General features: G+C 33.3%; 47 protein-coding genes and 1 tRNA gene (2 of these 48 only partly in view). 3 read left to right on the top strand and 45 right to left on the bottom strand.

The annotated features are described in order from the left end of the window. The 44 genes from glmS to JST55_04150 all read right to left on the bottom strand — a co-directional run. Nucleotides 1–433, bottom strand: partial view of a glutamine--fructose-6-phosphate transaminase (isomerizing) gene (glmS, locus tag JST55_03935; GenBank protein ID MBS1492632.1) — the 5' end (the start) only. 1409 nt of this gene lie to the left of the window's left edge; only the first 433 of its 1842 coding nucleotides appear in the window; the start codon lies at nucleotides 431–433; its stop codon lies beyond the left edge, outside the window. Between the two features lie 79 nt (nucleotides 434–512). After that, a tRNA-Leu gene (locus JST55_03940) sits at nucleotides 513–596 on the bottom strand. Between the two features lie 207 nt (nucleotides 597–803). Next, nucleotides 804–1352: a hypothetical protein gene (locus JST55_03945; protein ID MBS1492633.1), complete on the bottom strand. Its 549-nt coding sequence runs from the start codon at nucleotides 1350–1352 to the stop codon at nucleotides 804–806. Nucleotides 1353–1381: 29 nt separating this feature from the next. Beyond that, nucleotides 1382–2161 (bottom strand): biotin--[acetyl-CoA-carboxylase] ligase, encoded by a 780-nt coding sequence (locus JST55_03950; GenBank protein MBS1492634.1) that lies wholly within the window; start codon nucleotides 2159–2161, stop codon nucleotides 1382–1384. A gap of 137 nt (nucleotides 2162–2298) precedes the next feature. Next, nucleotides 2299–3216: a Dam family site-specific DNA-(adenine-N6)-methyltransferase gene (locus JST55_03955; GenBank protein MBS1492635.1), complete on the bottom strand. Its 918-nt coding sequence runs from the start codon at nucleotides 3214–3216 to the stop codon at nucleotides 2299–2301. Further along, entirely contained in the window at nucleotides 3213–4127 is a 915-nt protein-coding gene (locus JST55_03960; GenBank protein ID MBS1492636.1) for an EcoRV family type II restriction endonuclease, read from the bottom strand. The genes JST55_03955 and JST55_03960 overlap by 4 nt, the downstream gene beginning before the upstream one ends. 127 nt (nucleotides 4128–4254) lie before the next feature. After that, nucleotides 4255–9174, bottom strand: a complete 4920-nt coding sequence (locus JST55_03965; protein ID MBS1492637.1) for a T9SS type A sorting domain-containing protein — start codon at nucleotides 9172–9174, stop codon at nucleotides 4255–4257. 139 nt (nucleotides 9175–9313) lie between these two features. Further along, entirely contained in the window at nucleotides 9314–14173 is a 4860-nt protein-coding gene (locus JST55_03970) for a hypothetical protein (protein ID MBS1492638.1), read from the bottom strand. Between the two features lie 18 nt (nucleotides 14174–14191). Beyond that, the gene (locus JST55_03975; protein ID MBS1492639.1) at nucleotides 14192–14926 is read right to left on the bottom strand and encodes a WecB/TagA/CpsF family glycosyltransferase; all 735 of its coding nucleotides are present in this window, start codon (nucleotides 14924–14926) and stop codon (nucleotides 14192–14194) included. Further along, nucleotides 14926–15690, bottom strand: a complete 765-nt coding sequence (locus JST55_03980; GenBank protein ID MBS1492640.1) for a class I SAM-dependent methyltransferase — start codon at nucleotides 15688–15690, stop codon at nucleotides 14926–14928. The genes JST55_03975 and JST55_03980 overlap by 1 nt, the downstream gene beginning before the upstream one ends. Beyond that, a complete protein-coding gene (locus JST55_03985; protein MBS1492641.1) occupies nucleotides 15680–16618 on the bottom strand; it encodes a glycosyltransferase family 9 protein in 939 nt (312 codons plus the stop codon). Before JST55_03985 ends, JST55_03980 begins: the two co-directional genes overlap by 11 nt. An 11-nt stretch (nucleotides 16619–16629) precedes the next feature. Next, the gene (locus JST55_03990; protein ID MBS1492642.1) at nucleotides 16630–17592 is read right to left on the bottom strand and encodes a glycosyltransferase; all 963 of its coding nucleotides are present in this window, start codon (nucleotides 17590–17592) and stop codon (nucleotides 16630–16632) included. Continuing rightward, the gene (locus JST55_03995; GenBank protein MBS1492643.1) at nucleotides 17593–18525 is read right to left on the bottom strand and encodes a glycosyltransferase; all 933 of its coding nucleotides are present in this window, start codon (nucleotides 18523–18525) and stop codon (nucleotides 17593–17595) included. Nucleotides 18526–18561: 36 nt separating this feature from the next. Beyond that, nucleotides 18562–20052: a hypothetical protein gene (locus JST55_04000; protein MBS1492644.1), complete on the bottom strand. Its 1491-nt coding sequence runs from the start codon at nucleotides 20050–20052 to the stop codon at nucleotides 18562–18564. A gap of 173 nt (nucleotides 20053–20225) precedes the next feature. Continuing rightward, nucleotides 20226–21314 (bottom strand): glycosyltransferase family 4 protein, encoded by a 1089-nt coding sequence (locus JST55_04005; protein MBS1492645.1) that lies wholly within the window; start codon nucleotides 21312–21314, stop codon nucleotides 20226–20228. Next, the gene (locus JST55_04010; protein MBS1492646.1) at nucleotides 21311–22456 is read right to left on the bottom strand and encodes an oligosaccharide flippase family protein; all 1146 of its coding nucleotides are present in this window, start codon (nucleotides 22454–22456) and stop codon (nucleotides 21311–21313) included. The genes JST55_04005 and JST55_04010 overlap by 4 nt, the downstream gene beginning before the upstream one ends. A gap of 152 nt (nucleotides 22457–22608) precedes the next feature. Then, nucleotides 22609–23076 carry an N-acetyltransferase gene (locus JST55_04015; protein ID MBS1492647.1) on the bottom strand — a complete coding sequence of 156 codons (468 nt, stop codon included), beginning with the start codon at nucleotides 23074–23076 and terminating at the stop codon, nucleotides 22609–22611. After that, nucleotides 23066–24082 carry a Gfo/Idh/MocA family oxidoreductase gene (locus tag JST55_04020; protein MBS1492648.1) on the bottom strand — a complete coding sequence of 339 codons (1017 nt, stop codon included), beginning with the start codon at nucleotides 24080–24082 and terminating at the stop codon, nucleotides 23066–23068. The genes JST55_04015 and JST55_04020 overlap by 11 nt, the downstream gene beginning before the upstream one ends. A gap of 25 nt (nucleotides 24083–24107) precedes the next feature. Beyond that, nucleotides 24108–25550, bottom strand: a complete 1443-nt coding sequence (locus tag JST55_04025; protein ID MBS1492649.1) for a sugar transferase — start codon at nucleotides 25548–25550, stop codon at nucleotides 24108–24110. A gap of 127 nt (nucleotides 25551–25677) precedes the next feature. Beyond that, nucleotides 25678–26901 (bottom strand): glycosyltransferase family 4 protein, encoded by a 1224-nt coding sequence (locus JST55_04030; GenBank protein MBS1492650.1) that lies wholly within the window; start codon nucleotides 26899–26901, stop codon nucleotides 25678–25680. Beyond that, a complete protein-coding gene (locus JST55_04035) occupies nucleotides 26882–28189 on the bottom strand; it encodes a UDP-glucose/GDP-mannose dehydrogenase family protein (protein ID MBS1492651.1) in 1308 nt (435 codons plus the stop codon). The genes JST55_04030 and JST55_04035 overlap by 20 nt, the downstream gene beginning before the upstream one ends. Continuing rightward, nucleotides 28189–30069 carry an asparagine synthase (glutamine-hydrolyzing) gene (gene asnB / locus JST55_04040; protein ID MBS1492652.1) on the bottom strand — a complete coding sequence of 627 codons (1881 nt, stop codon included), beginning with the start codon at nucleotides 30067–30069 and terminating at the stop codon, nucleotides 28189–28191. The genes JST55_04035 and asnB overlap by 1 nt, the downstream gene beginning before the upstream one ends. Next, entirely contained in the window at nucleotides 30069–30581 is a 513-nt protein-coding gene (locus JST55_04045) for an acyltransferase (protein ID MBS1492653.1), read from the bottom strand. The genes asnB and JST55_04045 overlap by 1 nt, the downstream gene beginning before the upstream one ends. After that, nucleotides 30582–31331: a methyltransferase domain-containing protein gene (locus tag JST55_04050; protein ID MBS1492654.1), complete on the bottom strand. Its 750-nt coding sequence runs from the start codon at nucleotides 31329–31331 to the stop codon at nucleotides 30582–30584. It lies immediately after the preceding gene. Nucleotide 31332: 1 nt separating this feature from the next. Then, the gene (locus JST55_04055) at nucleotides 31333–32493 is read right to left on the bottom strand and encodes a hypothetical protein (protein ID MBS1492655.1); all 1161 of its coding nucleotides are present in this window, start codon (nucleotides 32491–32493) and stop codon (nucleotides 31333–31335) included. Between the two features lie 4 nt (nucleotides 32494–32497). Further along, nucleotides 32498–33637, bottom strand: coding sequence for a glycosyltransferase (locus JST55_04060; GenBank protein ID MBS1492656.1), 1140 nt, complete (start codon nucleotides 33635–33637; stop codon nucleotides 32498–32500). Then, on the bottom strand, nucleotides 33638–34582 hold the full coding sequence (locus tag JST55_04065) for a UDP-3-O-(3-hydroxymyristoyl)glucosamine N-acyltransferase (GenBank protein ID MBS1492657.1): 945 nt from the start codon (nucleotides 34580–34582) through the stop codon (nucleotides 33638–33640). A gap of 1 nt (nucleotide 34583) precedes the next feature. After that, nucleotides 34584–35228 (bottom strand): PIG-L family deacetylase, encoded by a 645-nt coding sequence (locus JST55_04070; GenBank protein ID MBS1492658.1) that lies wholly within the window; start codon nucleotides 35226–35228, stop codon nucleotides 34584–34586. Between the two features lie 9 nt (nucleotides 35229–35237). Beyond that, complete coding sequence (locus tag JST55_04075; GenBank protein ID MBS1492659.1) at nucleotides 35238–36539, bottom strand: hypothetical protein; 1302 nt, start codon at nucleotides 36537–36539, stop codon at nucleotides 35238–35240. Continuing rightward, the gene (locus JST55_04080; GenBank protein MBS1492660.1) at nucleotides 36539–37831 is read right to left on the bottom strand and encodes an oligosaccharide flippase family protein; all 1293 of its coding nucleotides are present in this window, start codon (nucleotides 37829–37831) and stop codon (nucleotides 36539–36541) included. The genes JST55_04075 and JST55_04080 overlap by 1 nt, the downstream gene beginning before the upstream one ends. 1 nt (nucleotide 37832) lies before the next feature. Beyond that, the gene (locus JST55_04085) at nucleotides 37833–39326 is read right to left on the bottom strand and encodes a hypothetical protein (GenBank protein MBS1492661.1); all 1494 of its coding nucleotides are present in this window, start codon (nucleotides 39324–39326) and stop codon (nucleotides 37833–37835) included. Then, the gene (locus JST55_04090) at nucleotides 39323–41245 is read right to left on the bottom strand and encodes a hypothetical protein (protein MBS1492662.1); all 1923 of its coding nucleotides are present in this window, start codon (nucleotides 41243–41245) and stop codon (nucleotides 39323–39325) included. Before JST55_04090 ends, JST55_04085 begins: the two co-directional genes overlap by 4 nt. A gap of 9 nt (nucleotides 41246–41254) precedes the next feature. Next, on the bottom strand, nucleotides 41255–42283 hold the full coding sequence (gmd, locus tag JST55_04095; protein ID MBS1492663.1) for a GDP-mannose 4,6-dehydratase: 1029 nt from the start codon (nucleotides 42281–42283) through the stop codon (nucleotides 41255–41257). Nucleotides 42284–42534: 251 nt separating this feature from the next. Then, nucleotides 42535–42882, bottom strand: coding sequence for a YbaN family protein (locus JST55_04100; GenBank protein MBS1492664.1), 348 nt, complete (start codon nucleotides 42880–42882; stop codon nucleotides 42535–42537). Between the two features lie 114 nt (nucleotides 42883–42996). After that, a complete protein-coding gene (locus JST55_04105; GenBank protein MBS1492665.1) occupies nucleotides 42997–44814 on the bottom strand; it encodes a T9SS type A sorting domain-containing protein in 1818 nt (605 codons plus the stop codon). A 173-nt stretch (nucleotides 44815–44987) separates the two neighbouring features. Then, complete coding sequence (locus tag JST55_04110; GenBank protein ID MBS1492666.1) at nucleotides 44988–45836, bottom strand: TrmB family transcriptional regulator; 849 nt, start codon at nucleotides 45834–45836, stop codon at nucleotides 44988–44990. Between the two features lie 102 nt (nucleotides 45837–45938). Further along, the gene (locus tag JST55_04115; GenBank protein MBS1492667.1) at nucleotides 45939–47180 is read right to left on the bottom strand and encodes a DUF1343 domain-containing protein; all 1242 of its coding nucleotides are present in this window, start codon (nucleotides 47178–47180) and stop codon (nucleotides 45939–45941) included. Between the two features lie 61 nt (nucleotides 47181–47241). Further along, nucleotides 47242–48744 (bottom strand): leucyl aminopeptidase, encoded by a 1503-nt coding sequence (locus tag JST55_04120; GenBank protein ID MBS1492668.1) that lies wholly within the window; start codon nucleotides 48742–48744, stop codon nucleotides 47242–47244. A gap of 44 nt (nucleotides 48745–48788) precedes the next feature. Continuing rightward, nucleotides 48789–49775: a bifunctional oligoribonuclease/PAP phosphatase NrnA gene (locus tag JST55_04125; GenBank protein MBS1492669.1), complete on the bottom strand. Its 987-nt coding sequence runs from the start codon at nucleotides 49773–49775 to the stop codon at nucleotides 48789–48791. 3 nt (nucleotides 49776–49778) lie between these two features. Then, on the bottom strand, nucleotides 49779–50597 hold the full coding sequence (panB, locus tag JST55_04130) for a 3-methyl-2-oxobutanoate hydroxymethyltransferase (GenBank protein ID MBS1492670.1): 819 nt from the start codon (nucleotides 50595–50597) through the stop codon (nucleotides 49779–49781). Between the two features lie 34 nt (nucleotides 50598–50631). After that, nucleotides 50632–51162 carry a class IV adenylate cyclase gene (locus tag JST55_04135; GenBank protein ID MBS1492671.1) on the bottom strand — a complete coding sequence of 177 codons (531 nt, stop codon included), beginning with the start codon at nucleotides 51160–51162 and terminating at the stop codon, nucleotides 50632–50634. Between the two features lie 9 nt (nucleotides 51163–51171). After that, complete coding sequence (gene lpxA, locus JST55_04140; protein ID MBS1492672.1) at nucleotides 51172–51945, bottom strand: acyl-ACP--UDP-N-acetylglucosamine O-acyltransferase; 774 nt, start codon at nucleotides 51943–51945, stop codon at nucleotides 51172–51174. A 16-nt stretch (nucleotides 51946–51961) separates the two neighbouring features. Further along, the gene (gene lpxA / locus JST55_04145) at nucleotides 51962–52723 is read right to left on the bottom strand and encodes an acyl-ACP--UDP-N-acetylglucosamine O-acyltransferase (GenBank protein MBS1492673.1); all 762 of its coding nucleotides are present in this window, start codon (nucleotides 52721–52723) and stop codon (nucleotides 51962–51964) included. Between the two features lie 30 nt (nucleotides 52724–52753). Beyond that, nucleotides 52754–53860 carry a glycosyltransferase family 2 protein gene (locus tag JST55_04150; protein MBS1492674.1) on the bottom strand — a complete coding sequence of 369 codons (1107 nt, stop codon included), beginning with the start codon at nucleotides 53858–53860 and terminating at the stop codon, nucleotides 52754–52756. Between the two features lie 603 nt (nucleotides 53861–54463). Here JST55_04150 and JST55_04155 point away from each other — a divergent pair. The 3 genes from JST55_04155 to JST55_04165 all read left to right on the top strand — a co-directional run bounded on the left by JST55_04155 (nucleotide 54464) and on the right by JST55_04165 (nucleotide 56989). Further along, complete coding sequence (locus JST55_04155) at nucleotides 54464–55609, top strand: ABC transporter substrate-binding protein (protein ID MBS1492675.1); 1146 nt, start codon at nucleotides 54464–54466, stop codon at nucleotides 55607–55609. Nucleotides 55610–55645: 36 nt separating this feature from the next. Beyond that, nucleotides 55646–55990 (top strand): four helix bundle protein, encoded by a 345-nt coding sequence (locus tag JST55_04160; protein ID MBS1492676.1) that lies wholly within the window; start codon nucleotides 55646–55648, stop codon nucleotides 55988–55990. Nucleotides 55991–56092: 102 nt separating this feature from the next. Beyond that, nucleotides 56093–56989 carry a branched-chain amino acid ABC transporter permease gene (locus tag JST55_04165; GenBank protein MBS1492677.1) on the top strand — a complete coding sequence of 299 codons (897 nt, stop codon included), beginning with the start codon at nucleotides 56093–56095 and terminating at the stop codon, nucleotides 56987–56989. A 113-nt stretch (nucleotides 56990–57102) separates the two neighbouring features. Here the strand turns inward: JST55_04165 and JST55_04170 are convergent, their stop codons facing one another. Then, nucleotides 57103–57671, bottom strand: the end of a protein-coding gene (locus tag JST55_04170; GenBank protein MBS1492678.1) for a PD40 domain-containing protein. Its footprint extends 2629 nt past the window's final position; 569 of the gene's 3198 nt are visible here — the last part of the coding sequence; its start codon lies beyond the right edge, outside the window; the stop codon is at nucleotides 57103–57105.

Below are 57671 nucleotides of genomic sequence, written 5' to 3' on the forward strand. Positions count from 1 at the left end.
AATTTTTATTGTGCTTATTATAATTATAGCTGATAAGATTTACAAGAATTTCTGTATCTGTATCGGTGTGAAAAATGTAACCATCATTGGCTAGTTTTTTCTTGAGTGTTTTGTAGTTTTCAATTATGCCATTATGCACAAGATAAAACTTGTTATGCATATCGGTGTGCGGATGTGCGTTGTTATCATTCGGTTCACCGTGTGTAGCCCAGCGTGTATGCCCAATACCAACATTGCCATCGAATATTCCTACAGGAATCTGTGTTTCGATTTCTTTTATCTTGCCTGCTTTTTTGAACAGTTTTATTTCTGAAGCGGAGTTTATGATTGCCACTCCTGCGGAATCATATCCGCGATATTCTAACCTCTTTAATCCATCGACTATTATTGGGAGTGAATTTCTTTTGCCGATGTATCCGACTATACCGCACATATTTGTTTCCCCTATTATGTGTTAATTTTAGAAAAAAAATGAGCGACTCTTACCATCGCTCATTAAACATATTTATTCGTGCCGAAAAAGGGACTCGAACCCTTACTAGTTTAACCTAACCGGATTTTGAGTCCGGCGCGTCTACCAGTTCCGCCATTTCGGCCGGATTTGAACAATATAGTAAATTTTTAACTTCTTTGCAGTGTTCAAAAATAACCTGAAATCACAAAAGTTACGCGAAATTTAAAAATGTGAAAATAAATCTTAGTTAATTCATATGTTTATTTCCAGATTATGTAAAGTTGATTTTATTTGTATGTTTATTCAATTATTTATTTGAACGTAATTTGCATCTTTTTTAAAAATTTCCTCAATCTGCTAAAACGTAATAAGTATGGCTCATCGAGGGAGGATTTGTCCTGTACGCCGCGTACTTTACAATGCCAATTCCCGGCTTTACCCAGATTTCCGTATTAAATGTAATCGATAAACGGTAATCAATTCTTATGCAATCATTAAAAATTTGTTTCTCCGTTTTTACGGTTTCTATTGCCGAGCCTATAACTGCATTCCAGTCGCCATATAACCATGAGTACCCCTTTATTAAATTCTTACCGGGTATTAATAAATTTTCTGCTCCGTTATCAATAGTATAAACAGCTCCCGTGGACTCGTCAACTTTCAGACTCATCTCAGAATCTTTCTTTCCGAAGAATGGATTTGATGAAAGCGTTGCGTAGGTATAACTCCCCTCTTTTCTGACTGAGTTTACCTTAACTGATACTAACTCGGTTTCAGTCCGCGGAGCTTCATTGATGTAATTAAATGAAGAATTTTCTTTCAGCGGAAAAACTCCGCCGGATTTTTCATTGCAGGATATAAATAGAATTGCAAGTATGAAAATATATAATCTTACCAATTTTCTTTTTTAAATTTACAGCATCACAACTAATATACAAAAGTTATTTCACCCGAATAAAAATTTTTAGTTTCACCGTTTTCCAAAATTACTTTAAGGGAACCGTCTTCTTCAATATCTGATATCACCGCTTCCTCTTCTTTGGAATCTGCCACAACTAAAAACTTAACCCGTTTACCCACTAATTTACTGTTCTGCTTCCATAGAGACATAAGCTCTCCGCGTAAATTTATCAGGTGAATGTTAACATAAAAATTCTTGATGAATGAGATAAGAAGCTGTTCAATTTCATGCTTTGTTTTTGTTTCATTGGATAAAGAAGTTGCCTTGTGAGAAATTTCATCAGGAATATTCTGCTTGTTAACATTTAAGCCAATCCCGATTATAAATCTTTTCTCTTCATTATTCAATCCTGATACATCAAGAAGAATTCCGCAAATTTTCTTTCCGTTAAGCAAAACATCGTTCGGCCATTTTAAATTTATTTTTGCCTCAGAATGTTTTTCCAGAAAATTTTTTAAAGTCTCCGATAAAATATAAGACGTGTAAAAATTTACGAGGTGAATATTATCCACGCTTATTTTAAAACTTTTCACCAGTGTAAAAGTCAGGTCTTCATCGCTAGCTGCAATCCACTTTCTTCCGAACCTTCCTTTTCCTTCTTTCTGAAAAGATGTTATCACTATTCCGTTAGAGGGAAGATTATTTTCCTTCGCATATTTATTGGTCGAGTCCATCTCTTCAAAATGAACTACATAATTCAGAAGTGAATTTCTCACCAATTCATTATTTAAAAGTTCTACATTCAATCTAAGGTAATCTTATTTTAAGCATAATAATTTAATCAAAGATTAGATTAAAGGAAAAGAAATTTTCATAGAAATGTGAGGAAGGGAGGTATATGTTTAATTAAAGACAAGATCCATACATCTTAAATAATAAAAAGTTAAACTAGTTCAAGCATTATTTGATCATTAGTTACTTTCTCTTTAAAATCATGATTATGTTGTTGAATATGACTAATATCAAAGTTACAAACTAAAGCTTCAACAATTGTTCGTCGATTTTCGATATTTCCACCAGAATGATAAAAATGATCTCTCGTAACTATATTAAATTTATTCCAAAATTTATTTACCATTTCATTTTCTCTGTAATCGTTATGATGCCAAGTTGATAAAATAAATTTTGCCTTTGTTACACTTAATAATTGGAACAATAATTCTTCATCTTTTTCTTTCCAACCATTATAATAATCAACGTAACGACCATAGTAAGGAGGGTCGCAATAGATAATATCATTTTCAGTAGCTAGTGGTATTATTTCTGAAAATGTTTTGTTTAAAAAAATCCAATCAGGTTCAGGTCTTATAATTTTTGAAACATTTAATACCTGATTAGTTATTTTCGTGATATATGATTGTGCAAATCTATCCGGTTTCTTGCAAAATGGGATATTCCAATTTCCTTTTCCACCAAAACGCATCATACCATTAAAGCCAGCTCTGGACAGAAAAATAAAATCATAAGGTGAAAATTCTTTGTTAAATCTTTCTCTTACTTTTAAATAATGAGCATAGCCATTATTATCAGCTTTTCTTAAAAGCATACCTTCTTCTTCCAAATAAAATTTCATAGAGGAAGGCGTTATTTTATTTTCCTGAATTTTTTGATAAAAATTTATTATATGAGGATTTGTATCATTTAGAATTGCCTGCTTATATCTTGAATTGAAGGCAACTACTCCTGTACCTAAAAAAGGCTCGATCCATTTCCCCTCTAATTTTGGAGCTATGCCCATTATCCAAGGGACTAATTTAGTCTTAATACCTTGACTCTTAATAGGTGGAACAATCACTTTCATTTATTTCTTTTTTTTGTTTTTGCTACAATAGATTCCCAAAGATCAATTCTTCCTTTGAACTCCAAAAAATCTTTTATATTAGAAATTTTTATTGTTTTTTCATCTTTTATCATAGTTAATGTACCATAATTAATCCAATATTCATCAAACCATTCCTCACCTAATTTGCTAAAAATTCCATTTTCATTTTTTAAATCTTCAATATCTGTAATAGAACCTATGTTTGCAGTATTCCCAGAACCCTGAGAATCACTTGCAATTTTCCACTTCTCTGCTGCAAAAAAATCAAAATCTTTTATCACTGATGCAATTGATTTTAAATTTTTCACTGTAGTCACTTTTCGGGGTCCTATGTGATCAGAGTGAGATTCATAATTTTCTTGAAGTTCTTTTACTTGATAAATTTCTGTTGAATTAACATCATCACTAAAATCAATCCTAGTATATATGACTCCTAAACAATAATGTCCTATATATTCTGAATAAGGAAATTGAATATTCTTATTTTTATTTCTTTCTCTAAAATATGCGCCGTGACTTCCTAAGGTAAAACCAGCAGTTTTATGATTTCTTCTGAATGTTGTTTTTAAATCAACAGCAAATTTGATTTTTTCGTTTCCCTTCTGAACAAAAGTTAAATCAGGATACCAATTCTGCTTCTCTGCTAAAATAATACTAAAACCTAAACTTTGCGCAAATTGTAAAATTTGAGGAAAAATATGTATTTCAAGAATTTTTGAGACTATTTTAGTATCAGAGGAAATAGTATAAATATTTTTATAGATATCTATAAACCCTTTTACCGTCCAATCTCCATTTTCTGAAGATACATACTTTTCTAACTTATTAGCAAAACTATCTAATTCTCTTTTAAAGTCGGTCTTATATTTTTCCTTTTCGAATTTATCCATTAAAAAAATTTGTATAAGAATATAGAAAATTCAAATTTCAAAAAAAGTGTAACAGATAATATTCAAATAACAAAAAAGGCGAAGTGTTATGCTTCGCCTTTTTCTTTTAAACTATTTTTATTTTTATTTATTTCAAGACTACAAGTTTTTGTATAGCAGTCTCAGTTTTTATATCATCTTCTACGACCATCTTGTACAGGTAAACTCCGTTAGCTATCATATCACCGTCACTATCACGCGCATCCCATGGAATCTGATTATATCCAACATTCAACGGAGCAATAATTTCTTTAATGAGTTTTCCTGAAACAGTATAGATTTTTATTTTACAGTCATGCGGTTTTGTTTGAGCAGCAATATTGAAAACAAAATTTGTTTCGCGCGATACAGGGTTCGGATAATTATAGAAGTCTTTCACAAATAGTTCATTTGAAACCACAACATCATACATTAAGCTGTCAATTTTGGCTCCGTTATTATCAGTCAGAACAATCATTAACTGATTATCACCGAAGCTTAAGTCAGGAGTAAAATTCAGTTCAATGTTATCGGAGGAAGAGTTATCAAATCCCTTTGCTTTTATCATCTGGCTTGCTTTGCCGCTGTGATAAGGTATGTACTGCTTATTGATATAAATTTTTACATTTGATGAATCATTTGTAATTAACCCTGATGATTTTTGTCTCAATTGTTTTTCAGGAGCTTCTCCCGATGTTGATGAGAACAATGAACCTGCATCGTTAATTCTTATTTTCACTTCGGGATTTTTTCTTACGTAATCTCCGTTCTTTACCACGTTACCGTCAAAATAAACATCTGCAACCGGCATTATAGGTGTAGAAATAATTCTGAAATTTATCTGTCCCGTATTATTATAAGTGTAGAACTCATTTGCATTGCCGTAAGGAATAACTTCGGCATATATTGTTGTTGAAGTTGGAGCAATCAGCGGCGAATTATCACGCGGAATGATTATATCCTGAGTAACTTTATATGAACTATCAACTCCTACAAACGCTGATATTGTATCTGCCCGTAAAACTTTTCTTCCCGGAGTGAACGGGAAATAATACCAGTTCACATAGAACTTGTTAATATCTTTATACCCAGAGTTAAAGAATCTGAAACTTATTTTTACTTTCTGTCCCAGCTTCACAATTGAATCTTTACAATAGAACGAAGCTTTATACATTACTGCTTCATAAGGCGGATTGTATTGCGATGTAACAGTTTTCACAACCGGCGAAGGAGCAGCCGTCAGCGTATCTAAATTAAATTTAAGAACTAAATTTATGTTCGGATATGTGAACGCATTAAGTGTATCCAAACTTAGTCCTGAGGGATTGGTAACATTGCTGTAAAGCAGTGAAGAAGTATTATCTTTTTTTACACCATATACATCTGCTGTAACAGAGTTTCCGGTGCTTGTAACTTGTTCCCATCCGAATTTTTTCCAGTTCTGCGCAGGACCTAAATTTACAATTGCAGTTCCGAATGTCTTAACATATTTGACAGGAAGATATGCATTTGAAGGGCACCAGTTAGATACGCATGAATTGTTCACATTATTCCTGTGAAACTCTTCAGATATCTGTGATGAATTTGCACCTCTGTAACCGATGAAGCTCCATGTCCAGAAATTATTAAATGAAGGCAGCGAATCCGCATAAACGCTTCCGAATTGTCTGAAGGCAGCCTTGCAGGAAGCATTCATAGAATTGGAAGTTGTTACAAGAGCTTTGACTACCATTATAAAATTAGAAGAGTCAATCGCATTAAGATACGTTGCAACAGAGTCAGCCGAAGTTGCAGAATTAAATCTGAAATTTTTCAACTCCTGAATTTTCATATCAACTCTTCTTACCTTAAGGATATTTAATCCCGGGTTCAAAGATTGCCCGATATTAATCTGGCTGCTATTTACTATGAAGAATGAACTTTCTTCTCCGTTGTTACCAAGAGAATAAGCGCGCATCACTCCGTTTATTTGCGGGATGGTAAGACCGCCGGACTGGTAAACAATATTGTTGAAGTTAGCTTCGTTGAATTGATTTTTAGATTTCAGATATAGAACTATACTGGAATCTAAAGGCTCTATTCTTTCAGTTGGAGAATTTGTAAAAGTTCTTGTATTGTAAGTAAATGTCTGAGTCTGCGACCATCCTGAAATGTTTCCGTTTATAGATGCATTAGTTCTCCAGTAATAAGTGATGTTGGAATCTTTGACAGGTATTACCGTCTGGAATTTCGAAAATACACCTGTGGGGTTGTTGTTAATAAACGTAACCGGATTTGTAAATGTGTTTATCGTATCCAGCTGCAATGTAAGAGATATTGTATTTGCTGCAGGGTCACTATCGGGATTCAAACATGTAAAATAAACAGTATCAGTTTTTAAAACAGAATTGCTTACAGGTTTAAGCGGAACGAATGAATTATTTTTTAAATTAACCGGAATATTAATAACGTTGTTATTCGGGTCTTCCTGAGTGTACCAGTTATCAGGGTCTAAGCTTACTCTTACGAAATAAATTCCGAGTGTATCCAGTGAGAAGTTGTACATCACAGAATCTGCAAAACCGAAATTTCGTATTACGGTATCTCTGGATTTATAAGCAAGATTATTTTTGAGCACCTGGAATTTTACTTTCATCGAATCTGCAAATGTACCGAGGTTCTTCGGATAAGCTGTAACTCTTACATTCTGTCCTGTTACAGGATTTGCATCTGAAATCTTATAATCGGAATCTTTTATAGAAAACTCAGGATAGCCAGGCAAAATTAATTTCTGCGCGGGGTCACCGAGGAAGTTGAAGCACTCAAGAGAAATTCTCGAAGAAAAATTTGCCGAGTCACCCTTCATAATAGTAGTTGCAGATCTGAGTAAATCGCCCTGTCTTCTGAATGCGCTGTCTTTTAAAGCAGCGTAGAGATATGTGTTAATTACATTGGTTGCAGTTGTAAATGCCCATCCTGTACATCCTATATAGCCGATTGCGCCTTTATTATCATACATGAAAAACTTTTCACCAAAGCCGCGTGCAGCTGGGTCAGAATTTTTTGCAGTGAAGCAAGTCATGCTGAACAGCAATGGAAATCTTGGTCCGTTGGAAAGAAGATTCGGGTCTTCGAGCCCCTGGTCCCACGTACCGTTACCGGCGTGTCCGCTGTAGTTTATTACTAAAGCTCCGCGGTTAAAATCATTTACAATTGAATCCTGAAAATTATATGTTGTGCCGCCCTGACCGTCAATACGATAGATTTTATCTATATTACCGGCTAATGGTTTTGGCTTTATATAAGTATTTGCATAGGTATTTGAAATGCTCTGGAAATAACTTTGCTCGGATTGTGTTACGCCGCCTGTAACTAATATAAATCTCTTTGCCCATTCATCTAACGGCTGATTATTATAGTTAATTATTTTGTTCTTCATTATCTCAGCTTCTGCTACAGTGAATGCAGGCAATCTGCCGATTGCAATATTCTGAGAATAAATTGTACTGTTAAGATTGAACGTTACAAAATAATTATCACTGTTCGGGTTTCCGTAAACAGGAATAATGTTGCCGTAGAAAGTAGCAAGTGACTGTCCGTTCTTCGGGTCTAGCGAGCCTCTGCCGAACAAACATACATATTTTAATTTAGGTGTAGTCCAGTTATCGTATGCTTTTTTGAAAAATAATCTTACAGCCGAGGGATTTTCCATTCCGTAATTATATACATCATAAACATCTTCTATCTCAGCTTTAAAGCTGCGCAAACCATCGTAAGACTGCCTGTATGAACGTATTGCTTCTGCCTGTGATTCAAACAATCTGTTATACAAAATAATATAGTCCGCACCTGTTGCATTTGTCACAAGATTAGGAACAGTTTTCTGCTTTATTCTGAACGGCTTTTGTGTGATATCACCGTTTGCAATTTCCAGTTTTGCATTGGATTTAGCGTTAAATCTAAGTGTATCTGCTGAAAAACTGCTGCCGGTTATTCTGTAATTATTTCTTACATCGTAAATATTTACAGGTGAAGAATTGTTTCCGCCCGTAACTGAAAATCTTTTTGTTGTTGTATCACTTCCGCTTAAGTCAACTTTCAGTGAGCCTGCATCCAATGAAAAAGTCCTGGGAATAGATATTTCAAAGAAATCAAAATAGAACTGAATATTTAATCCGCCTGCGGGAATATAGAAAAATCTGAACTGGTTTGGAGAGCTTGTTGAAAGATATGCCGTAGGAACGGATATAGTCGTGTCCATTCTGTTAAAATCATCAGTGTAAACAGTAGTAACAAAATTTCCGTTTACATATACGTTCATCGTATGTTCGTTGTATAATGATGTACTTCTTGCCGCCGGGTAACCTGCTATCCTTACATTAAATGAAGGGCTGGAATTATCCAGCTGAGGTATCGATACATTTTTATATACTCCATAGAAAGGATTCAGGTACTGCCAGTAATATCCTTCGCCGAGAAATTTATCAACTGAAAATCTTCTGAAATCATTTACGTTTAATTGCTGTCCGAGCGAAAAAGTTGAGTCTTTTTCAAAGTGCTGGGTTTCCCTGAAATTTGCGGAAGCATAATCTACGCCTGATTCAAAAGCATAATCTGAAATTCTTAAACCGTTAGCGCCGCCCCAATCTACCCAATAAACGTTGGTATCAGAATAAATATCAAAATATTCGTTTAATGAATAAGCATAGTTTCCGACCTCGTCATAATATTTTGTCGGTCCGCCGTAGTTTCTTTGACCGTAAAAATCAAAAAAATCTGCATTATCAAATACACCGTCAGCTTCTCCTGAAAAATAAATAGGAAGCTGGTTTCCTTTGTTAAGCACTTTTACTGTTCGGGGATCTATGGTTGAAGGATCTACACCCGCTGATGCGAAATCAGTCTTGTTTATTCTGTACATGCCGTCATTGACGACATACATTTTTAAATAGGTCTTTCCGGGAGTAATCCAGTTAGGATTTTGAGAATATGAATTTTGGAATAGAACTATGCATACAAATCCTATTAGAAGGGGAATAAATTTTCTCACGACGTTTATTAATAATGGTTTATGCCTGAAATATATTAAATATACGGCTTATATGTCAAAAAACATAGTAAAATGTAGTCATCTTACTGCTATTTTTTACAAGATTAGTGACAATAAAATATTAAATTTGTGCCTTATTTTACTTTAATATCGCTATTTTTTCAATCTTTGTCTCAATTTTTGAATTTCCCGTCAGTATCATTTTATAGAAATATATGCCGTTTGCAATTGCATCTCCGTCGTTATCACGCCCATCCCATTCAACCTGATTATATCCTATTGATAAATTATCCAGGTTTATTTCTTTTATAAGTCTTCCTGCTGCAGTATAAATTTTTATTTTTCCGGTATCCGGTCTTTTTTCTCCCTGCAGATTAAACATAAATGACGTCTTATCTTTTAATGGATTCGGGAAATTATAAAGGTCAAGCAATTTTAAATCATAACTTACCTGAAAATTGTTTTTTACCGTATCGCCGATGTTTCCTGTCTTATCAACAAAATCAAACTCAATACTATGAGTTCCTTCGGATAACTTAGGATAGTATTTTACAGTTGCTGCAAGCTTGTATCCTCTCGCAACAATAAACTGAAGGTCAGGATTATTAGCATAAGGCACATACTTAGAATCAAGTTTTATCTTAACTGTATTTGTATCTGCTCCGTCTATTGCTATAGGGCTATCGTCATACAACGAAATTACAATTTCAGGTCTTGCCTGAATATAATCTCCGTTATTTAACTTATGTCCGTCGAATGTAATATCTGCAACAGGTTTCAATGAATCCGATTTTACTATTATCTGAGTTACACCTGTATTGTTATACGAATTGAACTCATTTACTGCATAAGCCGGATATGAATCGAAATAAACCGTTACTGAATCACTCTGATGTCCAAAGCCGTATGTTGAAAATCTTACCTGTGAATTTCTTACTTCATCTACCTGTATCGGAGTTCTTAAAGTATCAACCTTTAAATATTTTTTTTGTCCGTTAACAAAAGTGTACCAGGTATTAATCATAGAATAAATCTGAGAATACCCGACGTTTGTATATTTTACCCCTAAGGTAACACTATCGCCTTCCTGAAGGACGGTATCGCTTTTTGTGAATGAATAATTATCAACAGCAAGTTCAACAGGAGGAACATAATTTAATACAAAAGATTTTAATGAAGGCGGTACATTACCCTGCAATGAATCTAAACTAAATGAAGACGTAATTGTAATATTAGGATAAGTAAGCGCATTTAAAGTATCAAAGTTAAACGGAGAGCTTATATTAGTGTACAATAGAACAGTCTGGTCAGCAGTATTTTTCCCGTAAACGTTATACTTTATTGCTGAAAATGGCTGCACATTCTGGAATGCTATAAAATTATTCCATGATTTTGCCGGACCGAAATTTTGAGTAAGTGTTCCCTTTATTGTCTGGAAAGGACGGTTAATAGCTGCATTTGATGTACACCAATTATCTACGCAGCTGCTGACAACATTATTCGGATGATAGTCTTCACTGCAATTTAAAGGTGAAGCACCTTTGCTTCCTATAAAAGCCCATGTCTGAAAACCATAATGATTTCTCATACTGTCAACCATTACTGAGCCGAATTCTTTTATTTTATTACGTGCATTTTCTCTAAGACTATCTCCGGCAAATGTCTGAACAGTCGATATCATTACAAATTTATTACTGTCAATTCCGTTAAGATATGTTACAATAGAATCAGAGCTTGAAGGAGAGCTCATCCGGAATCCTTTAATATCTATCGGTCTTCCTGTAAGCTTATTAACAATAAAAAAGCAAATTCCGGGGAAAGAACCATTATCAATAATGTATCTTCCGCCATTGAATGTAAACTCAGACGCTTCCTCACCATTATTACCGTGAGCTAAAACTCTTAAATCCGCATTAACAAAAGGTAAGGTAAAGCCGGTACCGTTTACAAATGAAAGTCCCTGATAGCTTCCCGCATCATATTGTCCTAAACGTTTCTTTGATAATTTAACTACAGAATCAGGAGCCTCGTGTGAACGGGCAAGAGTGCCTGAAGGATTATAAATCAATCTCTGGGTATTTGACCATCCCGATGAATCGTTATTAACAACTGAATTCATTCTCCAGTAATAAACAAGATTTGTATCTGCAACAGGCAGTGTGGTTCTGAATTTGGTTACAACACCTTCCGTTACCTGTTTGAAGAAAATTCTGGGATTTGTAAAATTTAAATTCGTATCAACCTGAAGTAAAACTTTTACAGTATTTTTTTGCGGGTCAACGTTAGGATTTATTCCCACAAACTCAACAGAGTCAGTGAGTATAAATGCATTATCAACAGGCTTCAAAGGAACATAAGAAACATTTCTTATCGGAATATTTACATTTATTGAGTTGTTTGTTTTATCTTCTAAAGGATAGCGGTTATCCGGGTCAATGGTAAACTTCAGACTATAATTCCCGCTGGAAGTAATCGTAAAATTATAACCGACAGTATCTACTAACCTTCCGAAATTTCTGAGTATTGTATCTTTCGGAGGCATAGCTATTCCGTTCCGGTAGAACTGGAATCTCATTTTAACGGAATCTACTCCTATACCATAATTGCTAGTGTAAAACTTTATGTTTACGGGATCATTAACTGCAGGAAAAGAATTCGACATGGAAAAATTACCCGGCAAAATTTCAAACTCCGGATAAGAAGGTAATAATATTTTTGCTGCAGGGTCTCCTAATAGGCAATATGTATTAAGGGTGAATCTTGAAGAATAGCCGCCGGAATCGGATGCAGATATTGTATCGCTTGCGATACCGTATTTCATTATTTCTCCCTGCCTTCTTAATCCGCCTTTCATCCCGTCTAAAAATCTGCGGTTAAGCGCTTCTCCGTTTGATGAAAATGTCCAGCCTGTATTTCCGACATATCCAATAGCTCCTTTGTTCGGAAGATAAATGAATTTTTCTCCGAATCCTCTGAATTCATTGATTGCATTTTTACCTGTAAAACATGTCATGCTGAAAACAAGAGGGAGTTTATTTCCGTTGGAAAGCAGGTCGGGATTTTCAAGTCCGTTATCCCATGTTCCGTTTCCTGCGTGGCCGATGTAATTAAAATACATTGCTCCCCTGTTAAATGTATTTATAATAGAGTCGGAGAACTGAAATGAAATTCCGCCTCCCGCATCATTACGGTAAATTTTATCCGATGAAAGCCTTAACGGGTTAGGATTAAAATAGAGTGATATAATAGAATTCGCTTCGAGCTGAAATCCGGTCTGCTCACCGCTATTTAGCCCGCCGGTTACCATTACATCTTTTTTCCACCAGGCTTCATAATTATGCCTTTGATTATCGTAGGCAATAATTTTGCTTACAATATCATTAGCTTCCTGCTCTGAGTAGGCGGGCAATCTTCCAATTGAAAGATTAGGAACATAAACTAATGCGGATTCATTTACATTTCCAAAATATCCATCGCAGGTAGGGTTTCCGTATGAAGGTACATAATTAATATAAATCTGTGATGCGCTGGAATTTTTCTTCGGGTCAATAGAACCTCTGCCGAAGAGACAGAGATATCTTGGTTTGGGGGCAGTCCATGATATGTAAGCATTTTTGACAAATGTGCGGACTGCTTTCGGGTCTTCCATTCCGTAATTAAATACATCATAAATATCTTCTATACTTGCTTTCACGGAACGAAGTGTATCGTAAGACTGGCGGTGCTGTCTTAACTGCTCAGCAGCATTTACAAATAACGGATGATATACTATAAGGTAATCAGCTGCTCCGGTTACAAGATTCGCAACCTGTTTTTGTTTTATTCTGAACGGCTTAAGATAAACATTTGAGTTGGTAATTCGGAGATTTGCATTTCCTTTCGCGCTGAAAAGAAGCGTATCACCCGATACGGTTGAATTGGTAATTCTTATTCCGTTTCTTACATCGTAAAGCGTTAATCCGTTTGGAGAAGTAAAGCCTGTTATCTTAAAGCGTTTAGTAGTTGTATCTGCAGAGGGATTATTTATTGCGAGATCTGCATATAAATTATTTTCAAAAAATTTGAATTTAGATGGATATATTAACTCGAAGTAATCAAAGTAAACATTGCCGTAAGGAGGAGCGGGAGGACTTATATTAGTGCTGTCATAATATGTAAAGACTACTTTGGAACGCTCTATGGTTGAATCAATATATGTGGAAGGGAACGAAATAGTTGTATCATATTTTTGATAGCCTGTTGTCTTAAAAAATCCTAAGGGATAATTATCGAAAACAATTCTCAGTATATTATTGTCATTTGCATTTGGATAAGCAAAAAACTTAATTTTACAAATCGGTTGAACAGATATGAAAGGATTTTTTAATTTTGCGCTATCTTTTATACTATATAGATTGAACAAGTCATTCCAATACCAACCTTCTCCTTCTACAAGTTCAGGGTTGAAATATCTGTAATCCGAATCAACCGGATGTTCACCTAAAGAATACATTATATCATTCTCTTTATGCACACTTTCAAAATAATAAGGATTCGGATAGGCCGGAAAAGAATTTGATGAGCTTACGTCCGTCATTCTTAACCCGTTAGTTCCGCCCCAGTCTACCCAATACACTGATGTATCGGAGTAATTATTATAGTACTCGTTTTTAGTGTAGCTTAACCTGTTGTTGTACCCATTAACATATTTTGTATTTCCGCCGAAGTTTCTGGTTCCGTAGAAATCAAAAAAATCATTATCATTAAAGACCCCGTCTGATTCCCCTTCAAAATAAATGGGAACCTGATTTCCTTTGTATAAAACTTTTATTGTACGGGGGTCAATGCTGCTCGTACTGATTCCGGCATTTGTAAAATCACTTTTGTTGATTCTATAAACACCATCCTGGACTAAGTAGAGCTTCAGGTAGGTTTTATTGGGTGTAATCCAATTAAAATTTTGCGAATAAGATATATTTATCCCACAAAAGAATGCCATAAACAGAAGTACTTTTTTCATTTTTTTATTGGGGTATAATTATGTATTTAACTTTTGAAAAATTATTTTGAGTATGAATTTAGGATTTCCTATAAAATATCTTTTCCATAATCTTGCGGGCTCATTAAGAAAACGGTAAAACCATTCCAGCCCGATATTCTGAAAAAATTCCGGAGCGCGTTTATAATTGCCTGATAAGAATTCTATTCCGCTGCCCATAGCTACTTGGACGGGGATATTAACCTGCTTTGAGTATTTTGCCAGCCAGTCTTCCTGGTAGGGCGAACCTAAACCTACAAATAAAATATCGGAATTGGAAGACCTAATCTTAGCAACAGTTAAATCAGAGAAATTAGTTTCACGCTGTAAAATTCCGCTAATTTTTAAATTCGGGTACATCTTTTTTATATTTTGCTCCAGCATTTCTGCAGCCTTCTCTCCTCCACCGAAAAAAAACACTTTGCGATCATATTTCTGAGCATAGGAAAGTATTTTATAATATAAATCCGTACCGGTTAATCTTTCCTTAAATTTAAAATCCTTGTAAAGAAATTTTGAAGCCCAGTACACTCCGACTCCGTCAGCAAAGATTGCGGAAAGGTTTTCAAGATTTTCTTTTAACCGCGGATTCCTTTCTGCTTCAATTAATATATGAGAATTAACATTGAGGAATGTAAATGTTTCACGCTTGGAAATTTTTTCATGTAGCAGAGAAATTATTTCATTATAATTTAAATCAAGAAAATTGAAACCCAGTATATTCAGAGACTTCATTATTTATTCTTGCCTATTACTGCTATAACTTCGAAAAAATTACCTTTATTTGTCTCAAGAGTTTCTACATCGTACTCTGTTAATAAATTCAGATTTAATTTTTTTAATAATTCATTCATATCATAGGAAGTAAACCTGCTTCGGTACTCTCCAAACTTATCGCCTACCTTACTGTAGTGTAAAATAATTCTTCCCGAATTTTTCAACACTCTTTCAAATTCTTTGAAATAATCCGTTATCTGCTCTTTATCTATATGAACAAATACATCATAAGAGAAAACTACATCAATTGAATTACTTTCGGCGAAATTAAATTTTACATCCTTAATTAAATTATAATCTATAACAGAATTTCTACCGAATCTTTTTTCACACAACTCAAGGCATTTTTCGGAAATATCCACCAGATGAAGTTTTGAAGCTTTCTTCTGAAGGAACTCAGACCACCTGCCACCTCCCGGACCTATTTCAATAATTGATGAGTTTTCAGGAACAAGCTTTATTATGATTTCATTTACAAGCTTATCTTTCCAGCCTTCCGATTTTGTCCATTCCTCACCAAGTTCACTCCAGTTCCAGTTATTCCACGTAAGTTTATTTTGATTCACACTGTTCCATCCGGGATATTTTTTTTTGCTTTCGAGTGATTGAAGCTTATCCGAAAATATCTTCCAATGCGTTGCTCGCTTTAGAAGATAAAGTATCGTCCACAAGAAACCGTTTTCTTTAAATGATAAGTTCAATCTGTCAATTCTATATCCCATCAATAAGTTTTTTTTCTTTTATAAAATTTACTAATTCTCCTGAATTCACTTTATTATCATTCACTCTGAAAATGTATTTGTTCTCCATATTCTGGAAGACAGAATTTTCATTCGGATAATAAAATATACCAAGTGTTTTTATATTGTGAGCGTCAGCTATGTGAAGCGGGAATGAATCTACACCTACAAACAACTTTGATTTTTTAATATTGTTCACAAGTTTTTTTATATCCGGGGAAACTTCCAATTTCAAATTTTTAATATTTTTTAATTCCTTCAATCCTATAATTTCTTTTTCACTTCCAAACAGAAAAACATTCTGATTTTGTTTTACACACAATTCCTTTACAATTTCAAGAATGGAATCATTGCTGATTTTTCTGTTTTCATCGAATGAAAATAAATGCAATGCCACATCGTACTTGTTTTCTTTTATATTATCGAAGTTGAAAACATGCTTCTTTACTTCGCCGTCTATCCCCGCGGCTTTCAGTGACATACTTATTCTGTGCAAATAATTATCTGATGGGTGCCAGACTCTTTTCTCTTTAGGCTGTGATTTTATTATCAGAGCATCGTCGTCATTATGCCAGCTTTTCTTTCTTATGAAATTCGTAAAGCCAATTTTCTCAACAGCATTTGATAATTTAAAAATTGAAGAGTTCATTTGTCCTGGGAAAAAATTAAACACAAAATCGTATTTCGTTTTCCGCACCTGTGTAATCATATTGTGCATTTCAGAAAAAGATTTTTTCTTCAGCAAAAAAAGATGGTCAAATCCTACTTCGCTTAGAATAAACTTTGCGCTTTCAGTAGAAACAATATCGATACTGACTTTTTCAAAATGATTTTTAATTGAATTAAATGCAGCGCATGTCAGATATGTATCACCTAAAGCATTCGTCGATATGAGAAGGACTTTCTTCAATCAGGTTTTACTCAGATTTCATTTAAAATTTTTCTGAGTTTTATGTTGCTCTCAGAGAAGTATTCTAAAAAATAACTCAGCCTGAATCTTATTCTGTTTTCTTTAAACCACAGAATAAATTTCAATGGTAACAATAATATTATTTTTGCGATTAATATTCTTGGCTTAATTATATTTTCCATTTTCATTTTATTCCAGTAACCGCCCGCTTTTTTTTCATCACCGTAAAAATACTCTCTCCACCCCCGGTACTCATTTTCTTCGTCAATGGAATCGAGCTTAAATATTTTTCCAAAATCATTTTCGTAATAAGGAGTCTGTATAGAATACACAAGCTTGTTCTTTTCCTTCATGTTTTCTCTTGAAAAAGAATTCTTCCTGTATCTAACAAGCAAAAGAACTTCCTGCATATTATAAAAAGTTACCTTATCTTTAATCCTCAGCCAGAGTTCATAATCTTCAAATACAATCGGTTTGTAACCGCCGCTTGAAATAATTTTATCTTTCTTATACATCATACCTGCATGGATTACCTCACTATGAAGTGCAAATCTTTTTTTTATATCCGCATCGTTCTGAGGAGTTTTAATTGTGTAAAGTAATTTTTTGTTTTCGAATGCCGCATACCAGCACGAAAGAATATCTACACCTTTATTTTTTAAAATAAAATTATATTGTTTCTCAATTCTATCCGTAACAGAAATATCATCTGCATCCATTCTCACTACTAACTCAGTATCGCATAACTTAAGTCCGTAATTTAGAGCTGCTCCAAGTCCTGAGTTTTGAATTTTACAATACTTTATTCTTTCATCTTTAAATCTCCCTATAACTTCTTTAGTATTATCCGTAGAGCCGTCATCAACAATAATAAAATTAAAATCTTTAAAACTCTGGCTGAGTATGCTTTTTATTGAAGAAGAAAGATACTCAGCGTTGTTATATGTCGTCATAAGAACAGAAACTTTTGCCATCTATTTGCTTAAGCTTGAAATCAATTTATTGTGTTTCTTTTTGCTCTTATTAAACAGTGTGCTAAGTTCTATCATTTTCCATTTCCACCACTGTGTTATATCTTTTGTTGATATATTGCCGGGCAGGTAACTCCATAAGTACAACAAAAAAACCTTAGGATTAAATAATATCTTTTCCTGCTTAACATATTTTCTAAATTCTTCTTTAGAATCAAATCTGAATTTTAAAACCGCATAGTCGGCGTAAGATTTATTTATATCGCTGTAATAATTTCCATCAAAATATTTAAAATATATTTTTTGAAAAAACTCTTTAGGCTTTTTTTGTTCGTTTGCACTCATTGAATTTTCCTTCAGCCGAATCAAATATAATACACTCGTAAGATTATGGAAGACTGTATCTTTTCTTATTCTCAGCCACAGCTCTATATCTTCAAGGCAGTCAAGGTTTTCATTGTATCCTCCATATTTCAATATATGATTTCTTAGATAGAGTGAGCCGGCATGACACACCGAACTGGAAACATTAAGCTGCTCTTTAATTATTTTATCCTGAGATGGCAGATGATACAAATGAGAAACACTCTCATTTTTAAAAAGGCCATACGCCGAAGACAATACATTTACTTCCGGATTATTTACAATATATTTAATCTGTTTTTCAAATCTATCCTGTACAGAAACATCATCGGCATCCATCCTTGCAACGTAATCATATTTTGCAATTTTCAATCCGTAATTAAGCGCAGCAGAAAAATTTACTTTTTCTATTTTTTTATAAACAATTCTCTCGTCATTAAAAGATTTAATAATATCTTCAGACTTATCTGTTGAACCATCATTAATAATTATAAATTCAAAATAAGGATATGTTTGATTCAGAATACTTTTTATTGCAGCAGCTACGTATCTCTCCTCATTATAGACACTCATTACAACCGATATGTGTTCACCGTACTGCACTACTATTTAGTATTTTTCAAATTTACCATTGGAGTATTTAATAATACTAATCTCTTTATTCTGATAGTTTATTCTCTGTAGTTTTACCACCGTAGGTTTATTAAATGAATTTAACTTCATTACTTCAAATAAATAATCCTTTTGGTTATTGAACTTTTCGCCAACAGAGGACTTCTGTGTGTAAAATGGTTCAGGCGAAAAAAAAGTGTCGTTATATCCGGATGTAAGAATATACGTCTCATCTTTTTTTTCTATTGAACATCCCTCAATATAGTGAGATTCAACGTGAGAATTTATTCCTGCAAGTTCCGTAATATTATTATATCTGCCAATTTCGTTGTTGGCTTTATAGTACAGATAAATCCCAATATCAGAATAACACGATGCCTGCCCGAGTGAATGCGGATAATCAAGAATTACATTCTCTTTATCCTTATCATATATATTAATCAAAGAGCTGAGGCTCTCTTCCTGAAGTTTGTAATTTACAATCCAGTAATCCGAAACTTTATTAAATCCATAAACAAAAAAAAGAAAAATTATTAAACCTGAAATTTTAGTTAAAAAATTCAATTTTTCTTTAGCGCATATTATAATAAAAAGAAATATCAGGCTGCTTGTAAAAGTCAGCGCAAATAATCTGTACGTACCTCCGCCTGCAATCGTATAATAGAACAAAGTAATGAATGCGATTGATAAAAAACTAAAGGAATAAACAAAAATTTTTTTGCGGGAGTAAATCAAAATAGATATTACTATGAGCGAAGCAAAGTATATTGAGTAAAGAATTATTGATGTTATTAACGATGAATCGAAAGAGTAAATAAAGGTTCCTGAGTCTACCGGAAGAAAAGTGAATAGCAATGATTTCAAAAAAGCATTTATAGTGGTAATAATTTTGACGTTAGCTAAAATTTCCTTATTGGTTACTCCTGCAAGAACGCTTCGGCAAATAATATAAAGTATAAGAATGCTTACTTTGCTTTTGAAAATCTTCAAGAGTGACTTAAACAATTCCGCGGGTTTGTTTTTTATTCTATAAATAACCCAGAACAGTAATAACTCAACTGCAAACCAGCAGGTTGCATTTTCTTTTACCAGTGTTGCAAGAAAAAATAAAATTGCGCTGATTAGCAGAAAATAAAAATTACGCTGCTCTATATACTTTAGAGAAAAATAGAATGATGACAGACAAAACAATATGACTGCTAAATCCATTCTGCCGGCAGCCCATGCAACATTAGCAACATTGCCCGGGTAGAACAGATAAAACAAAGGAAGTATAAGATATAAATTACTTTTGGAGTCAAAAAATGTTCGAATTCTTTTAAAGATGAGAATTAAAAGAAGAAAATTCAGTATGTGATTCAGCTGGGCTGCAAGAGACCACAACCACGGCTTTAAACCAAAAAGAAATGAAGTTATAAAAAAAATAAATGAAGATAATGGTCTGTACCTGAAGGAATCTGTGCCTGCATTTGGAATCAGGTCTTTCAATCCGTTTTCCCAAAATGTAAATAAAGGAAATGGGAATTTTCTGGAATAAAAAATTATCATCAGATCATCATTCAGAAAAGCAAAATTTTTTATTAATGGAATATTTATACAAAGATATATTCCCGTTATTACAGAAAAAAATAAAATATTTTTTACTTTAACTGATAACACTATTAAATAGATTTATAAATCTGATTGTAGCTGGAGAAAATATTTTCCCAGTTCAGTAATTCATAAATTTTGGAAGCGCGGATTGATATCTCAGTTCTGACGCCCTTGTTTTCAAGGAGTAAATTTATTTTACCTGATAAATCTTCTTTATCGCCGTGCTTTACAACAAATCCATTTTCACCATTCGTAATCAATTTGGATATACCGGTATTATCCGTAACTATAGGGGCTAACCCCAAAGCCATACATTCAGCAGTCGCAATAGAAAATGTATCATAGAAGCTGGAAGAAATAAAAACGTCTTTATCTTTTAAAAAGCTTATCAATAAATCTTTGCTCATTTTGCGGACCGAAATGATAGTGATATTACCAACAGTGCTTTTATAAATTGAAGGGTTAAAATTACCCACTACATACAAATTGCATTTTTCTTTCACTTTATCAAGAATCTCATATAGAAAATTAAAATCCTTATCTTTCCTTTCACTATCTCCAATAAATACAAGTGATGGCAATTCTGAATTGTCTGATTTTATTTCCGTGCTTTTAAATTCTGGATCTATACCATTGTTTATAAATTTTATTTTCTCATCCGGTATTTTATAGTATTCTTTAGCTATTTTCAACTGATGTTCAGATAAATACAACAACGCATCACTTGATTTTATAAATTTACTCTCGCAGTACATATCTTTTTTTTTCAAAGATGCAGATACATTTTTGAAATTATTGTTTTCATACACCGCAACTCCGTGAACGTTATACACTATTTTGACACCGGTAAAAAATTTATAAAAGTAAGCAAGCACAGCAAATCTTTCAAACGTAATTATGTGAATAATTTCCGGTCTGAATTTAAACAGGAATGTGAAAAATTTTAAGAAACCAAATCTGTAAATGTGTGAGACTTTGCTTACAACTTCATTTCCAAATATTTTTTTTATAATCCCGTATTGTGAACCATCAAAAAAATATTCTGCAAATGCTGTTTCATTTTCTTTTGATGACTGTTCATAAATTCTCTTTGCGACTTTCTCCGGGCCGGTCAGTTCCTCTAACTCATTATATCTTCCTAAATATAAAATCTTCACTTTTTATTCAGTACTTTAAAAAGAAAAATACTTTCAACTATTAAAATTACTATCTCCGTAAAAAATGTAGCGTAGCACGCTGCTATCAGACCAATACTCGGTATAAGAATAACATTAAGAGTTACATTAACTATTAACCCGACGATAGTAGCAATTAAAACAAAATTAAATTTCCCCAGAGCGTTAAGAGTAATGCCAGTAAGATTATTTAATGCCAGCGGTATAACTGCAAAACTTAGAAACTTTAAGAGAACTATTGAGTTTGAATATTTAGTTGTATAAAAAAATGTGACAAGAAAATCAGGGAGAAAGAATAATACTAAGGCTGAAATACAACTAATCGAAAAAATTATGATAATATATTTTCTGAGAAAAAGTTTTATCGAAGATATTTTTGAACTAAGATAAGATGCTTTTGAGAAGCCTTCAATAAGTATAAACGAGAACGAAAGCGTTGAAGCTTTGAGCAGACCATACGCAATATTATATTTTCCTGTATCGGAAAATCCTAAAAGTTTAGAAATCAATAAAACATCTATTCTGTCATACAATAAATTTACAAGAACAATAACGCCTAAAGGTATGGAAACTTTGATTATTTTCCCAAGCAGATTAAAATTAACTGCACCTGATTCACTTTTAAAATAATTTCTTTTAAGATAATAGTAGAAAAGTATTAGATTAAAAAAATACGATAGAAGTAATACAACTGCAACGCTTTCAATTGTCAGTTCTTTTTTAAATAAATAAGCTATCGGGAAGAACAAAAAGAAACAGCGTGATAATACTAAAAAATAAAATTGAGATTTAAAATCACGCAAGCCTGAAACAATCTTACTCATTACATTTGTATATAAGCTTAAATATGAGGATACTACAATTGTTATAAAGATTAAAATTGAATTGAATGATTGGAAAAAGTGCGAATATAAAAAACATATTCCAATGTATACAGGAAACAGAATTAAATATAAAATGAGCGTAGTTTTATACAGCGAATGTATGTTTTGTAAACGGGAAACTTCTCTCTGAAAGTAAACCGGCAATCCAAAATCAAAAAAAGAAACAATAATAAATGATAATGCGATTAATGCAATAAGCTCTCCATACTCTGCAGGTGAAAATTTTCTCGCGACATACATAAAAAGAAAAAACGAGAAAAGTTTATCAAATACATTCTGGAAAAAATTAAATTTACTTCTGGAAAAGAATTTGGAAAGGGCTTTCAATAAAATGAATAAAGATGAATAAGGATGGAATGATTATAACAATATAATCTTATTTTGTAAGAGAGCTAAACTTTTTTTATTTCTTTTGCAGGATTACCTGCCACAACACAATTTGACTCAACATCTCGGGTCACAACTGACCCCGCCCCAACGACTGCATTTTCCCCTATAGTTACACCACACATTATAGTCGCTGATGAACCAATTGAAGCGCCGTTTTTTACAAGTGTTTTTTCAAGCTTCCAATCGTTATCGGTCTGCATATTGCCTTCTGATGTGACAGCTCTTGGAAATCTATCATTAATAAATGTAACGTTATGTCCCACAAAAACGTTATCTTCAATTTCTACACCTTCACAGATAAAAGTATGGGAAGATATTTTACAATTTTTACCAATGGAAGAATTTTTTTGAACCTCTACAAATGTACCGATCTTAGTATTATCTCCGATTGAACATCCGTATAGATTTACAAAATCATAAATGATGACATCTTTTCCCAAGTTCACATTTTTTATATTTTTATTTCCCATTGAACTCCATTATCTTGCCGCGTTCTTTAATTGATTTATCGGCAGCTTCAAGAATTTTTACAATCTTTAAACCGTCATAGGCATTAGTAAGAGGTAACCTGTCTTCATTTATTGAATTGATAAACTCCCTTGAAGCTGATGCTAGTGCTTCCACTTGTGCAACTTTCGGAGAATACATATCACCTATTCTATACTGTACCAAGGCTTCATGAATACTATCCTCTTCATCTTTTCTCATAAGAACACCTGAATCATAGACACGAATTTTTTCAACGTTCTCCATATCATCAAAGACCAGCATCTTCTTTTTCCCTCCAACAATGGTTCTTCTGATTTTAACAGGTGAAGTCCAGTTGGAATGAATATGCGCAAAACAATTATTTTCGAAATAGACTGAAAGATATGCCAGGTTTTCGTGGTCATAAAAATTTGCAATACCATTTGCCGCTATCCCGGTTATTTTATTATCAGGAAGTATGTAGCTCATAATGGATAAATCATGACAGGCTAAATCCCAAAGCACATTTACATCATGCTGAAACAGTCCTAAATTAATTCTCACTGAATCGAAATAGATAACATCACCAAGCTCTCCTTTATCTACAATTTCTTTAATTTTTCTTACAGCGCCTGTATAAATAAAAGTGTGGTCAACAAATATCTTTAAGTTTTTTTTCTCACTGATGTTTATTAAATCCTCTGCATTTTTTGAAGAACCAGTGAAAGGTTTTTCAACCCACACATGTTTCCCTGCATTCAAAGCAGCTTTTGCAAACTTATAATGACTTCCAACAGGAGTCGAAATTATCAACGCATCAAATTTGTAATTTTTTAACAGCTGATCAAAATCACTTACAGTTTCAACCATTGGAAATGACAGCTTTATTCTTGCAAGACGTTTTTGATTATTATCGCAGCAAATAATTTTATTGACTTCTTTAATAGCAGAAAAATTTCTCACTAAATTAGGACCCCAGTATCCAAGACCAATAATAGCTATATCCATTTTTTATATTATAGGAACAAATATGTTATTTTGCACCTTTACCTGTTACCATTACAGGGAAAGTTTTAAAAATTAATTGAAGATCAAGCCAAGGTGTAACATTATTGACATAGTATAAATCCAAAATTATAGAATCTTTAAAAGATACACTTCCCCTTCCATTAATCTGCCACACACCTGTACATCCGGGAAGAACTGAATGCCTTCTTTTATGCCATTCATCGAACATTTCATATTCATACGGCAGGCAAGGACGAGGTCCGACTAAACTCATATCGCCTTTAATTACATTAAATAATTGAGGAAGTTCATCAAGTGATGTTCTCCTTAATAATTTTCCAAGTGATGTAACTCTGTTTTCATTAATTACTTTGGTAAACTTTTTTCCGGTCTCAGTACTGCTTAGTATAAATTCATGCACTCTTTTTTTATGTTCCTCATCAATTTCAGATGAATCTACCATTGAGCGGAATTTGTATAAATTAAATTTTTTACCACCCTTACCGATTCTTTCCTGTCTGTAAAGCACACTTCCTTTTGATGAAATTTTTATGGCAGCTGCAATAAACGCCAGAAAAGGTGAGAGCAATACTATTCCTACAACTGAACAGAAGAAATCAAAACACCTTTTAAAAATAAGATTAAAGTTTTTATTTACCTTCTCTGATAAATCTATTAAAGGCATACCTGAGTAAGATTCGATTACGATCTTTTCAGGAATAATTCTAAACAGTTCAGAAGACAGCTTAACATTCAACTGTAATACCTGGCAATAATCTATAATTTGTAACAGCTTCTCATAATCGATATCATCGGTGGCAATTATTACTTCATCAATTTTTGTTTTTTGTACTATTTTTTTTATATCATTGATTGGACCAAGAGAACGTATATTCCCGAATACAAAATCCCCCACAGTAGTTTCTTTATCAATAAAGCCTACTATATTTATTCCATAGAAATTTTCGAACAATATTTTTTCTGCAAGCAGCTGTCCGGATTTCCCTGCGCCTACAATCAGCACATTTCTTTTAATTAATTTATTTCGGGTAAAATACGAATAAAGAGGTCTGAATATTACAACTCTTAAGAACGTTACTGCTGAAATACCTAATATTAAAAAAGTCACTGCAACCGTTCTGGAACCGAGTACAATATCTAACTGCAAAAAAAACGAGATGAGTATTAGAATTAAACCGCCATATAAAAAAGATTTGATGATTGAAACCAGCTGCGATGAACGGGAAAGGAAAATATTAATCTTATAAAGATTATTGTTCTGGAAAATAAAAATCAGGAATAAGGAAAATAAAATATTTATAAGATGGGTTGTGGGTAAGTCAACATCTGCCAAAATTCTTTTGTGGAATATTCTTTCTGAAATATACTCAGATGCAATGAATGAAACACAAATAATTACAAAATCAGCAAGAGCGTAAAAATATTTATATTTGGGATATTTTATCAAATTATATATTAAAACTTGAGGAAATTTTAATGATAAAGCCTGGTCCTGAAATCTTTCATAATAATAGAATACTTTTGAAAATAAAGAAATATTATTAAACTTGGCAGTAACTTAATAATCGCAAGCTTTATATGAAATTTTTATACAAACTTACTAAATTATATTTAGAATTTTGCCAATTGAAAGTGCTTTTATATCGTTCTAAACCTATTTTAGATTTTTCTTTTAATAGTTGACTGTCATTGACCATTATTAAAATCTTTTCTGCAAATTCCTTGTAATCATAGGTATCACAGTAAAGAGCTGCCTCACCCGCGGAATAAATGTTTTCTTTAAGTTTAAAAGATAAGATTGGAAGACCGTGGGACATATATTCCATAATTTTTATCATAGTAGAAATATTGTTCTGCTGTGTGTAAAGGTCCGGCGAAAGACCTACATCTGCCGTATTCAAATGAGTATGAATTTCATCCCATGATAAATATCCGGTAAACTTAACATTGTCATGAAGATTTAACTCTCTATATATTTTTTTCAGCTCTTTAATGTAAGGACTGCGTTCGATATTATCAGGTCCTATAAGACAACAATAAAAATCTGTGAAATTTTTTTCAGTTATTAAATAGTGACACGCTTTTAAAATTACATCAACTCCGTCATCCTCTCCCATCATTCCAAAAAATATAAGCAAATTATTTCTACCCTGTTTTAAATTAACATCAGGAGCAAAATCTAACCTGTTATCAAGTTCCGGTGCGTTTCTTACTATAAATATTTTAGCAGGATTTATTCTGTATTTTTCAATCAAATATTCTTTATATGACTGATTGGTGACAACAATGTAATCTGTAAATTTCAAATTCAATTTTTCTACAAACGATAATAATCCTATCAGAAAATTTTTAACAGAAGATTTCTTATTTGTATATTTAGATTCAAATGCATTTACAAACAAATCATGAACATCAAAGATATACTTAGCTCCGAATGGTTTAAAGAAAATAAAAATCAAAAAAAATAAATCAGGAGGATTTGCTGAATGGAACACATTTACTCTTTTATTAAAATTGATTTTTAAAACTAAAACAAATGTTCTCGCAAGATAATTTAAATACTCTATAAAGTATGAAATAAATCCGGTTCCTGTTACAAGTTGCTTATATCTGTAAATCCAAATGTCATCAATTACAACAAAATTTTCTTTATCGCTTTTGGCATCTTTGGGTGAAATTATGCTTACATCAAATCCCATCTCCTTCACAGCTTTTGCCTCTTTCCAGACACGCTGATCATCGGGTACGGAGCAATTTTCTACAACTAAAAGTACGTGTTTACCAGGAGAGTCCGGCATAGTTATCTTTTGTTCTCAGACTTTTATCGATACGAACCAAATCTATAATAAATTTATTTTTTAGTTTTGCCAGATCTTTAAGGGCTATCAATTCCTGATTAGCAATAACAACTATATCAACTTCATCAATTAATTCCTTGTAAGATGAAATTAAATAATCTGATATTACAGGAAGCTCTTTAAAAAGAAATTCTTTATTTGCTCCGATTACTTTTTCTAAATCCAGATTCGGGTCATATATCTTCACATTGTATTTTTTATGAAGAAGTTTTTTTACCAGACTTACATAAGGACTATTTCTTACATCATCCGTTCCTGCTTTGAATGTGATTCCAAGAAATCCAATATTTTTCTTTTTAGCCCTTTCAATAAGTTTAAATGCTCTATCAATATTTTCATCATTTGAATTCGAAATGCTTTTCAGCAAAGGTATATTTAAGGAATTTTTTTCTGCTATACTTTGCAGCGCTTGTAAATCTTTAGGAAGACATGACCCGCCGTATGAAAACCCCGGCTTCAGATAAACATCAGAAATATTTAATTTTGTATCCTTTACGAATAACTCCATAAAATTCTGCGAATCCATATCCAAAGATGAGCATATAATACCTATTTCATTTGCAAAACTCACTTTAAGCGCGTGGAAAGAATTATTTACAAATTTTATAAGTTCAGCATTTTTTGTATCTGTAAAAATGACTTCGGCATTTACACTTTTATAAATGGAAGCTAAAGTTTCCATTGCTGAAGAGTTTGAACCACCAATTAAAGAATATGGAGGATTATAATAATCCTTAACGGCAGAACCTTCTCTTAAAAACTCAGGATTTGAAAGTACTGAAAAATCTTTATCAACAATTTTCTTCGAACAGTCTGCAATAATTTTTTCAATCTTTGATATTGTTCCCGGAGGAATTGAAGACCTGACAGAGACAATATGAAAATTTTTTTTAATTTTAAGAGCCGCTCCTATTTGCTCTGCAACTTTAAATATATGTGAGAGATCTAAATTTCCATCTTCACCCGGCGGAGTTCCAACGCAAATAATAGAGACTTCTGAATTCTTTACCGCGTACTCATAATCATTCATTGCAATTATTCTCTTCTCAGCAACACCTTCCCTGATAATTTCATGAAGACCTTTTTCCAATACAGTTGCGTTACCGGATTCAAGCAAAGTTAGTTTACTTTCATTTGAATCAACTCCAATTACAAAGTGCCCATCTGCAGCAAGACATCCAAGGCTTACGCATCCAACATAACCAATTCCAAATACAGAAATATTCATTAATTGTTCAAATAATTTTCAAAAAAAGTTTTGTACCACGTTTCAAAAGAAAGTAATGCAAAAATATGGCGTAAATAATTTTTCTTTCCTGACTTATGCAAATCTATCATCTCATTCAAATAGTTAAGATTAAAAAAATTCCTGCTGGCTGAATCCTTATCGTTAAACATTTCCTTTGCGTCATCGGCAAAACTTCCCTGCAGCCATTCATCCATAGGTGTCTCAAATCCTTTTTTCTTTCTGTTAATAATTTCAGGCGGTAACCATTTTTCGGCAGATTTCTTGTGAATATACTTATGCTTATTTCCTTTCAATTTGAAATTTGAAGGGAGTGTTTCTAAAAAAGCAATTAATTCTTTATCCAGATATGGTACCCGCATTTCAAGTGAGTTAGCCATAGTCATTTTATCTCCAAACATTAATAAGTCATCCGATAATTTCATTCGTGTATCTATATACAGTATTTTTGAGAGTGAATCTTCAAGTTTTTCAGTTCTTGAATATAAAGGTTTCAGCAAATCAATATCTTCATTTGATATTTTTTCTTTTACATCATCTTTTAATAGTTTTGCTTTCTGTTCCGGTGTGAATATAGTATATATTGCAAGAAACCTATCTATCTCATTTGTAAATTGAGAAGCATAGGATGCCCTTTTCAATCTTTCATTGCGAGGAAGAATATCGGAAATTAAATTTAACGGTAAAAGATTTAACAAAGATTGATATTTGCTCATCTTACTTTCACCATAATATCTTTTATATCCTGCTAATGGCTCATCGGCACCTTGTCCCGCTAAAACGACCTTCACATTTTTAGAAGCTAATTGAGATAGATAATATAAAGCCGGTACCGTAGTTTCTGCGATCGGTTCTTCCAGATAATAAAATGATTTCTGAAAAAAATTCAAATACTCCTCTTTGGATAATGTCCTTGTGTGTTGTTTTGAATTCAAAGCAACAGCGGTTCTATTCGCATCCTCAATCTCATTATAATTTCCTCTTCCTGAAAAACCTATAGTGTAAGTATTAAACTTATCATCATAATTTTCCTTCATGAAGTGACCGAGCACTGCAGAATCAATTCCACCGCTTAAAAATAACCCAACAGGAACATCACTTGTTAGTTGCCTGCTAATTGATTTTTCAAGTAAACTTGAATACTCTTCTATAGCATCGGCCTCTTTAATATTTTTATTTGTTACAGGATAACTCTTATCAAAACTATCTAAATTATACTTTCCATTCAGATAATATTCGAGGTATTCACCCGGCTTAAGCTTAAAAATATTTTTAAAAAGAGTTTGCGGTGAAGGATTATACCTGTATGTCAAAAAGCTGTTGAATGCAGTGTAATCAAGCTCTGCTTTGTAATTTTTATTTTCAAGTATTGCCTTTATTTCAGAAGCAAAAGTAATTCCATTTGTTGTGAAAGAATAATACAATGGCTTCACTCCGAAATTATCTCTTGCCAGAATTATTTTTTTTTCATTCTTATCATAGATGGCAAATGCAAACATACCGTTTAGTTTGTTAAATCCTGCCGTACCATATTTTTGATAAATGTTTAAAATCGTTTCTGTATCTGACTGCGTATTAAATTTAAACCCTATTGATAAAAGCTCTTTTCTCAACTCCTTGAAATTGTATATCTCACCATTGAAAACAATTACTAAATTTTCTTCAACATTATGCATGGGCTGCTTGCCTGATACTAAATCAATAATGCTTAAACGTCTGTGAACTAATCCTACACCTGATTCTTTCTCAAAATAAATTCCTTTATCATCAGGTCCTCTGCGTTTAATTACCTCAGACATTTTTTCCAGCAATTCTACATTAAGATTTCTTGAAATATCTATCACTCCTGCAATACCGCACATTATTTTCTTACCCTAATTAACTTAGCGGGATTTCCTGCAACAACACAATTTGCTTCAACATCTTTTGTAACAACGGAACCTGCGCCTATAACTGCACCGGAACAAATTTTAATACCGGGAAGAATTACTGCTCGTGCACCGATCCATACATTATCTTCAATAATGGTCTGTGGATAATGCCTTACACCCTGCATTACCATAGGTACATTAATATCTTTTATATTATGACCGTAATTCATAATCATTACATAAGGTGCAATCATGACATTGCTTCCAATCTTACAATTTCTTATCCAGCAATTTTCGTTTATCTGCGAGTTGTCTCCGACTTCTATATCTCTCCCATCACCCCAGAAAATTGAACTTTCAATGGTTACATTATTGCCGACTGATTTCATAAAGCCTTTTGCAAAAAAAACTCTCACCGAATTAAATAATTTTCCCAACGGAAAATTCGAATTCGGAAGATGTTTCCCAATGAGATAATATAAAAATCTGAAAATGGTTTTCATTTATTTTTCAGCAGTGACAAATATTTTATATCCTGATTGCTTAAAATTACTTTCTAGAAACAGTATAACAGGATACAAAGGTAATAGTGTCAGGTAAGCAAATATTCCGAATTTCTCTGAAAGCTTCTCGTAAAGAATTCCAAATCTTGAACCTATGATATAGTTAGCCTGCACATTTTTAAATCCCGTTTTCTCAAGTTTCATTATGATTCCATCTACATCGTATAACTGCGCGCAGTAACAATCCTGTATATGTTTCTTTTTATAATCATCTGAAATATATTTTGAATTTAAGCTGTCAACAGTAGCTGCTAGTATTCCACCGGGTTTAAGTACCCTGTACATTTCTTCAAAAGCGGTCACATCATTATAAAGATGTTCAAACACACAAACACTTATTACTTTGTCAAAACTTTCTGATTTAAAACTTAATGCCTCAGCACTTTCAGCAACAAATTTAATTCCGGTGTATTTATTTTGAGCAATCCGCAGGTGCTCTTGATAAGGTTCTATTCCAACAATGGTACCGCATTTTTTAGAAAAATAATTTGTCCAGTATCCATCACCGCTTCCGATATCTAGTACATTGTCAGATTTTTTTAAAGAAGCTCCGCTTAATATGCAATTTATCTCAACTTTTCTGCATGCATTAATTTTCTTAACAAAAACATTTATGAAGTGAATGCTTTTGAAATAATTAATTATCTTTCTATAAGCAGAGTTGTGCGGTATTAATACTTCAGCCTGCATTTTAATATAAATGAGCTAATGCCAGATACATTGGTGCATTCACCCATCTATCCATCGGGGTTTTATAAGTAAATAATTTCGTTTTCATGAAATTGTAATAACCATTCTTGTTCCAAAGTACAGAATCTATTTTATCAAATGTTCTCTTAATATAATCATCATCTATATAATTTAATTTTTTAAGATAAAAAAGAGTTTGAATTGCCTGCGCACAATTCTGTCCATCAATTGGGTATATATTGCTGTTATAATATTTTGGTAAACCTTGTTCAGTAAACAGATTTTTCAGATAATATTTAATTCCTCTTTTCAATAGATCTTTAACTACATCTATTCCATTTTGTTGAGCAATAATCAACCCTTCTAAAATATAACCTGTGTGAAAACCGTCAATGAAATTTGCTGTAGAATCAGCTGAATAATACCAGGAACTGTTACTATTTTGCCCGGTTTTCAAAAACTCAATTGTTTTATATATTAAATCATCATACTCGTTAGTGTTAAATGTTTTTTTATACCGTGATAAAAATCCTCCCATCAGTGCATTTACATTGTATATAGGACTTTCTAAATTTTTCCAGTAATTCCATATAACAGTATTTTCATTTTCTGTATATTTTAAATCTTTAAGTATGTAACTTAACCCCTCATCAACTACATTTTTTATTTCTAAACATTTTTTTGATTCATTCTTACTTAATAACGATTCATAATAATCAAGTAATGCATTAACGGCATTAACGGTTTGAAACAAGTTAGGAGTATTTATATCAGCCTGAACAAATCGTGTTGTAAAATGAAATTTTAATCCCCAGCCAATTCCTGAATTTTGTTTAATACTTAAGTTTTTCAATAGTACAAAATATTCTAATGCCTTAATTAAGTATTTTTCATCTTTTGTTTTACTATAAAGTATTGATGATGCAGAGAGTAAATCTGATACTGATTTGGTGTGAATTAATTTTTTGATCCCAAATAAACCTCTTACATTAAACGGAAATAATCTTATTGACTGAAGCCAGATTCTCTCTAAAAATTTATTACCTAGAAATAATTTTTTAAGTGGAGTATTTAATCCGTCATAAGGATCATAAGATAATAATCTGTTTTTTTCAAAATGTTTCTCAAGCGATTCCAGTCTCTGTATGATTAAACTTTTCAAACAATCAGTTAACTTCTGAAATTACTTTCCGAAGAATGCTCTGGTAAGAGAACTTTTGATTAAATTCAGAATTAACTTTCCTATCATAACTAATATTATTCAATTCCGGAAGTAATTTTTTTAACTCATCAAAATCATTATAATATAATCCTGTCTTATTTTTTTCCACAAGATGCTCAAGGGTAGAGTCGTATGGTACAATCGGGAATAAACCTGTTCCCATAGACTGCTGAATGGAAATTGTCGGAGCAAACCATAAAGAAAAATCAGCAGCATTGAAGAGTTTGTTATTTTCTTCCGCTGTTGTAAACTTGTGTAAAATAAGTCTGTCTCCCAAGTTCAATTTTTTCAAATTTTCTTCAACTTTCCTAGAATACTCAGTATCTGAAAATCCGGCAAGTAGGTATATATAATTAGAATTATTTTTCAAGAACTCAACAACCTGTTCAATCCAGTATTCAAAAAGTTTGCCGGGATAAATCCGGCTTATTGTCATAATTAATTTTTCATCATCTTTAATCCCAAATTGTTTACGGCATTCTGTTCTAAATTCATTCGAATAAAAATACTTATTGTTATCAAATCCTAATCCATACATTCTCAATTTATCTTCTATATTATTTTTAGAGATACCTTTAAGAATTGAAGATGTCTCGGGTGTATTAGATAAAATTAAATCCGAACGTTCAAAAACTTTGTTGTACCATTTAGCTTTTAATAGACGGAAAATTAATTTATTGCCCTTTGTTCCCTTTGCTTTTGAAACTCTGTTCTCTATAGTAGTATCACTGAAAACAGATACAACTTTTGCATTAGGGTTAATATATTTCATTAAAAAATAAGGAGCGCCAGAGCCGGGCAAAATTAAAAAAACTAAATCAGGATTATAATTACTAAAAAATTCAGTTAAGTCCTCCTTAGGATAAAATGTATTTTTTATCCTGGTGAGTTTTTTAATTCGTCTTACTTCAAAATTATTAAATGAATCATCATATCTTTTTTTTAAATCAAGGTTACTTCTGTTAGTAGCTATTACTTTCACTTCATAATTCATTGAAGTCAATACTTCAGCAAATTGGACTTCCTGATATCCGACACTATTCTCAAAGAAAGAACTTATTATGAGAATTTTTTTAATCAACATTTAATCCTCTGAAAGTAAATCTCTGAACTTATCCTGTAGTTTTTTAATGTCTGCAATCGGTCTTGCCGGATTCCCTGCCCATACTTCATCGGACGGTAAATTTTTTGTAACTACTGAGCCGAGTCCTGCATATGAATTTTTTGCAAGAGTTAACTGATTTAATGTAGAAGATGATGGACCAAGCCAACTGTAATCTTCGATTCGCACACTGCCGCCTACCATATTATTGGCAGTGATAATGCAATGTTTACCAATGATTGCATTGTGTCCTATATGAACAAGATTATCTATCTTAGTACCTTCTCCTATTATCGTATTTGCAAGAGCGCCTCTTACAACCGTTGTGTTCGCACCTATATCCACGTTATCATGAATTTCAACTCCGCCAATGTGAATAAATTTTTCGTATTCATTTTTTTCATTTAGCTCATAACCAAAACCTTCTGAGCCAATGATTGTACCTGCGTTTACCGATACATTTTTTCCAATCTTAACATTATCAAAAATATAACAATGGCCGTGAATTATTGTGCCTTCATCAATTTCACTTTTTCCTATGTATGTAAAAGGACCGATATAAACATTTTTATTTATTTTCGCTTCTTTATGAATAACAGAAGAAGGGTGAATTCCATATTCAATCGCGGGTGAATACAATTTTTCTAAAATTCTTATCAATGTTAGCTTTGGACTCTCAACTTTTATCAGTAATTTTTCTTCTAATAATTTCCCGCTCAATTCACTATTCAGCGAACAAATTATTAAGTGTGCTTTAGTATTTTTAATTATCTGTGCAGGATTTTTTTTCCGCGGACTTATCCATACCAAAGAATTCTCATCTGCATCTGAAACAGTTTTTACATTATCAAAAGAATTATAGCTTTTGTTTCCTTCAAGCTTATAATTTTTTCCGAAACAGTCTTTTATTGATTCTAATGTATGCATATTATTTGACAACCCATCTGATTACTTCAAAAGCTTCCGCATACTTCACTCCGATTTGCACTCCTCTCGCGATAGCAAGACTTCTTATAAATTCTTTCGAAGCATAGTTTTTTCCTTTTTGTGAATTATAACAATCCAATGCATTCAATTTTACATTAAGCTCATCTTCATTAAAAGATATAAAACAATTGGTTGTGAAGCTTAAATTATTCCACATCAGTTCATATCCGAGAATAGAAGTTTTTTTAAAAGCTCTTAATCCTTCCTGAGCAATCGTTGTATGGTCCTGATGTAAATCGTTGAGTGATGGCATGAAGATTAAATCAGGCTCAATTTTTTTATTAAGCTTTACAAGGTCTTCAAGTATATCCTGACGTCTTTCAGCAAAATATCTTACACGGTACTTATAAAGAATCAGATTTTCATCTTTAATGCCCAGACATTTTGCTGCTGCTTTCACTTCAACTTCCAGAATATCTTTTGGATATGGCGGAGGTACTGACTCTTCCGATAAAGAGAATGCAGCATAGTAAACTTCAACATTCTCCTTAAGAAATCTTGCTATGCTTCCGCCGCATCCAAACTCACCGTCATCTGTGTGAGGAGCTAAGATTAAAATTTTATTTACACCTGAAAGTAAACTCATTATAAATAATTATACTTTTGAAATATTGTTCCTGCCTGCACTGTATGCAGATATCATTGCAAAAAGAAAAACAAACAACTCCCTTAACCTGCCGAAGAAAAAACTTTCCTGAAACAAACCTATAACTAACAATCCTATCCAATAAATTACAAAAAATGATGAAGCATTGTTTAAGTAGGAATCATTTAATCTTTTAGCTAACCTTTTTGCGTTCAGTAACATTCTTAATGAATAAAAAGCCCAGAAGATAAAACACGATAAACCTATATATCCAAAATATACAAGCCAGTTCAAATATTGATTATCGGGGGAAGTGTACACCTTATCATTAATAAAGTCATTTGTTGTATATCCAAATAATCCCTGCTTTATTGTTTTCATATATGCAGGAATCCACTGCCACTTATCAAGTCTTACCTGTAAAGTCGGAGGAATGCTTCCATTGAGTATAAATAATTTGAACTCATAAAACCTTATGTAGTTATCGAAACTCAGGTAGTTTGCCACAAGAAAAAAAATAACACCGCTTCCTAAAAAAACTCCTGCAACTATTGAAAATATTTTTAGATTGATTCCCCTTTTGATATACAGCAAATATGTTACTGACATAAGAAAAAGGACTATCAGACTTGCTCTGTTACCGGATAGAAAGATAAGTGTTATTCCCAAAAGCAGAATAATAATGCTCCAGTAATTTTTTAGCTCATTGTTTAAATATACAAGTATAAAAAGTGTAAAGCATAAAACTATTCCCATTCCGTTAAAGCTATCAAAGATACTTGTTACTCTGTTAAGTAACTCAAACTCGTAAATATTATCTGTACCTGTTTTATGAACTACATGATAAAAATTCTTAATTATAAAATCTGCGGCAGGGTTGTGTGTGAACTGAAGAATTCCGATAATACTTACATACACTACAAAGAAAACTACAATGAAATTTAATACTTTTAAATCATTAAAATAAGAATTTGAATCTTTGAAAACGGAGAAGACTAGAACAAATAAAAAAAATAATTTTATAAAATTTAAAGTGTTTGCAACTTCATCCATCCCCAATGAAAATCCCGATAAATATTTACCCAGAGTACAAAGTATAACAATAAAAACCGGGATTAAAAATATTTTACTTTCTTTTGAATTAAATACTAACTTTGTACCGCTCAATACAATTAAAAGAAAAGCTGCTAAAAAAATTATATCTGAAACATATGCATGAAGCACTCTGAACACTGGACCTAACAGATAAAAAAAAACTACTATAAACATCAGCCATTTTTTCTTTTCAATTGAAAGGTCAAATATCTGCATTACTTCGCAAGCTTAAATAAATTCCAGGGCATTGGTATCAGCTTATTAGAAATATAAAACGTAACGATGTATGAAATAATATTACTCAGTAAAAATGCCTGCGCTGCGCCAATCGCTCCGTTTGATTTTATAAGAAGGAAACAAAGTCCGATATTAACTGCTCCGGAAATAAAAGTGATTAGCATTAAAAGCTTTGACTTCTTTTCATAAAAAATATAATTCACGTGCATCTTGTATAATCCTGTGAAGGCATATGCAAAACTGATCCATATTATAAACTGACCTGAATTCTGATACTTGCTTCCCAATATAGTAGATGCAGCTAATGAACCTGCTATACCTACAATTCCGGCCACAATAAAAATAACTATGTAATACAGATATGTTTTTTTTACTAATGATTTTTTTATTTCCGGAGTCGGAGTTTTTAATTTTTCAAAGAGGTAAGGTGCAAAAGCCCTGTTAAAAGAATCCTGAACTAACGATACAACCATTCCAAGTGTAGCCCCGGCGCCAAATTCTCCCGTAGCTGCAATCCCGACGAGTGAATTCAAAATTAATCTGCTTGCTAAATCCGCTGCCCATGCGCCCAGGTTATGCATAGAAAGAGGCACTCCGTAATGCAGACTATCTTTTATATCATTCTTATCAAACGAAAAAGTAAAATAATTTCTTTTGACAAATATTATTAAGCTTATGATTGCGAATAAAACTGCGGTAATTACCTGACTGTAAACCAGTCCTTTCCAGCTTAAGTGAAGATTGATTACAAAAAATAAATTGAGCCCGTTCTTTAAAATTGTATATGAGATCTTAAAAAATCCGTACTTGTGTGGCTCACGAAATGACTGCCATAGATTTGCGTTTAAATCATTTACATATTGAAAAAAACATCCTGCAAAAACCCATAATAACCACTCAGAAGGGAATTTAACGATGTCTGATATCTGGGGTGAAAAAAAATAGAACACAAGAAAAACTAAAAGAGATAGAGATAAGAAAACTAAAAAGCTGTTGAAGAAATATTCTTTAAATTTTTCATAGGTAAGTTTAAAGTAACTTATTATAATAGAAGCATCGGTTCCAAGTGAAAGAAACGGAATGAAAAAACTTATTAAGGTCTGAAATGTGACATACACACCATATTCATCGGGAGAAAGAAATCTTGTAATTATGGGAAGAAATAAAAACGGGACCGCTCTATCAAAAACTGTAAATGCAGTATAAACGCTGGCATCTTTTGCTAATTTGCTGTTGGTAAGTTTTGAAAAATATAATTTTACTGCCTGCAAGTTAGCTCTTTTTCTTTTCCTCTACTAAAGATAGCAGCATTTCAATTCCTGTCTTAAAATTTTCTTCGTTATTATTTTTCAATTCAGTATTTTTTTTATTCAACAAAAATTCTGCATCTTTAAAGAAAGAACTTTCATTTTCTGCATATCTTGCAATACAATTCTGAATTTGATTGCTGAATAATTCCACTCCCGATTTATCCAGAACAATACTCGGTACTCCAAGCATTTCTGCTTCCAGAACAGAACTCGAGAATTCCGTAACATGCAAATCCATATTTTTGAGGAGCAAAGGCAAAGGATATTCAATTACATTTTCAGAAATAACATTTGGGAAATTATACTTTGCGATTTTTGCTGCCACCATTCCCTGAGCATCTTTATATTGCGGATGAAATCTCACCCACCATTTCCAGTTTGCGGGCGATTTTTTTATAACATTAAAAAGTGTTTCCGAAATTTCAAACGATGCCTGATGTGTATACAGGATATTTATAGAATCTAAACTAGAATTTTTAATTGATTCAATTTCACTTGTAAATTTTTTTATATTTTCGTTATTCTCATCTAACTCTAAAACCGGATTTCCGCCGGTGATGGCAGAATTCTTTTTAGAATTCATAGCCCATTTATCAATGCTGTTTTTTTCTACTTCGCACCAGCACCAGAAAATATCAGGAAGTAATTCATAACCATCAACAGGAAGTTTAGTCCATTTGGAATAAAGGAAATCATTTTCAGATTGCACTCCATGCTGAACATCAATGCACTTCACATTTTGTCTGTGAGCAGCAAGAACTAACCCCATGGCTATATATGAGTAAAATCCTTCAACTATTACAACGGAAGGATTAGTCTTCTTAAGAATTTTCTCGTAATAATATGAATAATTTAAAACTCTGAGTATTTTTTTTAAAAAGAAATCTTCACTGAGTTTTATTGTACCTAAAAAATTATTAAAATCTTTTAGCTTTGTAATATCTGCTTTTTCAAATCTCTTTTGAAAAAGAACATTCAGATTCATTAAGTTTATGCCCGTACCAATATACTTTGAGCCTCTGTACCTCGGTATCTTTTGTTCATCCGGATATTCAAGCACCAATGAACTTACGTTTTCTTTCTCTAAATAATTTACAAATGAATCTGAGAATGGATTAAACCACTTATCCCCGATTTTATAGTATCTAGTTGATGAAACGTTCAGAAATAATATATCATATTTACCTTTTGCATTCTGATTCTTTTTTGAATCATGAATAGAATTTATTTCCGAAAGGTATATTGAATTTAATGAATCTTTAACTAAAGAAGAGTTTGCTGAGGTAATCTGGTTTTTTTCAGAGTACAAATTCTCATAGGATAACTTCATCCCAAGAGCAATTCTTATTACCGGCCAGATGTAAAAATCATAAAGTTTCCATTCGTTAACAGGGAAGTCATTTTCAATCCTGTTGAGAAATTCTAAAATTGAAGAGTATTTTTCTTCTGTCCTCAATAAAGTTCTATAAAGAAAAGCACTCCGAGCTTATAAATGAAAGATGCATTTTCCAAATCCTGTTTACCTTCAATGAAATCCTTAACAATCCTTTTCATTTCTTCTGTATTAAAACTTTCAGGTGAGAAGTATTTTTCTAAATCAATCTCAGAAAACATTTCTTTGTAATAATCACCAAAGACAGAATTATAAATTGTCTCGCAATACATATTCCACTTGCCGCCGGAGTAATTCCATTTCGAATCGGATTCCGATATATACGAATGTGCACCGGCTTCCTCTAAAATATTCATAGGTATATTCCATTTTTCTTTAGCAAGGTATCTGAGTGGATATTTCGTAGGTTTAAGCTCAAGTCCCCTGCCCCATGATTCGGGCATTGAGTACATATATTTTACAAGTGACATATCGAGAAATGGTATCTTACAATTTTCACCGGAGTTTCTTAACGGTACATGTTTTGATTCTATCTGAGGACTATGGAAGTGGTAATCCCTGTATAATTGCAAAAGATAGTAATATATATTTTCCGGCGTAACATTATTAACAGGATTTCTGAATATCCCTTCTTTCAAACTTCCATTATTACTACTAATTAATAAATCTTTTGCAAATTTATTTCCATTTGCTTTTGCAAATGGAATACGTTCACCTGAAAGCATGAATGATTTGAAATAAGAGTAAAGAAAATCTTTCTTATTAAATTTGGTAACATCTTCACAACAGCTCTCTCCATAATAATAAGTATAGAATTGAAAAACTTTATCATCGTCATAAGTTCCATTCAATAGCTTAGAAAAGAATGATGGACCAAATAAATAGCTTTTCATTTTATCACCATACTCTCGAAGTTCCCTGTTATTATAAGTAACTGCTACAAACTGAGAGAAACCAAAATTATGAATCGAGTCTGAAGCCTCGCCGCTAAAAATACTTGCAGATTTTTTTTGCTCTGATATTTCATGGACTGCCTTTGGCATATCCACAAAAAAATATGTGTGGTAATTTTTTAGTTCTTCCCTTCTTGCTTCCCAGTCATTTAATAAGTTTTTATCGTTAAAATCTATTATTATTTTTTCCGAATTTATTCCATAGTAATCTGAAATTTTTTTTACTTTATCCGCTTCATATATATTGAATGACTCACCGTTTCGTAATATGGTCTCACATATAACCGAGTTTATATTTTTATTATCGTAATTTTTTGTAAGATGATAAATTATTGATGTGGAATCCCATCCTCCGCTGTTTAACACAAAATTTTCATCGGAAGAACGAGATAGAATGGAATTTGTAAGCAGATTATCATATTCTTCTATTTGTGATTCATCGTAATTTTCAATCTTATAATTTTCCTCAAAGAAAATGTGCTCAGTTTTACCTTGTGCAATTTTTACATACTCATTGCTTGAAAATCGATTTACACCTTCATAGAAAGTCTGATGAATTGGTGTATATCCGACTGTAAGGTATGATAAAAACGCCTGCTGATTATATTTTATAGAAGTAAGTTCAGGGATAATTGTGTTCAGAGATGTTGCAGCAACGAATGAATTTTCAGACTCAATGTAATAAAGGTTTTTCCGGTTTAAATAATCGCAAAAAATTACTGCTTCGTTTTTTTCTGGATCAACAAAAACAGCAGTATATATTCCTTCAACTGAATTAATAAAATCAACAACATCAAATGAACTGAGCTGCTTCTTCAGAAATTCCCCATATTCATTTTTTCCTATCTGAGTAATAACATCGAACTTCGAGTGATAATATATCTCGCCTTCAAAGTAGATTTGTTTTGAACCCTCTGCAGCTTTGATGACATGTTTATCATCTGAAATGATTAAAGAATCTGCATTCAGTTTTATTGCAGTGTGAGAATCATCTTCAGTAATGTAATTTTTTCTGTATGAAATTTTCACTCAGAAAAATTACATTATTTTTAAATCAGCTTTTACCATAATATCCACCAGCTCTTCAAATTTCACTTTCGGTTCCCAGCCTAAATTCTTTTTTGCTTTTGAAGCATCGCCTATCAAAAGATCTACTTCTGTAGGTCTGTAATATGTGGGGTCAACTGCTACTACAATTTTACCGGACTTTGTATCTTTACCAATTTCATTTTCTTCTTTTCCTTCCCATGCAATTTCAATTCCTACTGACTTAAATGCAAGTTCCGTAAATTCTTTTACTGTATGAGTTTCACCTGTTGCAAGTACATAATCTTCCGGTGTATCTTTCTGCATCATCATCCACATTCCCTCACAGTATTCAGGCGCAAAACCCCAGTCTCTTTTTGAGTCCAGATTTCCAAGCGTTACTTTATCCTGCTTTCCTTTTGAAATTGCAGCGACTGCTCTGGTTATTTTTCTTGTTACGAAAGTCTCCCCTCTTCTTGGTGACTCATGATTAAATAAAATTCCGTTACATGCAAAAAGATTATATGCCTCACGATAGTTTACAACAATCCAGTAACCGTAAATTTTTGCAACTCCGTAAGGACTGCGGGGATAGAATGGTGTGGTTTCCTTTTGAGGTACTTCCTGAACTTTTCCGTAAAGTTCACTGGTTGATGCCTGATAGAATTTTGTTTTTATTCCTGTCTCTCTTATTGCATCTAAAAATCTTAATGTGCCGATAGCATCAACTTCAGCAGTGTATTCCGGGACTTCAAATGAAACTTTTACGTGAGATTGCGCAGCAAGATTATATATTTCATCAGGATGAATTTTTTCAAGCAAGCGGTTCAAATTACTTGTATCTGTAATATCGCCGTGATAAAGAAAAAATGATTTGTTCATAATTTCCTTGTCCGTCATCAGATGGTCAATTCGCCCTGTATTAAACGAACTGCTTCTTCTGATAATACCATGAACTTCATACCCTTTTTTTAATAAAATTTCTGCCAGATAGCTGCCATCCTGACCGGTCACACCTGAAATTAAAGCTTTTTTAGACATCTGCTTTTATATTTTAAATTTAAATTTAATTTTGTTTATAGCTCCGCTAATCCTATCACATGATGGAATAGAGATAGGAGCAGAAATTTTCGAATTTTTATCTTTTCTGCATTCAACAAATATCGAAAAATTAATAGTATAGGCAAAGAAAAGACCTGCAATTTTGAAAATACCTTTAATGCGTTATTAATTCAATTTAAAAAGAAAAAGAGGAAAAATAAACTTTTTTTGCAGAAATGTACTAAAGTTTGCTAATTATGCCCGGGTTTGTAGGTTTTTATTGTGATAAGATGAATAGTGACTGCAACAGCAATTAATAGTAATAGAATTGCTATATAATTAAAATATGAATAGGTCCTTAAAGTATAAATTGAAAGCAGGATTGAAAGCCAGAGAAATGAAATGGAAAATATTTTTACTGAAATAGTTGTGCCTTTTTTATCTTTGTAATTCTTAAGATGCTTACCGAAATATTTATTGGTATGAATCCACTCATCTAATTTAGGTGAACTTTTAGCGTAACAAAAGGAAGCTATTAAAAGAAAAACTGTAGTAGGCATTAGCGGGAGAATCATTCCTATAATTCCCAACCCAAGCATGGTATGTCCGGCAAGTACTAATGCCTTTTTATTAAAATTACTTAACTCTTTTTTTTGTACTTCTTTATTTTCTGCCAAACCCAATAAAATGTTTAACAAAAATAGATATAATAATTATCTTAATAACATCATTTTTTTAGTATCAACAAAATCATCTGTAATCAATTTGTAGAAGTATATTCCGCTTGAGAGTTTTGATGCATCGAAGCTTACTTCATATACTCCCGGAGCAAACTTTTTATTTACCAATGTTGCAACTTCTTTACCAAGAACATCAAAGACTGTTATGTTCACATTTTTAGAGTTTACAACTTCAAATCTGATTTTTGTTTCAGGATTAAACGGATTCGGATAATTCTGATGCAATACAAAATCTTTTGAAACTGTTGTTCCTATATTTTGTATTCCTACTCTGTCCAAAGGATTTAAAGTAAATGCTAAATTATTAATTGTAAAATTATTTCCTGCAGATAAGGTTACGTTTGCCGATGCCGATGTATATCCTACTCTGTTTACTATAATATCATAATTACCCGGAGGCAATGCTGACATACCATATGCTTCATTATTATCACTGACTGAAAAGCTTCTGTACAGACTTCCCTGTTTGGCGTAAATAATTGTCTTCGATTTAAAAGGCAATCCGTTTCCGTTTAATAATCCTGCGGGCAGATAATTTAAAACAGATGTACCGCTTATTACTCCATTGGAAGGAGCAGGTGTAGCAGGTATTACATCAATATTTATATTTGATACATTGCCTCCGACATAAACTCGCTGTGAATTCTGCCATGAAATAGTTGAAGGGTAATATGTTGGTACGAAATTATCTTCTAAATCATTTGGAAATGCTAAAACGTCTACGGTATCCTGACGTGTTCTTACTAAGTTAAATGTGCCATTAGCTAAAATATTTGTACTGTCAATTGAAAGTACTTCTCTTGTATATAAATCTAATCTGATAGCTTTTATTTTTCCACCTGTAACTATCACACCTGAGCCCGCATATCTAACTGTTCCGCTGATAGAATATGTATTTAAAGTCTGCCACTTTGCAATATGATTTGCAATTCGCCCGCCGGCATAAATAAACTCGCCGCCGGCATATAATGTAGTATCAGTAGTATAAAGAGCAGTTACCTTTTCACCCATACCTGTACTCATTGTTGACCATGAAGAACCGTTCCATTTCGCTATTCTGTTACAATAAAGATTATTACCTGCACCAACAAATTTTTGCTGGCCGCCCACTATCAGTTCTCCGTTATAAATTCCCATTGAATAAATTCTGTCCTCTACTCCGCCACCGACTGCTACCCAGTTAGTTCCGTCAAACATCGAAAGATAATTTGCGTTCACTCCACCGCCGACTGTAAATCTTCCGCCTGCATAAATATATCCGTTGTAATATGAAAGTGAGTGAATCCTGTCATTAAAACTTGCAGTTCCAACCTGAGTCCAGTTCGCGCCGTCCCATTTTGCTATTTTACTTGCAGCTGAACCGTTCGCATTATCAAATCTACCTGCCACTATCACATTTGAACCTATTAATGTTAAAGCTAAAACATCTTTATCAACACCGCCTGCGCAAGGTCTCCATGCACTGCCATCCCAATATCCAACGTTATTTAAAACTGTTGCACCTGAGTTTGTAAATTTACCACCTACATAAATGAAACCTGAATATTGTAATAATGCATTTACTTGACCATCAACACCTACTCCTAATGAAGTCCAATTAGTACCGTCCCATTGAGCTATGTTGCTGACTAATGTTGAACCCGATTGCGAAAATTTTCCTCCGGCAATCAATTTACCGTTAAAAACTGTAAGAGCATAAACCGTATCATTTAATCCTAAACCTAATGAAGACCAGGTTGAATTAGCCGGGTTCCATTGTGCAATATTATTTGCCGGAATACCGCCTGCCATTGAAAAGCCGCCGGAAACAATAATTTTATTTTGATAAGTTGTTATAGCATTCACAGGCCCGTTTACACCATTAGCAGTATTATCGCCCAAGCTTGACCATCCTGTTACCGGCTGAGAGAATGAAATATTTGCTGTAACAAAAAATATTATTAATAAATAAACTTTTTTCATCTTCATTTAATTTTCAAATTTTTGAATTCATCTAGTGTTGAACTATTTTTCCAATATACTTCAAAAAGTTCAATCATACATAAAGCAAAATTTTTATTTCTGATAATTACATCAGTTCTGTTATTTTTAGGAATTGTTAAGTCGGATAAACTTAAAAACACAATTTGCTGATCAAAAATTGCAAGGTTTTGCGGAATACTTTTAGATAGTTTAATTTTTTCTCCCTGCTTTTCAAAATACATTAGTAAGTCTATCATATCTTCTTTATCCGGAGTAACCCACTGTCCTTCTTTATCAAGCTTAAAATTTAGAGAAGCTTCATAAATACTTCTAATCTTACCGCCTCTTTTATAAAAATTAATGACCTCTTCATCAAGTTGTTTTGAAACGTGAGCTTCCATACGATTCATAAGTAACATCTCTTTTTTAGAACTCTTTAGAAGATCCATAAATTTAAGAACCCTAAATTTATTGAATCCCTTTATTAATTCAACATCAACTTTATTTTCTGATGGAGCATTTGCTTTGTATAAAGATTTTAAAGTATCAAACGATGACTTTAGTTCCTCGCTTTTCTTTTTATGGTCGGTGTTTATGTCTCTTTGAATTCTCCCTTCAATCACATCCGGGTCAATCATTTCATAACGCAGCTTTGTAGATGTCTGAATCTCATTGCAGAATCCTTTTTCTGCAAACTGCTTCAGGATATCATATACCGATGTCCGGGGAATGTTAGCCTTCTCAGCAATTTCAGCAGCAGTCATATTATGACCGCTCATCAATACCGTGAAAACTTTCGACTCGTATATTGTGAATCCCAGTATTTCTAATTTTTTTATTATGTCTTCCATAAATCGTGGGGAACGATTTTTAATTGTCGTAGCTTATACTACAACAAATTATAGAGAATCTTCCTTAATGTCAATGAATTTATTGGATGGTGACTAATGAGATTACTTATATATAATATACTTATCTCTTATACTTTTAAAAACATCTAAATTTTTCTGATAAGAATCTGTAATTTCCGATAACGAAGCGTTTGAATTTACCATATTTCGGAATGTCTTTGTCCCCGCCAGCTTATCTATAAAATTATCTTTACGCCAGGAAAACTTCGGGAATAACTTTTTTGCAGAAATCAAAATAGCTATTGCTGTCTGAACCGGCTGAAATATTTTTATATCCTGAACATTTATATAAACCCCCTCACATTGTTCGCCTACATATTTCGGCGGATTGGATGGACTCGAAATTGAATTCGGTATATAACTTCTTTTTTCAAATTTAACTCCCCGCAGATTATACGTTTCAAGTTCGCTTATCAGTTTATCTGCATCTACATAAGGAGCGCCGATGTATTCAAACGGCTTATCAGTTCCTCTTCCTTCTGATAAATTCGTTCCTTCAAATATACACGTTCCTGTATAACAAACTGCCGAACTCGGGAAATATATACTCGGTGAAGGATTTACCCATTTAAGATTTAAATCCGTGTAATTTGTGTTTCGTGTATATCCGTTCATTTGCACGACTTCAAGATTCAGCTTTCCTCCAAAATAAGTATCATTCAGAAAATTCGAAAGCTCTCCGCAAGTAAGTCCGTATGAAATCGGCACATCAAGCAATCCGACAAAAGATTTGCAGTCATCTTCAAGCATAAATCCGTCAACATAATTTAAATTTATCATTGAAGGTCTGTCGCATACTATAAATTTCTTGTTTGATTTCACTGCCGACTCCATACAATAATATAGAGTATTCACATATGTATAAAATCTTGCTCCAACATCCTGTATATCATATACTAAAGCATCCACATCATTTAAATCGTCCGATGATGGTTTCTTTTTATTTCCGTAAAGCGATACTACATTTATTCCTGTTTGAGTATCTACATAATTTCCCGTATTATCATCACCTCTGAATCCATGCTCCGGGCTGAATATCTTTACAACATTTGCTTTTCCTTTTATCGCATCTATAATAAGGGTTCCGTCTGAAGTTATTCCGCTTTGATTTGTAATAATTCCAACACGGCTGTCCTTAAGCAAATCTATTTTTTCAGATAACAATACTTCATTGCCAAGTTTAAAACCTGTTGGATTAGAAACTATTGCCGGTGAAATATTATTATAATTTGTATTAAAGCCTGTGAAGAATAGTATTATTAGAATGAAAACGGAAATTTTCATAGGAGAATAAATAGAATAGAAAAAATTCTGCCCCGAAAAATCTCGGGGCAGAAAATATAATTTATGAATATCTCTTTCTTAAGAAATATGTAATTAATCTAACGCCGACACCTGTTGCATACTTAGGAATATATTCGCTTGCTGAATTGCTCATTGCAGTTCCTGCAATATCCAAGTGAATCCACGGATAGCCTTCGACAAATCTCTTCAGAAACATACCGCCAACTATTGTACCTGCTGTTCTTGCAGGGGTTCCCATGTTGCTCATATCAGCCTGGTCAGTATCAATTAATTTATCGTATTCATCCCATGTGGGAAGTTCCCACACTCTTTCAAATGTTGCCTGTCCTGCATCAAGAATTTCTTTTGTTAAGTCTGCATTGTTCGACATTGCAGTTGTTACAAAATGTCCGAGAGCTACAACTGTTGCTCCTGTTAATGTAGCCAGATCAATAATACACTTTGGTTTCATTTCAGTTGCATACGAAATTGCATCGGCAAGAATTACTCTGCCTTCTGCATCAGTATTGCCGACTTCAACAGTTCTTCCGCTGTAAGTCTTAATAATATCACCCGGCTTAATTGCATTTCCGCCCGGCATATTTTCAACGGATGGAATAAGTCCGACAAGATTTACTTTTAAATTTAATTGTGTAGCTGCTTCAAAAACTCCTATCACAGCGGCTGCGCCGCACATATCCATCTTCATTGCTTCCATCCCTGCAGCAGGCTTTATTGATATACCGCCTGAATCAAACGTTACACCTTTACCTACAACAACAACAGGGGCATCACCTTTTTTTCCGCCGTTATATTTCATCTCAATAAGATAAGGATCGTTCTTACTTCCTTTACCGATTCCGATAATTCCGCCCATTCCCATCTTCTTCAGTTCATTCATACCGAATGCTCTTACAGAGTATCCTCTTTCCTTCCCTAATTTTTTTATTCTGTTTGCTAACTCCTCAGGGAATAAAACATTCGAAGGTTCATTTCCAAAATCTCTTGCGCAAAGAACTGCTTTTCCTATAATGCTTCCTTTTCTTATTCCGTCTTCGATCTGCTTAGCAAAATTTTTGAGATTATTAGATGATGAGAAAAATGTAATCTCTTCAATTTTTATTTTCTTCTCTTTTTTAGTTGTAAGGTATTTATCAAAAGCATACAAAGCCATCAGACATGCTTCAGTCTGAACTTTTGCGACAACATCAATAGTTCTTTTTAATGACTCATCCTGTACGATTTCAACTGCAACTTTTTTAATTTTATATTCATTCGCTTTCTTTACTGCTCTTGCGCATGCTTTTCTTACTTTCTCAAGTGTAAGCTCATCCTTTTTACCAAGCCCGGCAAGGATTATTCTTTTATCATTTGAGTAAATCATCTCTACTTCAGTATCTTTACCTGAGAAATCTTCGAGGGAGATTCCAAGTATTTTTGTGCTTAACGAGCTTTCAATTTGCTGTAACTCGGCGTTGAATAAATTTTTATCCTCATAGCAAAGAAAAACGAACGCATCAGTTTTTACTTTACTTGCAGGATTTTTATCAAATGTAATTTTCATTTTGTTGAGTTTACTTTTCCCCTATTGTAGTTAATTAAAATCTATTAAATATATTTATCTTTTAAAGATAAAATTCTTTCTTTTACTTGTTCTAAATTCATATCAAAAATTCTTGCGCCTGAAGCATTCTTATGTCCTCCGCCGCCAAACTCTCTTGCAAAGCCGTTCATATCTATATTGCCTTTGGAACGGAACGAAAGCTTTATTCCGACTTTAAGCTCCACTACAACAATTCCCGCTCTTACTTTATCAATATCCATTGTATAGCCTGAGAGACCTTCCATGTCATCTTCAGCAAGATGTAATTCATCAAAATCTTTTCGTCTGACATAACCTAAACACAATTTACCTTCGTTAAAAAACTCTAGCCCTTCTATAAATCTGCCTATGAGTTTCAATTTCTTTAAGCTTGTATTGCCAAATACTTTATCATATATCTCAACAGGGTCAGCGCCTTTTTTTATTAATTCAGCCGCAACAGAAAATGTTTTATCATCTGTTCTTGGAAAACGAAAACCGCCTGTATCCGTCATTATTCCTGTATATAAAAGCGTTGCAATCCTTTCATCTATTAATGAAGCATCAATCTCAGTATAAAAATCATAAAGCAGCTGGCAGTTAGCCGGATAGCTTGTATCGGAAACAAAAGCAGTGTAATCTTCTTCATTTATTCCCATATGATGGTCAATACATACTTTCGGCTTAGGGGAATTTCTTAAAATACTCTCCATCGATTTAGTTCTGGCAAACTCATTGGTATCCATTACTAAAATCAGATCACATTCATTTATAATTTTTTCGTTCTCTTCCTGATTTTCCGAGAAAACTCTGATTATGCCGGGGTCGAGAAACTTGAAATTCTGGGGAGTCGGGGAATGATTTATTATTACAGGATTTTTATTTTTTTGTTTCAGAAAATAGTACATCGACATTACACTTCCGATAGCATCTCCATCGGGTACTATGTGCGTTGTGATTACTATATTCTCATACTCATCAATTATCTGAAAAACATTTTTAAAACTATTCAATCTTTAGTAGCTTTCCTTTTCCGTTGGGAATTTATTTTCTTTTATATCCTTACTGTATCTTCTGAATGCGTCTTTCATTTCCTTTGCAAGGTGCATATATCTTCTTACAAATCTTGGTTTGAAATCTTCCAGCATACCGAGCATATCATGCGTAACTAAAACCTGTCCGTCACAGTCGGGTCCTGCGCCTATACCTATGGTCGGTATCTTCAAAGATTTTGAAATAATTTTACCTAATGCAGCCGGAACTTTCTCAAGTACAAGTCCGAAACATCCTGCTTTCTCTAACAACAATGCGTCACGTTTTATTGCTTCTGCTTCGGCTCTATCAACACCGCGTGTTTTATAACTTCCGAATTTATTTATTGATTGAGGAGTTAAGCCTAAGTGTCCCATTACAGGGATACCTATCTCAACAATTCTTCTTATCGTTTCAATTAGATATTTTCCGCCTTCCATCTTAACAGCATCGCATCCTGTTTCCTTCATAAGTCTTCCTGCATTTCTGATTGCTTCTTCGGGCCCTATCTGATAACTCATGAACGGCATATCAGCAACTACCAGCGCATTGTTTACAGCCTTCTTCACCATATTAGTATGGTAAATAATCTGCTCAAGTGTTACGGGCAAAGTAGTTTCGTTTCCCTGGATAACGTTACCGAGCGAATCACCAACGAGTATCATTTCTATTCCTGCCTCGTCAAGAAATTTTGCAGTGAGATAATCATATGCAGTGAGCATTGTGATTTTCTCTTTCTTCTTTTTTCTTTCGAGTAAAACTTTTGTCGTAATATGTTTTGAAACGTCTTTACCGCTTTGCATTTTTTGAGGTTTAGTTGTACTATTACTTATGCTGTTATTTATGCTTTTTGGTTTCTGCCAAAAGCATATCTGAGTATGAGTGTTTTATGAAAACATTTTCGTCAAGACCAAAGTGTTCTATCATGTCTTTCATTTGTTTCTTTGCTTTCTCCAGTGAAGAAAAAATTACTTCAAACTCAAGAAAGACTCCGAGATTTTTTACTTTATCTAAATGGATTCTGATATTATCATAAATGAATACCTCTCTTTTCTTGGAAACAACTACCAGCTCTTCAAACAGATTATCTAAAATCTCTTTCAGTTCATTATGGTCTTTTGTGCGGACAAGAAGATACTCGGAAATTCTTTTGCTTTCCTCTTCAGGTCTGTCATAAAATATCAGGCTTCCGAAATTATTATTTATAATTCTTAATTTAAGCCTTGCTGTCTTAACTTTATAGTAGTAATCTTTCTGCGCTTCGGCATATTGGTTCTGTGACTGGAATTTACCTCTCAGGGAAAGGGCTTTTTTCTTTATCTGGTTGTAGTTCTCGACGGGAAATTTTATTTCGTAATTTTTCGGCATTATTTTCTTTTATCTAATGATACCTCTTTTGCTTGAAGAAATGAAATTTAAAATATTTGAAATTTCATTTGTGATTTCTAAATCGGATTTAATTTTTTCAACTGCATCGCTCACATTATACTCAGAACCGTAAATTAAATCGTAAGCTTTTCTTATGTTATCAATCGCTTCATTTGAAAGTCCCCTTCTTCTTAATCCGACTTTATTGAGTCCTATAAATCTTGACGGCTCTCTTGAAACCATTATATAAGGAGGAACATCCTTCACAACTTTAATGCATGTGCCAATCATACAGTAATCGCCAATCTTCACAAACTGATGTATTCCCGTAAGCGCGCCAACGTTAACATAATTTCCTATCACAACATGTCCGCCGCAGTTTGCGCTGTTAGTTAAAATCACATTATCGCCAATTACATTATCATGCGCTACATGGGAGAAATTCATTATGTAACAGTTCTTGCCGACATTCGTTGTTTCAAGCGAACCGTTCTTACCTGTCGTTCCTCTGCATAGAGTTGCAAGTTCTTTTATGACTGTACCTTCGCCTATTTCACAAGTAGTCTTCTCGCCTTTATAACCTAAGTCATGCGGAGCTATACTTATCTGAGCCGATGAGTGAATTTTCACTCCGTCTGCTATCCTTGCGCCGTTTGCAATATAAACATTATTTCCGACTTCTACATTATCCCCTATTATTACATCTTCTTCAATTACAGTGAAACTTCCGCACTGTAAATTTTTTCCTATGATTGCTTTATCATGTATTTCAATGTTCTTCATTTCGTGATTCTTTGCATTAACCTCTTATTATTCCTCTCGTGCTGCCTTCAACAAACTTTATTATCTGCATTACTTCCTCCGTGCAGTTTCCTTCTTTTAGTTTCTTAATTCCGTCAGAAACATTCAGTCCGCTTCTGTAAATGGTATCATATGCTGCTGATATACTTTTTATCGCTTCATCCGAAAATCCTCTTCTGCGTAATCCTATTAAATTTAATCCTTCGTATCTTAACGGTTCATGTCCCGCAGTAATAAACGGTGGAACATCTTTTGAAACTCTGAATCCGAATCCTATAATTGAATGCATTCCTATCTTCACAAACTGATGAACTCCAACCATGCCACCTATGATAACCGAATCTTCAATCTCTACATGTCCGCCGAACTGCACGCTGTTAGCAATGATAACATTATCCCCTACGATACAATCGTGGGCAATATGCGCATAGCTCATTATTAAACAATTCTTACCTATACGTGTTGTATTTGAATATGTTGTTCCTTTGTTCAGTGTTGCATACTCTCTTACAACTGAACCTTCGCCTATTTCAAGAAGAGTATCTTCGCCTTTGTATTTCAAATCCTGAGGGACGGTGCTTACAACTGCTCCATGAAAAACTTTAACATCTTTAGCTATTCTCGCTCCGTTACCTATGAAGGAGTTTGAACCTATGATACAGTTATCACCGATCTCAACATCATCTTCAATAACAGCAAAATCTTTTATCGTTACGTTGTTTCCTATCTTAGCCTTATTGCTGATTGAAGCAAATTTCATTAAGATTAATTAAAACTAAATTTTAGAAAATTAAAATAATTTTTCGATCTGAACGTCGTCATCCTGAGCGTTGTACTTAGTCATCATTTCGGCAAGAAGCCCTATAGAGAATAACTGAACACCAACTATGATCAAGAATATTCCGCCGAGGAATAAAGGCCTGTCGCTTAAGCTCTTGCCTTCAAAGTACTTCAATGCAATTAAATACAAACTGATGAGAGTTCCAAGTCCTGCGCTCATCATTCCCAATGCGCCGAAGAAGTGCAGTGGTTTTTTCATGAACCTGTGAGTGAATGTAAGTGTTAACACATCAAAAAATCCGCTCAAAAATCTTCCGGGACCGAACTTTGTCTTTCCGTGTTTTCTTGCATGATGCTTAACGACTTTCTCCGTGACTTTGAATCCCGATAAGTGAGCAATGGCAGGAATATACCTGTGCATTTCGCCGTAAACTCTCACTGACTTCACAACATCTTTTCTGTATGCTTTCAGTCCGCAGTTAAAGTCATGCAGTCTTATTCCTGATAGTTTAGATGTAACATAATTAAAAAATCTTGATGTGTATTTTTTTATGAAGGGGTCGTATCTTACTTTTTTCCATCCTGAAACTAAATCGTAGCCCGAGTTAATCATGTTAATCAGTTCAGGAATTTCATTCGGGTCATCCTGCAAATCTGCATCCATTGTTATTACAATGCTGCCTTTAGTTGCTCTGAATCCTTTATTAAGCGCTGCTGATTTTCCGTAGTTTCTTCTGAACTTTATACAGTGAAATCTTGGATTTTTCCTGTGAAGATTTCTTATTACATCAAATGATTTATCTGTACTGCCGTCATCAACAAAAATTACTTCAAAATTATAATTTATGGTTGAAAAAACATTTTCAATTTTAGATGCGAGTTCCTGAAGTGAATCCTCTTCATTTAAAAGAGGAACAACAATAGAAACTAACGGGAAATTATTAGCGGGACGCTTTTCCTGGATAGGTTCTTTCTTCTGTTGTACCGGGTTTTCAGGCAATTCTTTTTTAGGCTGATTAACTGAATGGGGTCTCGGTCTGTGATAGTGCCGTCTTCTATTGTTGTCGTTTGGTTTATCTGATTGATTTCCCGACAAATTGCTTTTCTGTAACTTCATTTATTCGTTTAGTCCTGCTCTTATATTCTGTATATCGAATTTAATTTATTAGTTTTATAAAGCCTTAAAAATAACCTTATTTCAAGTGAAATACAATGAAGAAAGGGGAAGTTTACCAATGAGGTTTGCTCGTTCGTAGTATTTTCACTCCATTTATTTGATACATCTTAATTGATTGTAAAAAAAAATATAAGGATTATTATAACCGGAGAATTTAATCAATAAAATTTAATCAATAGAATTTATTAAAAAATTTTTCAAAAACTTGTCAAGTGGTTAAATAAAAAAATACCCTATATATACTTATAAGTAATCTACACTATTAAAAATATTTTTTATTAGTTAACTTTGAGAAGTTTTTGAGAGCAATTTAATGACATAAAATTTTTCAAAACTCAATATTGATTTAATAGTAATTTGAGTCATTTCTTACGAGGGGGCGTAAGTTACGGCATATGTTTTTACAGCATTTATTGTTTACTAAAAAACCAATTGATTTTTTTAAGATTTGCATCACTACCAAACGCTATAAATTGTTTTTAAAATGAAATTAAGGTATTTTTCAAAAAATATTCTCAAATCTTAATTTTTAATTATTTAACAATGAAAAATTTTGCAAAATTTTCTATAATTGCAATTTTTATTGCAATCGGGTTTACATTATACTCATGCAATAAGAATGGCGGAGGAAATGAAATCCTCATCGGACAATTTGCCTCTTTAACAGGCAGCGAAGCTACTTTTGGTATTTCATCTGATAACGGACTAAAGCTGGCTGTTGAAGAAATAAATAAATCCGGCGGACTTTTAGGAAAACAAGTAAAATTAGTAACTGAAGATAATCAGGGAAAACCTCAGGAAACTCAAACCGTTGTTCAAAAATTAATCAACAGAGATAAAGTTGTTGCAATCATCGGTGAAGTTGCTTCCTCAAGAAGTAAAGCCGGCGCACCAATCTGCCAGCAGAATAAAATCCCTATGATTTCACCTGCATCTACAAATCCCGAAGTAACTGCAATCGGTGATTATATTTTCAGAGTATGCTTCATCGATCCTTTCCAGGCAACTGTAATGAGCAAGTTTGCTTTGAACTCAATGAAAGTAAAAAAGATTGCAATGTTAGTTGACCAGAAGAATGCTTACTCAACAGGACTTGCAGAGAACTTCAGAAAAATTTTCACAAGCATGGGCGGTGAAATTCTTGAAGAGCAAAAATATTCAGCAGGAGATAAAGATTTTAAAGCACAGTTAACAAGCATTAAAGCAAAAAGCCCTGAAGCTATTTTCATTCCGGGATATTACACTGACGTAAATTTAATTTCAATTCAGGCAAGAGAAATTGGTTTAACATGTCCTCTCTTCGGAAGCGATGGATGGGAATCAGAAAAATTAACTGAAGGTAAAGCAAAAGATGCTCTTGAAGGATGCTTCTTCTCAACACACGTTTCAACAGAAGATCCTAATCCAAAAATTCAGGACTTCATAAAAAAATACAGAGCAAAATATAATTCTGAACCCGATGCAATGAGCTTCTTAGCTTACGATGCAGGCATGATGTTATTTGATGCAATCAAAAAAGCTAACTCAACAGAAGGCGAAAAAGTTAAGAACGAACTTGCAAAAGAAAAAGATTTCCCAGGAGTAACTGGAAACATCACAATGAACGAACAAAGAAATGCAGTAAAACCTGCTGTAGTTCTTGAAATCAAAGACGGAAAATTTAAGTATAAAGAAACAATAGCACCGTAAGCGGTTTAAAAGTTAAAAGTTTGTAATGTTCATAAAGTGAAAGCTGAAAGATTTGAAGATTTACTGGTATGGCAAAAAGCAAAGGAACTTGCTATTTCTATTTTCAAAAAATTTGAACTAAGCAAAAACTATTCTTTTCGAGATCAGATTCAAAGGGCGGCAGTTTCGATTTCAAACAATATTGCTGAAGGATTTGAAAGAAAAGGAAATAAAGAACTAAAACATTTTCTATTTATTGCAAAAGGAAGCTGCGGAGAAGTAAGAAGTATGCTTTATTTATGTTTGGAGTTGAATTACATTTCTAAAGATGAATTTGATGTTTTAATTAATGAAGCTTTAACAATTTCAAGAATGTTATCTGCTTTCATAAAAACTTTATAACCTTTATTCCAAGTATCGGCTTTATGAACCTTACAAACTTTATAAACCTTATTCTGAGCACCGACTTTATGAACCTTATAAACTTTACAAACTTTATTCTACATGTCTGAATTTATACAGCAAATAATTAACGGATTATCATTAGGCGCAATATACGCTTTGATAGCGTTAGGTTACACAATGGTATACGGAATTCTCAAGTTTATCAATTTCGCCCACGGTGAAATTTTTATGCTTGGCGCATTCAGCGGATTTTATATTGCCCGCATGATGGGCTTGAACGAAAGCTCTATTGTAGGCGCTTTGGTTGTTCTTCTTCTTTCGATGTCAGTTTGCGCTTTGATCGGTGTTACAATTGAAAAACTTGCATATAAACCGTTACGTTCCGCTTCGAAGTTGACCGTACTTATCACTGCAATCGGAGTTTCGTTGTTCCTGCAATACACAGGACAGTTAGTCTTCGGCGCTGACCCGAAATCTTTCCCGACAATTTTAAATAATATAAATTTTAAAATCGGGGGAGCAAATATCGGCTCAAACCAAATTGTAGTAATAGTTTCTTCATTATTACTTATGCTTGGATTGAGACAGGTCGTGCAGAAAACAAAAATCGGAACTGCAATCAGAGCAGTATCAAACAACCTCACTGCAGCTTCTTTAATGGGAATTAACATCAACAATGTTATCTCATTTACATTTGTTCTCGGTTCATCACTTGCAGCAGCAGCAGGAATTTTGTACAGTATTAATTATCCAAGCATTGACCCGCTTATGGGTATTCTTCCCGGACTTAAAGCTTTCATCGCAGCAGTTCTTGGAGGTATTGGAAATTTTCCCGGCGCTGTTTTAGGCGGACTTGTTATCGGACTAATTGAAACTTTCACAGTCGGTTATCTTTCACCGACTTACAGAGATGCAATCGCTTTCGCAATTCTTATAATCATTCTTCTTGTAAAGCCGACAGGTTTACTTGGTAAAAAGGAAGTAGAGAAAGTTTAAAATATTTTATTAAGTTTTAATACAAACAAAAAAGGCAGAGAATTTATTCTCTGCCTTTTTTTATTTAATAAAATCCCAACTAGTTACGATGCTCCTGCTTCGTAACGTATAAATTATCTTCCCAGCAATACATCTACTGCCTTCTCCAATTGCTGGTCTCTTCCTTTAGCTAATAAATCATACTGATTGAATACCATGTAATCCGGATCAAGCTGCTGATTTTCTGTCAATGTTCCGTTTGATAATCTGTATCCAACTTCAGGAATTCCGAATACAAACGATGGATTTTGCAATGTCTCCCACCATACCGATGTTCCCGTTCCCGGTACCGGCATTCCGATTGTCTTTCCTATGTTAAGCTCTTTATATGCTACAGGGAATAAATGCGCGTCTGAGTAATTCCCTTCATTCATTATTACAGCAGATGGCTTTATCCATCTTGAGTACGGAACGTAACCAATTCTTTGACCTCTTGGTAAAAACTCAAAATATTTTCTACCGCTTAAAAATACTGCAAGCTGGTCATGTAAATTTCCGCCGCCGTTAAATCTCGTGTCGACTACAAGACCTTCCTTCCCCTGATATTCACCTATAACTTTATCAAATACATCCCTGAAACTTGGGTCACTCATGCTTCTTACATGAACATAGCCAAGTCTTCCGTTTGAAAGACTATCCGTTA

It is taken from the genome of Bacteroidota bacterium, from assembly GCA_018266835.1.
Classification (GTDB): Bacteria; Bacteroidota; Ignavibacteria; order Tepidaquicellales; family Tepidaquicellaceae; genus JAFDZO01.

Coding starts and splice junctions, on each gene's coding strand:
- JST55_04165 (MBS1492677.1), top strand. CDS start 56,093: ATGTCTGAATTTATACAGCAAATAATTAACGGATTATCATTAGGCGCA.
- JST55_03995 (MBS1492643.1), bottom strand. CDS start 18,525: ATGAGTGTCTATAATGAGGAGAGATACGTAGCTGCTGCAATAAAAAGT.
- JST55_04135 (MBS1492671.1), bottom strand. CDS start 51,162: ATGCCGAAAAATTACGAAATAAAATTTCCCGTCGAGAACTACAACCAG.
- gmd (MBS1492663.1), bottom strand. CDS start 42,283: ATGTCTAAAAAAGCTTTAATTTCAGGTGTGACCGGTCAGGATGGCAGC.
- JST55_04050 (MBS1492654.1), bottom strand. CDS start 31,331: ATGCAGGCTGAAGTATTAATACCGCACAACTCTGCTTATAGAAAGATA.
- JST55_04070 (MBS1492658.1), bottom strand. CDS start 35,228: ATGAGTTTACTTTCAGGTGTAAATAAAATTTTAATCTTAGCTCCTCAC.
- JST55_04045 (MBS1492653.1), bottom strand. CDS start 30,581: ATGAAAACCATTTTCAGATTTTTATATTATCTCATTGGGAAACATCTT.
- JST55_04115 (MBS1492667.1), bottom strand. CDS start 47,180: ATGAAAATTTCCGTTTTCATTCTAATAATACTATTCTTCACAGGCTTT.
- JST55_04065 (MBS1492657.1), bottom strand. CDS start 34,582: ATGCATACATTAGAATCAATAAAAGACTGTTTCGGAAAAAATTATAAG.
- JST55_04035 (MBS1492651.1), bottom strand. CDS start 28,189: ATGAATATTTCTGTATTTGGAATTGGTTATGTTGGATGCGTAAGCCTT.
- panB (MBS1492670.1), bottom strand. CDS start 50,597: ATGCAAAGCGGTAAAGACGTTTCAAAACATATTACGACAAAAGTTTTA.
- JST55_04155 (MBS1492675.1), top strand. CDS start 54,464: ATGAAAAATTTTGCAAAATTTTCTATAATTGCAATTTTTATTGCAATC.
- JST55_04110 (MBS1492666.1), bottom strand. CDS start 45,836: ATGGAAGACATAATAAAAAAATTAGAAATACTGGGATTCACAATATAC.
- JST55_04120 (MBS1492668.1), bottom strand. CDS start 48,744: ATGAAAATTACATTTGATAAAAATCCTGCAAGTAAAGTAAAAACTGAT.
- JST55_04010 (MBS1492646.1), bottom strand. CDS start 22,456: ATGTATGTCGCGAGAAAATTTTCACCTGCAGAGTATGGAGAGCTTATT.
- lpxA (MBS1492672.1), bottom strand. CDS start 51,945: ATGAAGAACATTGAAATACATGATAAAGCAATCATAGGAAAAAATTTA.
- JST55_04020 (MBS1492648.1), bottom strand. CDS start 24,082: ATGGATATAGCTATTATTGGTCTTGGATACTGGGGTCCTAATTTAGTG.
- JST55_04150 (MBS1492674.1), bottom strand. CDS start 53,860: ATGAAGTTACAGAAAAGCAATTTGTCGGGAAATCAATCAGATAAACCA.
- JST55_04075 (MBS1492659.1), bottom strand. CDS start 36,539: ATGCAGATATTTGACCTTTCAATTGAAAAGAAAAAATGGCTGATGTTT.
- JST55_03955 (MBS1492635.1), bottom strand. CDS start 3,216: ATGAAAGTGATTGTTCCACCTATTAAGAGTCAAGGTATTAAGACTAAA.
- JST55_03960 (MBS1492636.1), bottom strand. CDS start 4,127: ATGGATAAATTCGAAAAGGAAAAATATAAGACCGACTTTAAAAGAGAA.
- JST55_04100 (MBS1492664.1), bottom strand. CDS start 42,882: ATGCTTGGGTTGGGAATTATAGGAATGATTCTCCCGCTAATGCCTACT.
- JST55_03990 (MBS1492642.1), bottom strand. CDS start 17,592: ATGGCAAAAGTTTCTGTTCTTATGACGACATATAACAACGCTGAGTAT.
- JST55_04030 (MBS1492650.1), bottom strand. CDS start 26,901: ATGCCGGACTCTCCTGGTAAACACGTACTTTTAGTTGTAGAAAATTGC.
- JST55_03980 (MBS1492640.1), bottom strand. CDS start 15,690: ATGGGATATAGAATTGACAGATTGAACTTATCATTTAAAGAAAACGGT.
- asnB (MBS1492652.1), bottom strand. CDS start 30,069: ATGTGCGGTATTGCAGGAGTGATAGATATTTCAAGAAATCTTAATGTA.
- JST55_03975 (MBS1492639.1), bottom strand. CDS start 14,926: ATGAAGTCTCTGAATATACTGGGTTTCAATTTTCTTGATTTAAATTAT.
- lpxA (MBS1492673.1), bottom strand. CDS start 52,723: ATGAAATTTGCTTCAATCAGCAATAAGGCTAAGATAGGAAACAACGTA.
- JST55_03970 (MBS1492638.1), bottom strand. CDS start 14,173: ATGAAAAAAGTACTTCTGTTTATGGCATTCTTTTGTGGGATAAATATA.
- JST55_04015 (MBS1492647.1), bottom strand. CDS start 23,076: ATGGGAAATAAAAATATAAAAAATGTGAACTTGGGAAAAGATGTCATC.
- JST55_04060 (MBS1492656.1), bottom strand. CDS start 33,637: ATGTTGATTAAAAAAATTCTCATAATAAGTTCTTTCTTTGAGAATAGT.
- JST55_04105 (MBS1492665.1), bottom strand. CDS start 44,814: ATGGCAGGCGGTATTCCGGCAAATAATATTGCACAATGGAACCCGGCT.